Annotated in this window: 55 protein-coding genes (1 of these 55 running past the window's edge); 33 read left to right on the top strand and 22 right to left on the bottom strand. The window is 55.3% G+C overall.

The genetic code is table 11. From position 1 onward, the window contains the following. Positions 1-95: 95 nt before the first annotated feature. From HB664_RS16960 to HB664_RS16935, 6 genes are all read right to left on the bottom strand, one after another. The gene (locus HB664_RS16960) at positions 96-557 is read right to left on the bottom strand and encodes an OB-fold putative lipoprotein (protein ID WP_219939869.1); all 462 of its coding nucleotides are present in this window, start codon (positions 555-557) and stop codon (positions 96-98) included. A 366-nt stretch (positions 558-923) separates the two neighbouring features. Beyond that, positions 924-1,640 (bottom strand): ABC transporter ATP-binding protein, encoded by a 717-nt coding sequence (locus HB664_RS16955; RefSeq protein WP_094935629.1) that lies wholly within the window; start codon positions 1,638-1,640, stop codon positions 924-926. Next, positions 1,637-2,512: an ATP-binding cassette domain-containing protein gene (locus tag HB664_RS16950; RefSeq protein WP_039263773.1), complete on the bottom strand. Its 876-nt coding sequence runs from the start codon at positions 2,510-2,512 to the stop codon at positions 1,637-1,639. Before HB664_RS16950 ends, HB664_RS16955 begins: the two co-directional genes overlap by 4 nt. Further along, on the bottom strand, positions 2,509-3,783 hold the full coding sequence (gene livM, locus HB664_RS16945) for a high-affinity branched-chain amino acid ABC transporter permease LivM (RefSeq protein WP_219940842.1): 1,275 nt from the start codon (positions 3,781-3,783) through the stop codon (positions 2,509-2,511). Before livM ends, HB664_RS16950 begins: the two co-directional genes overlap by 4 nt. Before the next feature lie 11 nt (positions 3,784-3,794). Beyond that, positions 3,795-4,709: a branched-chain amino acid ABC transporter permease LivH gene (locus HB664_RS16940; protein WP_219939868.1), complete on the bottom strand. Its 915-nt coding sequence runs from the start codon at positions 4,707-4,709 to the stop codon at positions 3,795-3,797. Positions 4,710-4,808: 99 nt separating this feature from the next. Then, the gene (locus tag HB664_RS16935; protein ID WP_033145885.1) at positions 4,809-5,930 is read right to left on the bottom strand and encodes a branched-chain amino acid ABC transporter substrate-binding protein; all 1,122 of its coding nucleotides are present in this window, start codon (positions 5,928-5,930) and stop codon (positions 4,809-4,811) included. Between the two features lie 423 nt (positions 5,931-6,353). On the opposite strand from HB664_RS16935, the gene HB664_RS16930 reads away from it, so the two are divergent. Continuing rightward, positions 6,354-7,022 (top strand): YecA family protein, encoded by a 669-nt coding sequence (locus HB664_RS16930; RefSeq protein ID WP_029741940.1) that lies wholly within the window; start codon positions 6,354-6,356, stop codon positions 7,020-7,022. Between the two features lie 33 nt (positions 7,023-7,055). On the opposite strand, the gene tyrP is transcribed toward HB664_RS16930, so the two are convergent. Next, the gene (tyrP, locus tag HB664_RS16925) at positions 7,056-8,267 is read right to left on the bottom strand and encodes a tyrosine transporter TyrP (RefSeq protein WP_048979950.1); all 1,212 of its coding nucleotides are present in this window, start codon (positions 8,265-8,267) and stop codon (positions 7,056-7,058) included. 229 nt (positions 8,268-8,496) lie between these two features. Between tyrP and HB664_RS16920 the strand changes: the two genes are divergently transcribed. Continuing rightward, positions 8,497-8,838: a hypothetical protein gene (locus HB664_RS16920; RefSeq protein ID WP_033145882.1), complete on the top strand. Its 342-nt coding sequence runs from the start codon at positions 8,497-8,499 to the stop codon at positions 8,836-8,838. Between the two features lie 36 nt (positions 8,839-8,874). On the opposite strand, the gene ftnA is transcribed toward HB664_RS16920, so the two are convergent. Together ftnA and yecR are read right to left on the bottom strand one after the other, a co-directional pair. After that, positions 8,875-9,372: a non-heme ferritin gene (gene ftnA / locus HB664_RS16915; protein ID WP_023336146.1), complete on the bottom strand. Its 498-nt coding sequence runs from the start codon at positions 9,370-9,372 to the stop codon at positions 8,875-8,877. 204 nt (positions 9,373-9,576) lie between these two features. Then, positions 9,577-9,915: a YecR family lipoprotein gene (gene yecR, locus HB664_RS16910; protein ID WP_023336145.1), complete on the bottom strand. Its 339-nt coding sequence runs from the start codon at positions 9,913-9,915 to the stop codon at positions 9,577-9,579. Positions 9,916-10,149: 234 nt separating this feature from the next. Between yecR and azuC the strand changes: the two genes are divergently transcribed. Then, positions 10,150-10,233 carry a stress response protein AzuC gene (gene azuC / locus HB664_RS16905; protein WP_014884364.1) on the top strand — a complete coding sequence of 28 codons (84 nt, stop codon included), beginning with the start codon at positions 10,150-10,152 and terminating at the stop codon, positions 10,231-10,233. A 108-nt stretch (positions 10,234-10,341) separates the two neighbouring features. Further along, positions 10,342-10,593 carry a DUF2766 family protein gene (locus HB664_RS16900; protein ID WP_008500405.1) on the top strand — a complete coding sequence of 84 codons (252 nt, stop codon included), beginning with the start codon at positions 10,342-10,344 and terminating at the stop codon, positions 10,591-10,593. A 42-nt stretch (positions 10,594-10,635) separates the two neighbouring features. Here HB664_RS16900 and HB664_RS16895 read toward each other — a convergent pair whose 3' ends face one another. Next, entirely contained in the window at positions 10,636-11,979 is a 1,344-nt protein-coding gene (locus HB664_RS16895) for an anaerobic C4-dicarboxylate transporter (protein WP_023312271.1), read from the bottom strand. A 155-nt stretch (positions 11,980-12,134) separates the two neighbouring features. Continuing rightward, positions 12,135-12,638, bottom strand: a complete 504-nt coding sequence (locus HB664_RS16890; RefSeq protein WP_023312270.1) for a non-heme ferritin-like protein — start codon at positions 12,636-12,638, stop codon at positions 12,135-12,137. Between the two features lie 787 nt (positions 12,639-13,425). On the opposite strand from HB664_RS16890, the gene araF reads away from it, so the two are divergent. The 5 genes from araF (at position 13,426) to otsA (ending at position 19,381) form a co-directional block, all read left to right on the top strand. Then, complete coding sequence (gene araF / locus HB664_RS16885; protein ID WP_003859687.1) at positions 13,426-14,415, top strand: arabinose ABC transporter substrate-binding protein AraF; 990 nt, start codon at positions 13,426-13,428, stop codon at positions 14,413-14,415. A 71-nt stretch (positions 14,416-14,486) separates the two neighbouring features. Next, a complete protein-coding gene (gene araG, locus HB664_RS16880; RefSeq protein WP_219939867.1) occupies positions 14,487-16,001 on the top strand; it encodes an L-arabinose ABC transporter ATP-binding protein AraG in 1,515 nt (504 codons plus the stop codon). Between the two features lie 14 nt (positions 16,002-16,015). Next, positions 16,016-17,002: an L-arabinose ABC transporter permease AraH gene (gene araH / locus HB664_RS16875; protein ID WP_029742191.1), complete on the top strand. Its 987-nt coding sequence runs from the start codon at positions 16,016-16,018 to the stop codon at positions 17,000-17,002. 176 nt (positions 17,003-17,178) lie between these two features. Further along, positions 17,179-17,982, top strand: coding sequence for a trehalose-phosphatase (otsB, locus tag HB664_RS16870; protein WP_033145880.1), 804 nt, complete (start codon positions 17,179-17,181; stop codon positions 17,980-17,982). Then, positions 17,957-19,381 (top strand): alpha,alpha-trehalose-phosphate synthase, encoded by a 1,425-nt coding sequence (gene otsA, locus HB664_RS16865; RefSeq protein WP_058841409.1) that lies wholly within the window; start codon positions 17,957-17,959, stop codon positions 19,379-19,381. Before otsB ends, otsA begins: the two co-directional genes overlap by 26 nt. A 15-nt stretch (positions 19,382-19,396) precedes the next feature. On the opposite strand, the gene uspC is transcribed toward otsA, so the two are convergent. Beyond that, a complete protein-coding gene (gene uspC, locus HB664_RS16860; protein WP_033145878.1) occupies positions 19,397-19,825 on the bottom strand; it encodes a universal stress protein UspC in 429 nt (142 codons plus the stop codon). A 794-nt stretch (positions 19,826-20,619) separates the two neighbouring features. Here uspC and flhD point away from each other — a divergent pair. The 6 genes from flhD to cheW all read left to right on the top strand — a co-directional run bounded on the left by flhD (position 20,620) and on the right by cheW (position 26,052). Further along, on the top strand, positions 20,620-20,970 hold the full coding sequence (gene flhD, locus HB664_RS16855; protein WP_008500415.1) for a flagellar transcriptional regulator FlhD: 351 nt from the start codon (positions 20,620-20,622) through the stop codon (positions 20,968-20,970). A gap of 2 nt (positions 20,971-20,972) precedes the next feature. Continuing rightward, complete coding sequence (gene flhC / locus HB664_RS16850; RefSeq protein ID WP_013096051.1) at positions 20,973-21,551, top strand: flagellar transcriptional regulator FlhC; 579 nt, start codon at positions 20,973-20,975, stop codon at positions 21,549-21,551. Positions 21,552-21,674: 123 nt separating this feature from the next. After that, positions 21,675-22,562: a flagellar motor stator protein MotA gene (motA, locus tag HB664_RS16845; protein ID WP_008500417.1), complete on the top strand. Its 888-nt coding sequence runs from the start codon at positions 21,675-21,677 to the stop codon at positions 22,560-22,562. Beyond that, complete coding sequence (gene motB, locus HB664_RS16840) at positions 22,559-23,488, top strand: flagellar motor protein MotB (RefSeq protein WP_219939866.1); 930 nt, start codon at positions 22,559-22,561, stop codon at positions 23,486-23,488. Before motA ends, motB begins: the two co-directional genes overlap by 4 nt. A 4-nt stretch (positions 23,489-23,492) precedes the next feature. Continuing rightward, complete coding sequence (cheA, locus tag HB664_RS16835; protein ID WP_219939865.1) at positions 23,493-25,529, top strand: chemotaxis protein CheA; 2,037 nt, start codon at positions 23,493-23,495, stop codon at positions 25,527-25,529. A 19-nt stretch (positions 25,530-25,548) separates the two neighbouring features. Then, a complete protein-coding gene (gene cheW / locus HB664_RS16830) occupies positions 25,549-26,052 on the top strand; it encodes a chemotaxis protein CheW (RefSeq protein WP_023312262.1) in 504 nt (167 codons plus the stop codon). A 104-nt stretch (positions 26,053-26,156) separates the two neighbouring features. On the opposite strand, the gene HB664_RS16825 is transcribed toward cheW, so the two are convergent. Further along, positions 26,157-27,422 carry a dicarboxylate/amino acid:cation symporter gene (locus tag HB664_RS16825; RefSeq protein ID WP_033145875.1) on the bottom strand — a complete coding sequence of 422 codons (1,266 nt, stop codon included), beginning with the start codon at positions 27,420-27,422 and terminating at the stop codon, positions 26,157-26,159. A gap of 429 nt (positions 27,423-27,851) precedes the next feature. On the opposite strand from HB664_RS16825, the gene HB664_RS16820 reads away from it, so the two are divergent. From HB664_RS16820 to cheZ, 11 genes are all read left to right on the top strand, one after another. Continuing rightward, the gene (locus HB664_RS16820) at positions 27,852-28,424 is read left to right on the top strand and encodes a spore coat protein U domain-containing protein (RefSeq protein WP_023312260.1); all 573 of its coding nucleotides are present in this window, start codon (positions 27,852-27,854) and stop codon (positions 28,422-28,424) included. Positions 28,425-28,436: 12 nt separating this feature from the next. Continuing rightward, positions 28,437-28,985: a spore coat U domain-containing protein gene (locus HB664_RS16815; protein WP_219939864.1), complete on the top strand. Its 549-nt coding sequence runs from the start codon at positions 28,437-28,439 to the stop codon at positions 28,983-28,985. Positions 28,986-29,001: 16 nt separating this feature from the next. Then, positions 29,002-29,757: a molecular chaperone gene (locus HB664_RS16810; protein ID WP_196354241.1), complete on the top strand. Its 756-nt coding sequence runs from the start codon at positions 29,002-29,004 to the stop codon at positions 29,755-29,757. Beyond that, positions 29,733-32,117 (top strand): fimbria/pilus outer membrane usher protein, encoded by a 2,385-nt coding sequence (locus HB664_RS16805; protein WP_219939863.1) that lies wholly within the window; start codon positions 29,733-29,735, stop codon positions 32,115-32,117. The genes HB664_RS16810 and HB664_RS16805 overlap by 25 nt, the downstream gene beginning before the upstream one ends. After that, positions 32,114-33,076, top strand: coding sequence for a spore coat U domain-containing protein (locus tag HB664_RS16800; protein WP_094935639.1), 963 nt, complete (start codon positions 32,114-32,116; stop codon positions 33,074-33,076). The genes HB664_RS16805 and HB664_RS16800 overlap by 4 nt, the downstream gene beginning before the upstream one ends. A gap of 84 nt (positions 33,077-33,160) precedes the next feature. Further along, entirely contained in the window at positions 33,161-34,828 is a 1,668-nt protein-coding gene (tar, locus tag HB664_RS16795) for a methyl-accepting chemotaxis protein II (protein WP_048977656.1), read from the top strand. Positions 34,829-34,872: 44 nt separating this feature from the next. After that, on the top strand, positions 34,873-36,474 hold the full coding sequence (tap, locus tag HB664_RS16790; RefSeq protein ID WP_023312254.1) for a methyl-accepting chemotaxis protein IV: 1,602 nt from the start codon (positions 34,873-34,875) through the stop codon (positions 36,472-36,474). Positions 36,475-36,493: 19 nt separating this feature from the next. After that, positions 36,494-37,360, top strand: a complete 867-nt coding sequence (gene cheR / locus HB664_RS16785; protein WP_023312253.1) for a protein-glutamate O-methyltransferase CheR — start codon at positions 36,494-36,496, stop codon at positions 37,358-37,360. Continuing rightward, a complete protein-coding gene (locus tag HB664_RS16780; protein ID WP_029741783.1) occupies positions 37,357-38,406 on the top strand; it encodes a chemotaxis response regulator protein-glutamate methylesterase in 1,050 nt (349 codons plus the stop codon). The genes cheR and HB664_RS16780 overlap by 4 nt, the downstream gene beginning before the upstream one ends. Before the next feature lie 17 nt (positions 38,407-38,423). Beyond that, entirely contained in the window at positions 38,424-38,813 is a 390-nt protein-coding gene (gene cheY / locus HB664_RS16775) for a chemotaxis response regulator CheY (RefSeq protein WP_008500431.1), read from the top strand. Between the two features lie 10 nt (positions 38,814-38,823). After that, a complete protein-coding gene (gene cheZ, locus HB664_RS16770) occupies positions 38,824-39,468 on the top strand; it encodes a protein phosphatase CheZ (RefSeq protein ID WP_023312251.1) in 645 nt (214 codons plus the stop codon). Positions 39,469-39,516: 48 nt separating this feature from the next. On the opposite strand, the gene HB664_RS16765 is transcribed toward cheZ, so the two are convergent. The 4 genes from HB664_RS16765 to HB664_RS16750 all read right to left on the bottom strand — a co-directional run bounded on the left by HB664_RS16765 (position 39,517) and on the right by HB664_RS16750 (position 44,632). Beyond that, entirely contained in the window at positions 39,517-40,680 is a 1,164-nt protein-coding gene (locus HB664_RS16765; protein WP_219939862.1) for a fimbrial protein, read from the bottom strand. Positions 40,681-40,684: 4 nt separating this feature from the next. Beyond that, positions 40,685-43,204 carry a fimbria/pilus outer membrane usher protein gene (locus HB664_RS16760; RefSeq protein ID WP_219939861.1) on the bottom strand — a complete coding sequence of 840 codons (2,520 nt, stop codon included), beginning with the start codon at positions 43,202-43,204 and terminating at the stop codon, positions 40,685-40,687. A gap of 30 nt (positions 43,205-43,234) precedes the next feature. Then, the gene (locus tag HB664_RS16755) at positions 43,235-43,927 is read right to left on the bottom strand and encodes a molecular chaperone (protein WP_219939860.1); all 693 of its coding nucleotides are present in this window, start codon (positions 43,925-43,927) and stop codon (positions 43,235-43,237) included. Positions 43,928-44,056: 129 nt separating this feature from the next. Next, positions 44,057-44,632 (bottom strand): fimbrial protein, encoded by a 576-nt coding sequence (locus HB664_RS16750; protein WP_094935603.1) that lies wholly within the window; start codon positions 44,630-44,632, stop codon positions 44,057-44,059. A 504-nt stretch (positions 44,633-45,136) separates the two neighbouring features. Between HB664_RS16750 and flhB the strand changes: the two genes are divergently transcribed. From flhB to HB664_RS16725, 5 genes are all read left to right on the top strand, one after another. Further along, the gene (gene flhB, locus HB664_RS16745; RefSeq protein ID WP_033145863.1) at positions 45,137-46,285 is read left to right on the top strand and encodes a flagellar biosynthesis protein FlhB; all 1,149 of its coding nucleotides are present in this window, start codon (positions 45,137-45,139) and stop codon (positions 46,283-46,285) included. Continuing rightward, positions 46,278-48,356: a flagellar biosynthesis protein FlhA gene (flhA, locus tag HB664_RS16740; protein WP_033145862.1), complete on the top strand. Its 2,079-nt coding sequence runs from the start codon at positions 46,278-46,280 to the stop codon at positions 48,354-48,356. The genes flhB and flhA overlap by 8 nt, the downstream gene beginning before the upstream one ends. After that, positions 48,356-48,748 (top strand): flagellar protein FlhE, encoded by a 393-nt coding sequence (locus HB664_RS16735; protein WP_045355962.1) that lies wholly within the window; start codon positions 48,356-48,358, stop codon positions 48,746-48,748. The genes flhA and HB664_RS16735 overlap by 1 nt, the downstream gene beginning before the upstream one ends. A gap of 261 nt (positions 48,749-49,009) precedes the next feature. Then, on the top strand, positions 49,010-50,593 hold the full coding sequence (locus tag HB664_RS16730; RefSeq protein WP_039263661.1) for an MFS transporter: 1,584 nt from the start codon (positions 49,010-49,012) through the stop codon (positions 50,591-50,593). A gap of 4 nt (positions 50,594-50,597) precedes the next feature. Further along, positions 50,598-51,737: a glycoside hydrolase family 105 protein gene (locus HB664_RS16725; protein ID WP_039263685.1), complete on the top strand. Its 1,140-nt coding sequence runs from the start codon at positions 50,598-50,600 to the stop codon at positions 51,735-51,737. A 35-nt stretch (positions 51,738-51,772) separates the two neighbouring features. Here HB664_RS16725 and argS read toward each other — a convergent pair whose 3' ends face one another. Continuing rightward, a complete protein-coding gene (gene argS / locus HB664_RS16720) occupies positions 51,773-53,506 on the bottom strand; it encodes an arginine--tRNA ligase (protein ID WP_045404452.1) in 1,734 nt (577 codons plus the stop codon). A 239-nt stretch (positions 53,507-53,745) separates the two neighbouring features. On the opposite strand from argS, the gene HB664_RS16715 reads away from it, so the two are divergent. Together HB664_RS16715 and cutC are read left to right on the top strand one after the other, a co-directional pair. Then, positions 53,746-54,306, top strand: a complete 561-nt coding sequence (locus tag HB664_RS16715; RefSeq protein WP_033145857.1) for a VOC family protein — start codon at positions 53,746-53,748, stop codon at positions 54,304-54,306. 78 nt (positions 54,307-54,384) lie between these two features. Next, positions 54,385-55,128 carry a copper homeostasis protein CutC gene (gene cutC, locus HB664_RS16710; RefSeq protein WP_219939859.1) on the top strand — a complete coding sequence of 248 codons (744 nt, stop codon included), beginning with the start codon at positions 54,385-54,387 and terminating at the stop codon, positions 55,126-55,128. A gap of 189 nt (positions 55,129-55,317) precedes the next feature. Here the strand turns inward: cutC and cmoB are convergent, their stop codons facing one another. The 4 genes in view from cmoB to HB664_RS16690 are tightly spaced (at most 51 nt apart) and all read right to left on the bottom strand, a layout consistent with a single transcriptional unit that may run on beyond the window. Beyond that, positions 55,318-56,289: a tRNA 5-methoxyuridine(34)/uridine 5-oxyacetic acid(34) synthase CmoB gene (cmoB, locus tag HB664_RS16705; RefSeq protein WP_219939858.1), complete on the bottom strand. Its 972-nt coding sequence runs from the start codon at positions 56,287-56,289 to the stop codon at positions 55,318-55,320. After that, the gene (gene cmoA, locus HB664_RS16700; protein ID WP_029741772.1) at positions 56,286-57,029 is read right to left on the bottom strand and encodes a carboxy-S-adenosyl-L-methionine synthase CmoA; all 744 of its coding nucleotides are present in this window, start codon (positions 57,027-57,029) and stop codon (positions 56,286-56,288) included. The genes cmoB and cmoA overlap by 4 nt, the downstream gene beginning before the upstream one ends. 40 nt (positions 57,030-57,069) lie before the next feature. Then, entirely contained in the window at positions 57,070-57,465 is a 396-nt protein-coding gene (locus HB664_RS16695) for an MAPEG family protein (protein WP_021240443.1), read from the bottom strand. Positions 57,466-57,516: 51 nt separating this feature from the next. Beyond that, positions 57,517-57,671, bottom strand: the final stretch of a protein-coding gene (locus tag HB664_RS16690; protein ID WP_045887970.1) for a DUF72 domain-containing protein. It continues 664 nt past the right edge of the window; the window shows 155 of its 819 coding nt (coding positions 665-819); its start codon lies beyond the right edge, outside the window; the stop codon is at positions 57,517-57,519.

Genomic DNA, 57,671 nt, shown 5'->3' with positions numbered 1-57,671 from the left:
GTATTATATAAGCATATCAGGTATGGATAAGTGGCATGATGTTGGCGACAGGATGGATCGGGGGAATGGAATGGGAGGGCAACCCTCCCGATTCGTTATTTTGCGAATAAACAATCTCGTCCAGAAGGAGCACCCATTACTCGGATCATTTTTTTACAAATAACAGTGACCTGCTGTCCTTTTTTCATTGCTGCAGCAGTAGCCTTTTCTGAGTTTTCCATCTCCATTCGTGCAGGCATGAACTGGTTGTCTGTTTGTAAGCCGATGATAATTGAGTCTGTAAAATCTTTATCAATGGACTGAACAACCCCCCTGACTGCGACGAGCTTACCTTTCATGTTTTCATCGGTTGCAACTTCATTTTCTTCATAAGCTTTAAAAAGCTGCCTTGCGGAGGTTGTAAACACTTCTTTTTGCGGTACTGACTCTTGCGTATCCGCAACTGATGCAGAAGACGAAGTCGCGCCTGCTTCAGATTTGTCGTTTTTACCGACGATATATCCCAGAACCATCAAAGCAATAAAGATATAGAAAATCCATTTAATAAATTTCTTCATGTAATCACCTGTTAGCTAATAGTTTTGCTGTGTAAGTAATGTGAGGTTTTCACCTTATTACTTTATCGCATAAGGACGCTTATTGCCTATAAAAAGGATTTACGCGAGTAAATTATTTTATCCTTTTTCAAGGAAAGCATTGTTGTGATATCCCAAAAAGGGGAGCTGAAGACTGCTGACAAAGTATCTTTTTGCGTTCCTCCCGCTGGAGCTACGCTTGCTCGGGCCTACAATAAATAGTGCGATTTATTGATATAGTTTTGGCTTAGAGGAGAAGAAGCGCAGCGACACACGTCATGAAAGGCAGCTGAATCGCCGATGTTAAACAGTATAAAGGTGATTCGATGGCGCATGAACATCGTGTAGTCAAACCCCGCCCAAATACGCCTTCCTCACCTCCTGATTTCCCAGCAGCTCCTCGCCGCTGCCGCTCAGCCGGATCTGCCCGTTAACCATCACATACCCGCGGTCGGAAAGCTTCAGCGCGTGATGCGCATTCTGCTCCACCAGAAAGATGGTCATGCCGTTGCGGGCCAGCTCGCGCAGCGTCTGGAAGATCTGTTTCACCACAATCGGCGCCAGACCGAGGCTCGGTTCATCCAGCAGCAGCAGCTTCGGACGGCTCATCAGCGCCCGGGCGATCGCCAGCATCTGCTGCTCTCCGCCGGACATGGTCATCGCGCGCTGCTTGCGTCGCTCCTTGAGGCGAGGGAAGAGGTCGAACATGGTTTGCATATCCTCAGCGGCAAACTGGCTGCCGATGGGGATGGTCCCCATCAGCAGGTTCTCTTCAACGGTCATATCCGGGAAAATTCGTCTGCCTTCCGGCGCCTGCGCAATGCCGCCGGACGCGACGTAGTGGGTGGATTTATGGCTGATATCTTCACCGCCGAAAAGGATCTGTCCGCTGCGAATGCGGGGCTGGCCAAAGATGGACATCAGCAATGTCGATTTACCCGCGCCGTTTGCGCCAATCAGCGCCACGGTTTCACCTTTATTGACTTCGAGGGAAACCTGTTTAAGCGCCTGAATGGCGCCATAAAACACATCCACCTCGCGAAATGCCAGCAGCGGTTCGCTCATAGGTTGACCTCGCTTTCATCCGTACCCAGGTAGGCGGCAATGACCTTTTCATCATGCTGGATCTGCTCGGGTTTTCCCCTGGCAATAACATCCCCGTGGTCGAGCACGATAATGTCGTCCGAAATCTCCATCACCATCCCCATATCATGCTCAATCAGTAATACCGTGATGTCATGATGATCCCGCAGAAAACGAATAATGCTGCTGAGCTTATGCGTTTCAACCGGGTTAAGCCCGGCGGCGGGTTCATCCAGACAGATCATTTCCGGGCCGGTGCACATTGCTCGCGCAATTTCCAGACGCCGCTGCTGGCCGTACGACATCTCTCCCGCCAGACGATTGGCGCACTCCACCAGATCCACCACTTCCAGCCAGTAGAAGGCCCTGTCCAGGGCGTCGCTTTCCGCGCGCCGGTATGCCGGCGTATTTAAGATCCCGGCGAGCAGATTGCGGTTAACGCGCATATGCTGCGCAACCAGCAGGTTTTCCACGACCGACATCTCGCGAAAAAGACGGATATTTTGAAACGTGCGCGCCAGCCCTGCGCGGTTGACCAGATGCGTTCCGCCGAACATTTTGTAGAAAAGACGCTGCCCGAACTGCGCGGGGTTAATCCAGTCTCCCGGCTGGAATTTTTGTCCGAGCACCTGAATAACGTTGGTCGTTTTATGGCGGGTATTAAATAAAATGTTGCCTCCGGAGGCCCTGTAGAAGCCCGTCAGGCAGTTAAACACGGTTGTTTTTCCCGCCCCGTTTGGCCCAATCAGGGCGGTAATTGAGCCACGCTGTACGTCCAGGTTGACGTCGTTTAGCGCCTTAATCCCGCCGAAGTGCATCATAAGATGTTCAACGCGTAATATCGTTCCGTTCATGGTGCGACACCCTTACGCACGGCGAACCCGCTGCGGTTAATGCGGATCAAACCGCGCGGACGCCAGATCATCATCACCACCATGAGCATGCCAAACAGCAGGACGCGGTACTCGGCAAAACTGCGCAGCAGTTCCGGCGTTACGGTGAGCACAAAAGCGGCCAGCACTACGCCAAGCGTCGAGCCCATCCCGCCCAGCACCACGATGGCGAGGATCAGCGCCGATTCAAAGAAGGTAAAGGAGGTCGGGTTCACGAACCCCTGATAGGTGGCGAAGAACACCCCGGCAATGCCCGCGGTCGATGCGCCCAGCGTAAAGGCCGACAGCTTAACCAGAACATGATTTAACCCCATTGAGCGGCACGCTATTTCGTCTTCACGCAGGGCTTCCCACGCCCGACCAATCGGCATCCGCGTCAGGCGGTGCTTGATATAGAGCACCAGCATCACCACCAGGAACAGCACCGCGTAGATAAAAATAAACTTCATGTTCGGGTTGTAGGTCAGGTGGAAAAACTCGTGGAAGGGCACGCCGCCTTCTTTCGCGCGTCGTCCAAATTCCAGACCGAAAAAGGTGTGGGGAGGGGCCGAGACGCCGTTTGGTCCGCCGGTGAAGGTCAGCCAGTTGTTCAGTATCAGGCGAATGATCTCCCCGAACCCGAGTGTGACGATGGCCAGATAGTCACCGTGCATGCGCAGTACCGGGAAACCGAGCAGGGCGCCTGCGGCGGCGGCCATAATTGCCGCCAGCGGCAGCATGCTCCAGAAGCCTAAGCCGAGATACTGGTATCCCAGCGCCAGACCGTACGCACCAATTGCGTAGAACGCGACATATCCCAGATCCAGCAGACCGGCCAGACCCACGACGATATTCAGCCCCAGACCGAGAAGCACGTAGATCAGCCCGAGAATGGCGACGGTCAGCACATATTTCGTGGCGACAAACGGAAAGCAAATCGCAAGGGTAATCACCAGAGGAATAATCCAGCGCATGCGGCTTTTGTATTCCGGTGGCCGGACATATACGCCCGCGCTATCGGCTTCGAAGCGTGACTGGAAACGGGCGCCCGCGGCGGTACCTAAAAAGGCGCTCAACAGAAAACGCCCGAGCATGACGATGCCGACCATCCAGGCCAGCCGCTGCCCGGCGAAGTTAAAGCTGTAACCGTCCAGCACCACGCCCGCAATGGGGCCGAAAATAATCAGCGCAATCAGCCCGGAAAAAATCGCGTCCAGAATGCAGCGTTTAAGTGAAAAACCGTGTGATGTCATCATTCTCTCCCTCACACTTTGGCCACAAACGGGCGCCCAAGCAGCCCCTGGGGACGGAAAATCAGGATCATGACCAGCAGGCCGAACGAAAAGACATCTTTATAGTCTGAGTTCACCATGCCCGAGAACTGGGCTTCCGCCACGCCCAGGATAAGGCCACCGAGCATGGCGCCGGGGAGGGAGCCGATGCCGCCGAGTACCGCCGCAGTAAAGGCTTTAATGCCGATCACGAACCCGACGTAGAAATCAAAGGTGCCGTAATTCATGGTGATCAACACCCCCGCCAGACCGGCCATCGCCGCGCCGATGACAAAGACCAGCGAAATAATCCGGTCGGTGTTAATGCCCAGAATGGAGGCCATCTTACGATCCTGCTGTACCGCGCGGCACATCCGGCCCAGCCGGGTATGGTTGATAATCCTGGTGAGCACCAGCATGCCGGCAAACGAGGCAACCAGAATAAACACTTTGGTGTAGGTTATCTGTACGAACCCGTCGCCCAGATGCAGGCGAATCACGCCGTCCAGCATGGTCGGCACCCCTTGCTGGCGCGGACCCTGGCTCAGCTGCGCGTAGTTTTGCAGAATAAGAGACATCCCAATGGCGGAGATCAGCGGCGCCAGGCGCGTCGAGTTGCGCAGCGGCTTGTAGGCGATACGCTCGATGGTCCAGCCGTACACCCCGGTTACCACGATGGTGAACACCAGCGTCCCGAGGATCAGCAGCGGGAACGACTGCAGACCGAAGAACGAGAGCAGCGCCAGGCCGATGGCGCAGAGATAGGCGGAAATCATATACACTTCGCCGTGGGCGAAATTGATCATCCCGATAATGCCGTACACCATGGTGTAGCCGATGGCGATTAAACCGTAGACGGAGCCCAGCGTTAAGCCATTGATTAACTGTTGCAGGAAGAATGTACTCATCTTAGCGCGCTCGTTTTATAGGCTGCGCGATGCGCGCAGCCTGATGTTTATTACGCGCCGACGGGCAGGCCCGCCGACGTTGAGCGTGACTCCGTCCCGTTACTGCACTTCCTTATATTTGCCTTTGTCGTCCCACTGGTACACCACGTAGTCAGACACTTTCAGATCGCCCTTGCTATCCCAGGCTTTTTTGCCCATCACCGTGTCGACGGAATTGGCTTTCAGCCACTCGCTGGCTTTGGCGGAGTCCTTGCCGCCGGTGGCCTTGAAGGCTGCGGCAATAGCCTGTACGGAGGCATAGGAGTAAAGGGTGTAACCTTCCGGCTCGAATTTACCGGCGCGGAATTTCTCGATAACCGCTTTACCGTCCGGGATAAGGCGCGGATCTTTACCAAAGGTCATGTAAATGCCGTTGGTATATTGCGGGCCACCCGCGGCGGTCACCATCTCTTCGTTGACAATACAGTCGCCGGAGAAGAATTTCGCCTGCACGCCCTGTTCGCGCATCTGGCGAACCAGCGGACCGGCTTCCGGGTGACAGCCACCGAAGAACACGACGTCCGGTTTTTGCGCGCCGATCTTGGTCACCAGCGCGTTAAAGTCTTTCTCACCGCGAGATAACCCCTCATACATCACATCCTGAACCCCGCGTTTCGCCAGCGCCGCTTTGGTGGCGTCAGCCAGACCCTGACCATAGGTGTCTTTATCGTGAATAATCACCACGCGCTTGGCTTTCAGCTTGTCGATGATGAAGTCGCTGGCAACCTGACCCTGCTGATCGTCGCGTCCGCACATGCGGAACATGTCGCTCATGCCGCGTTCGGTGATCAACGGGTTAGTTGAGCCGGGGGTAATCGCAATAATGCCCGCATCGCTATACACCTCGGAGGCGGGCATTGTGGAAGAGGAGCAGAAATGGCCGACCACGGCGTTGACTTTATCCTGGTCAACTAAACGGTTGGCGACGGCCACGGCCTGCTTGGGCTCGCAGGCATCATCCCCCTGAACCAGTTTGATCTTCTCGCCGTTAATGCCGCCTGCGGCATTAATGTCTTCAGCGGCCTGCGTTGCGCCGTGCCAGTACTGATCGCCATAGGTGGCATTCGGACCCGTGAACGGCCCGGCCACGCCAATCACAATATCTGCCCGGGCGGAAAACGCCGTCACCAGGCAACCGGCCAACACAAGAGAAAGAGGAGTTCTGATTAATTTCAGCGACATTATTATGTTCCTTAGCAAAGAGGTTTTTGCACCACGGCGTAAACCCGAACGCCCGACGGCGCAGCCAATCCGAAACACGAGCAAGAACAAAATGCACTAAACGAACAAGATACAGACGGCATCCTGCATATTACGGCGAGATTTCCCTGCGCAGAGGCGCGCGAAGAACGTTAAGCAAAAACGTTGCCAGAATGGTTAACCCATTGACGGGCATGCGACATGTTTGAGTATAGAGCGCCGCGTTATGCCGCCTTGCGGGAGGAGAAGAAATTACAGCGGAGATCACATATCGTTAACAATAAAGCCCATAAGTTGTGCAAAGGTCACGATTTGCACGTTTTTGCAGCAATAAAGACCTAAACTTCAGCCCGGAGAGGCGTGAGTTATGTGTTAGGATCGTTTCCTTTTGCAGGAGTGTCAGCGATGACTGAAGGCCCATTGAATGAAAGCGAAATGGCGTGGCTTGAAGAGACGTTAATGTCTTACGGTCATGATGACGCGTCCGTGATTGACGTGTCCGAACTGGACGGCATGCTTACCGCAGTGCTTTCCGGTCCTGTTGTCGTTGAGCCAGATGCCTGGCTGGTGGCGGTGTGGGGTGGCGAGAAGTACATTCCGCGCTGGAAAAACGATCGTGAGATGAACCGTTTCATCGATCTCTGCTTTAAGCATATGAACGATATTGCAGAGCGCCTGAGCGAGTACCCGGATCAGTTTGAACCGATGTTCGGTTATAACGACGTCGACGGTGAGAGCTATACCGTGGTGGAAGAGTGGTGCTATGGCTATATGCGCGGCGTGGCGCTGACGGACTGGTCAGCCCTGCCGGAAGCCCTGAAGGCCGATCTTGACGTGATTGCCCTGCACGGGACGGAAGAGAACAGCGAAAAGCTGGATGAACTGTCCGAAGAGGAGTATATCGCCAGCATCGAAAGCATCCAGCCTGCGGCACTGCGTTTATATCAATACTGGGTTAACAACCCGCAGCAGCCGGAAGTGAAGAAGCCGACGGTGAACGGCACGAAGGTCGGGCGTAACGATCCGTGTCCTTGCGGCAGCGGGAAGAAGTTTAAGAGCTGCTGTTTGCACTAATAAAAAAGGGGCTGATGATAGCCCCTTTTTTATTTAACCCACTTCCGGCAGCATCCCGGCTGCAATCAATACCTGCACCAGAATAATCACCACCCCACAGCCAAACACAACGCACAGCAGCGGTTTTCCTCCCGCCACGCGATATCCCTGCTGAGGATGCTGCTGGCGGCTCTTCCACGCCAGCAGGGAAGGGAGCAGCAGGGCCAGGATTGAGAGCGCCACCCCTGCGTAGCCCAGCGCCATCACAAACCCGCGTGGGTAAAACAGCGCAAAAGCGAGCGGCGGCAGGAAGGTGATGGCACCCGTCTGCAACCGTCCGGCCGCGGTATTGCGACGCTGGAACAGGTCGGCCAGATAATCAAACAGGCCGAGCGCCACGCCCAGGAACGAGGTTGCCAGCGCCAGGTCGGCAAACAGGTGTACCGCCAGCTCCACGTGCGGGGAGGTGACGACCTCGCGCAGCGCCAGCAAAAAACCGTTCAGGCCAGCATGTTGCGCCATCAGCCCAATAAAGGTTGAAGAGTCAATGCTGCCCAGCGTCACCAGCTGCCAGAAGATATAGGCGATCAGCGGGATCGCGCTGCCGATAACAAAGACGCGGCGCAGCTTGCGGATATCACCGTTCATATAGCTGACGATGCTCGGCACGCTGCCGTGGAAGCCAAACGAGGTGAAAATGACCGGGATCGCGGAGAGCGCCAGCCCTTTTTCCAGCGGCAGCGTCAGCAGGTTGACCTTGTGCACGTGCGGCGCCAGCAGCACCAGCATGACGATCAGGAAGAGAATTTTGGCGCTGAACAGAAAGCGGTTAAACAGATCGACCAGCGATGTCCCCACGCAGACCACGCCGCCGCCGATGAGCGCAAAGAAGATAGCCCCCGTCGCTGGGGTGATGTCAGAGCCAAACCAGTCGTTGACGCTGGAGGCGATGAGTTCCCCGGCGCCGCTGATATAGGCGGCGGTCAGGGCGTACATCAGGAACATCATGCTAAAGCCGGTTATCCACTGGCCGTAGCGTCCCAGATAGCGCGCCGCAAGCGAACCCAGACCGGTGTCGGCGGGCACGTGCTGGTAAACCTCAAGCAGCAGCAGGGCGGTGTAGCACATCAGCGCCCAGAGCGTACCCAGCAGCAGCAGGGTCATGCCAAATCCTACGCCCGCGGCTGCCAGGGGCATTGCCAGCATTCCTGCGCCAATCGTCGTTCCGGCGACGATAAAAATACTTCCCAGGGTTCTGTTTCTCACGCTTTCCTCTACAACGATGCTTAACCGCGACAAAATCTGCGGCGCAGAGTAAGGGAAAAGCCGTAACTCGTCAAATCACCGTTACAAGTAGTGTAATGAATTATTTACGAACTACTGGAGCTCTGACCCTTTTTAGGCGCAGGCCTACTTCATAAGGGCAATGTTGCCAGGAGACATTCCGGCGTAACGTAAACAATAAATATAAATTATCAAATTAAGTGAGGGTTTTATGGCTGGGGCGAATCCATTCACCGCGGCATGGAGCCGGGGAGGCAACCTGTTGTGCCATGGCCACTGGATAATCAGCTGGCAGAACCAGCCCCTGATACTTCCCGAGTCCCGCCGTGAAAAGGATATGGGCACCTGGGCAATCTATTCGGTTATCGATCCTGAAGACGAAACCTTTGCGCAAGGCTTACAGGAAGATGAATGGATCGTTGAGAATGTCGACTGGTTAACGGATATGTTCTTCGAGGTGGGTATTCCGCTGGAGACGTCCAGCTACCGCTATTTTTACCAGGCGGTGAATCCTCATGACTGGCGCTGCACCAGCTGCGCCGGGTGTATGTAAATTAACGCGGTGCCGGAAACCAGCACCGCGCTAAAATTAATTCTGCGTATCGAGAGTGGAAAGTTCTTTATCAATAAAGTAAAGACCTTCGCCGGATTTACCCACCAGAGATAATTTATCCAGCACGGATTTAAACAGCTTCTCTTCTTCGTGTTGCTCAGCGACGTACCACTGCAGGAAATTAAAGGTTGGGTAATCCTGGCTGGTCATTGCGGCATGAACCAGTTCGTTAATTTTCTGCGTGATCAGCTGCTCGTGCTCGTAGGTGGCGCGGAACAGTTCATCGAGAGAATTATACTCAGCGAAAGGTGATGTCACGGTTTCAATGCGCGGCAGGCTGCCCGTATCCGTAAGATAATCAAACAGACGCTGCATGTGGGTCATCTCTTCCTGAGCGTGACGACGCAGAAACGCGGCCGCACCTTCGAAGCTGTGGTAGCTGCACCAGGCGCTCATCTGCTGGTAGAGCAGGGATGAAAAAAGCTCAAGGTTCATTTGTGCGTTGAGCTTGTCGATCATTTCAGTTTTCAGCATGGTGACGCTCCGGATTATTATTTCTGGTTCACAATGAGCGACACTATAATTTGTTATTTAATTATTTGCAAAACGTAAAATTTTTATTTTATTTATTTAAAATACGAATGGGAATAAAACGCATTGGCGATTTTTATAATTTATTAATGAGAATTGTTTTTGTTCGTAATGAAATATACTGCCAGCAAGCGCTGGCAGCGTTGATTAATACCAGGGATTATTTGACTTAGGGTTAACGGCGTAACCCATACATTTATACTGGATAGTCACGCTCTCGTTCAGGCACAAAGAGCCGCTCGTCAGGGTACAGGTTTTGATGGGCTGACCATAGGCTGAAGCGGTGGCATACCCCATGCTCTGACACGCTTTTGCCGCCGTGCCGTTATTCACATACTCATCGGAATACGCATTTTGCAGCGCTGCCTGGCCGTAATCGAGGCGGACGATGCCGTTCGGCGCGTCGAGGCTGCTGACTTCAGCCTGGCGGTTGATACTACACCCCGCGAGCAGCAGGATTGTGCCGGCTACAATGACTCTTTTCATGGTTCGCTCTGAGTGGATGGAAATACCTTATCGTACCCGCAGATGCCCGCTGCAATGCCTGGAATAGCCGGACAATCTGCCCTCACTCTTCGCAACGGGTCAGAGTGGAGTGCTATCAGGCCAATCCCTTATAAAAATGTGATGAGTATCACAAAATGATTGATTTTTGTGATAATGGTCATATTATAAGCACGTTGACAATAAAGTTGTATAACAAGTTAATGGAGCATCATCGTGAAACTGCGCAAAATCCTGAAAAGCATGTGGGCCAATTACTGCCGCACGTTCAAAGACGTGCCGCCAGGCGCCATGTTCTGATAAAAAAAACCTGCTTCGGCGGGTTTTTTTGTACCTGCAGGCGACGAAGGGAAGATGTCAGGGGGTGTGTTTTGCTACTATGGCGGCCTTTAAATAAGGAGAATACCCATGTCACAAAACCTGAGCGCCGATCAGGAACTGGTCTCTGACGTTGTCGCCTGTCAGCTGGTTATCAAACAAATCCTTGATGTTCTGGACGTGATTGCGCCGGTTGAAGTGCGCGAGAAGATGTCTACGCAGCTGAAAAACATCGATTTCGCCAGCCATCCTGCTGCCGCTGACCCGGTTACGCTTCGTGCGATCCAGAAAGCTATCGCGCTGATTGAGCTGCGATTCACGCCGCAGGGTGAGTCCCACTAAAGCAGGGGTAGGGGCGACGGCACGTGTCGCCCTTTGAAGCGGTTAAAAGAACGTCTGGACCAGCAGGTAGCTCGCCGCGCACGCGCAGCTTACCCCAATCAGCCCTGGCAGAATAAAGCTGTGGTTGATGATGAATTTGCCGATGCGGGTGGTGCCTGAGCGGTCAAAGCCGATGCAGGCCAAATCACTGGGATAGGTCGGGAGGACAAAATAGCCGTAGGACGCCGGGAAAAAGGCGATCAGCATTTTCGGGTCGATGCCGAGCATGAGGCCCATAGGCGCAACGGCCGTCAGCGCAGCCGCCTGGCTGTTCACCAGTTTTGATACCAGAAACAGCACAATGGCATACGTCCACGGGTGGCTTTTCACAACGCCTTCCAGCGCCAGCTTTAACTCGTCGAGATGCGCCTGGAAAAAGGTATCGCTCATCCACGCCACGCCGAACACCGAGAAGATCGCGACCATACCGGCCTTAAACACCGCGCCGTTGGAAATGGCCGACGCATTAACCTTACAGGCCATCAGCATCACGGCGCCCGCAATTAACATCATCATCTGAATGACAAGGTTCATCGACAGCGCCGTCATTTTGCCTTTCACTTCAAAGGCGGGGCGCAGTTCCGGAAATGCCCCCAGCAAAACGACCACGGCAATACCGGCAAAGAAAATCCACGTGGACCAGTAGGCCTGTTTAGGGAAACGCTGATTCATTAACGTCTCCGTACCGCCGTAGATAAACTCGCGCTGCTTAGGATCTTTTAGCTTTTCCTGAAACTCTATGTCGTCAGCCAAATCTTTCCCACGGCGTAAACTCCACAGGGCCGCAATGGCTACGCCGAAGAGCGAAGCGGGAACCGACACGGCGAGAATTTCCAGGATCCCCCACGCGTGGCCGATCCCATGCTGGGCTGCCAGGATAGACACCAGCGACACAACGGCAACGGAAACGGGGGAAGCCGTGATCGCCATCTGTGATGCCACCGACGCCACGGCCATGGGGCGCTCGGGGCGGATCCCTTTTTTCAGGGCGATATCCGCGATGATGGGGAACATGGTGTAGACCACATGCCCGGTGCCGCACAGAAAGGTCAGCATCCAGGTGGTGAAAGGGGCGAGCAGGGTGATGTGCTGCGGGTGTTTGCGCAGCAGGCGTTCAGCAAACTGCATCATGACGTTGAGGCCGCCCGCAGTCTGCAGGGTAGCCGCACAGCCAATCACCGCAAGGATGGTCAGCATAACGTCAACCGGCGGTTTACCCGGTTGCAGACCAAAGACAAAACATAAAATAAAAAGACCAATACCGCTGATTAACCCAAGCCCCATACCGCCGAAACGCGTACCCGTCAGCAGGCAGAGGAGAATGACAACAAACTCAATGGTGATCATGATGCTCCCTCGTCAATGATTATGTAACTAAATAAATCATCACACGTTGTGTGGTTAATCATTGGGAGCCAGATCTGATTTGTTAAATTTCAGCAAAAGCAGAAGGTTGGAGATGGGAGGGGGGCCTGCTCCCCGGGACGGAAGCAGGCCAAAACTCAGTGGTGCTGGACCGCCACAATGTCGAGCAGATGACGGTCGGTTTGCTCAGGACATAAACCCGCCTGCTGCGCATTATGGATCTCATCCGCCAGCGTCTTCAGCAGCATGCCATCCTGCTGCTGCTCTTTGTCCATATCGCGTAAGAATTTGAGCGTCGTAATATCCTGCTGCGCTTTGGCTTCATCGGCAAGTTTGCTGAGCGTGCTGCAGCGTTGCTCGTACTCTTCAAGCGTTTTCTGAAACAGTTCTTCCAGGCAGGAGTAGTTTTCGTTGATCCCATCAAGGGCTTTAACGACAGGATTTGCCCCTGCGGCTTTCAGGAAGTTAAAGACACGCATCATGTGAGTGACGTTACTTTGCGCCTGAGAGCGAAAGAATGTGGCAGACCCCGTGAGGCTATTCTCGGCACACCACGCACTTAAGTGAAGGTGCAGATTCGAGGCGTAGAACTCAAGGTTCATCTGCGCATTAAGTTTTTGCATCATCGTTTGGGTAGCCATACTCATATCCTTATTGACTGTGGGACGTGATGTCCATTGCGTAACCTGAGCGCCAGGCAAATACGAAGAGAAGAGCAGAAATAGACATTCTGCCGTGACCGAATTCGACCGAAATTCACTTCCTGTGTTCGATATAAATAAGCATACCCTTGTATTGGGTCTAAGAAAACTCTTAATCAGACTATATTTACCATACATTACAAAGTTTAATATAGTACAGAAATACAATTAGCTCGCCATGAATTGAATGTGACTTAATGGCCTAATAATTAACGGTTTTTATCTTGAGGACACACTGTTACTCTTTCGAAAATATTAAGTTGGAATATTACTCCGGGAAAAGGAAAAATACGGATTAATCATTTCGAATATATGATGTGTCAATAAAATTGCGCTAAATCAAATTCTGCGGAATAACGTTTTTTCAGGTGCGTTGTACATTCGTGATGAAAAACATGTTGAACCCCTTAACGCCAGGTGCCGTTTTGCCCGCTGAGAGGCATCAGGGATATCTTGGCTAATCTTATGGATAATTCTGCTTAACCCTCTTCTATTTGTCTGACAAATTCTGCCTTTTTTATGTCATTTTTCGCTGAATTTATGTACGCAATTACTGTAATTCTGCGGTGTGATGGGGCTCTCTTATGGATGATTAATTTCCCGCTAAAACTATCACCAGCAATAACGCTTATGACGAGGTAAGCGCTAATGCCTTGTTTTAAGTCCGATTAAATAAGAAGCACGCACTTATTCCCTACAGAAAAGAATGCTAAAGCTGGAGTTTACCATGCACAAATTTACTAAAGCGCTGGCGGCCATCGGTCTGGCTGCCGTTATGTCACAATCCGCTATCGCTGAGAATTTAAAACTCGGTTTTTTGGTAAAACAGCCCGAAGAGCCCTGGTTCCAGACTGAGTGGAAATTCGCAGATAAAGCCGGGAAAGATTTAGGTTTTGAAGTCATTAAAATCGCCGTGCCTGACGGCGAAAAAACCCTGAACGCCATCGACAGCCTGGCGGCCAGCGGTGCAAAAGGTTTCGTTATCTGTACTCCGGATCCAAAGCTGGGGTCGGCAATAGCGGCGAAAGCGCGCGGTTACGATATGAAGGTCATCGCGGTTGACGATCAGTTCGTTAACGCCAAAGGCAAGCCGATGGACACCGTCCCGCTGGTCATGATGGCGGCGACCAAAATCGGCGAACGCCAGGGCCAGGAACTCTATAAAGAGATGCAAAAGCGCGGCTGGGATGTCAAAGAGACCGCGGTAATGGCAATCACCGCTGACGAGCTGGACACCGCCCGTCGTCGTACTACCGGCTCAATGGATGCGCTGAAAGCGGCTGGCTTCCCGGAAAAACAGATCTATAAAGTCCCAACCAAATCCAACGATATCCCGGGCGCTTTCGACGCCGCGAACTCTATGCTGGTCCAGCATCCGGAGGTCAAACACTGGCTGGTGGTCGGCATGAACGACAACACCGTGCTGGGCGGGGTGCGCGCGACGGAAGGCCAGGGCTTCAAAGCGCCTGACGTTATCGGGATTGGCATCAACGGCGTTGACGCCGTCAGCGAGCTGTCCAAAGCGCAGGCTACCGGCTTCTACGGTTCTCTTCTGCCGAGCCCGGACGTTCACGGCTACAAATCCAGTGAGATGCTCTACAACTGGGTAACCAAAGGGGCCGAACCGCCGAAATTTACCGAAGTGACCGACGTGGTGCTGATTACCCGCGACAACTTCAAAGAGGAGCTGGCGAAAAAAGGGCTGGGCGGTAAGTAATACGCTGTGATTGTGCCCCTCATGCATCGTGAGGGGCCAGACGTACACACTACAGGAATCACGGAGACGTTATGCGACTGTCTGATCCGTATCTCTCTTTTCGCGGCATCGGGAAAACTTTCCCCGGTGTTAACGCGCTGACCGATATCAGCTTCGACTGCTATGCCGGCCAGGTTCACGCCCTGATGGGGGAAAACGGCGCGGGGAAATCCACGCTGTTGAAGATCCTCAGCGGCAACTACGCGCCTACGACCGGCACGCTGGCCATTCGCGGCGAAGAGGTGGCGTTTGCCGATACCACGGCGGCGCTCAATGCCGGGGTGGCGATCATCTATCAGGAGCTGCACCTCATTCCTGAGATGACCGTGGCGGAAAACATCTATTTAGGACAGCTCCCGCACAAAGGCGGCGTGGTAAATCGTTCGCTACTTAATTATGAAGCGGGGCTGCAGCTTAAACACCTGGGTCTGGATGTCGATCCCCAGACGCCGCTGAAATATCTCTCCATCGGCCAGTGGCAGATGGTTGAAATTGCCAAGGCGCTGGCGCGTAACGCCAGAATTATCGCCTTCGATGAGCCCACCAGTTCGCTCTCTGCGCGTGAAATTGAAAATCTGTTCCGCGTGATCCGCGAATTGCGTCAGGAAGGCCGTACGATTTTGTATGTCTCGCACCGCATGGAAGAGATATTTGCCCTGAGCGACGCCATCACCGTCTTTAAAGACGGGCGCTATGTGCGCACCTTTACCGACATGCAGCAGGTTAACCATGACCAGCTTGTTCAGGCGATGGTTGGACGCGAGCTGGGTGATATTTATCACTGGCAGCCGCGTCAGTACGGCCCTGAACGTCTGCGTCTGGACAGCGTCAAAGCGCCGGGCGTGCGCACGCCGATTTCGTTATCCGTTCGCAGCGGCGAAATAGTCGGCCTGTTTGGTCTGGTGGGGGCGGGGCGCAGTGAATTAATGAAAGGCCTGTTCGGCGGTACCCGTATTACCGATGGGCAAGTTTCTATTGATGGTGAACGGGTCGATATCCAGAAACCGGCCCACGCAATCAGGGCGGGCATGATGCTCTGCCCGGAAGACCGTAAAGCCGAGGGGATTATTCCGGTGCATTCGGTACGCGACAACATCAATATTTCCGCTCGCCGCAAGTTTATTCGCGCAGGCTGCCTGATAAACGATGGCTGGGAGTCGAGCAACGCCGACCACCATATTCGCTCGCTGAATATTAAAACGCCGGGTCCGGAACAGCTGATCATGAATCTGTCAGGCGGAAACCAGCAGAAGGCGATTTTAGGCCGCTGGCTGTCGGAAGATATGAAGGTCATTTTGCTGGATGAGCCGACGCGCGGTATCGATGTGGGGGCAAAACACGAGATTTATAACGTGATCTATGAGCTGGCAAAACGCGGCGTGGCGGTGCTCTTCGCCTCCAGCGATCTGCCGGAGGTGCTTGGCGTGGCCGACCGCATTGTGGTGATGCGTGAAGGCGAAATTGCCGGTGAATTGCTTCATGAACAGGCGAATGAACAACAGGCGTTGAACCTCGCCATGCCTAAAGTCAGCCAGGCTGTCGCCTGAGTAAGGAGTTAATGATGTCCTCTGTTACTACATCCGGAGCGCCGAAGTCGAAGTCGGCGCTGAGTTTTGGACGTATCTGGGATCAGTACGGCATGCTGGTGGTCTTTGCCGCGCTGTTCCTCGCCTGCGCGATCTTTGTTCCTAACTTTGCCACCTTCATTAATATGAAGGGGCTGGGGCTGGCCATTTCCATGTCCGGGATGGTGGCCTGCGGGATGCTGTTCTGCCTGGCCTCCGGCGATTTTGACCTGTCGGTGGCGTCGGTGATTGCCTGTGCGGGCGTCACGACGGCAGTGGTAATTAACATGACGGAGAGCCTGTGGATTGGCGTTCTCGCCGGTCTGCTACTCGGCGTCATCAGCGGTCTGGTGAACGGTTTTGTTATCGCACGCCTGAAGATTAACGCCCTGATCACCACGCTTGCGACGATGCAAATTGTCCGCGGGCTGGCCTATATCATCTCCGACGGTAAAGCGGTGGGGATTGAAGACGAGCGCTTCTTTACGCTGGGTTACGCCAACTGGCTGGGGCTGCCTGCGCCAATCTGGCTGACCGTGGCCTGCCTGATCCTGTTCGGCTTCCTGCTCAACCGGACCACCTTTGGCCGCAATACCCTGGCGATTGGCGGTAACGAAGAGGCCGCCCGTCTGGCCGGGGTACCGGTGGTGCGAACCAAGATTATTATCTTCGTGCTCTCAGGGCTGGTTTCTGCCGCCGCGGGGATTATCCTGGCTTCGCGTATGACCAGCGGCCAGCCGATGACCTCTATTGGCTACGAGCTGATCGTCATTTCGGCCTGCGTTTTAGGGGGCGTTTCCCTCAAGGGCGGCATCGGAAAAATCTCATATGTGGTGGCCGGTATCCTGATTTTAGGGACGGTGGAGAACGCCATGAACCTGCTGAACATTTCGCCGTTTTCGCAGTACGTGGTTCGTGGTCTGATCCTGCTGGCAGCGGTGATTTTCGACCGTTACAAGCAAAAAGCGAAGCGTACCCTGTAACCCTTTTTCCCGTCTTTTATTGCTCAACTTATAACCATAGTTGACCCCTTAACCGCCCCGCCAGTTTTACTGGCGGGGCGGTTGTCAAATGGCGAGCGACGTCACACTGTCTATACTTACATGGCTATGAAAGAGGTAAAGGCGTTTACCTCTCGTAAACCGTAAGGAGGAAAAGGGTGGCTGACATGTTAACCGCACCGCCTGTACTGCCCGGACACTATGCTTTCTTTTTCGATCTCGACGGCACGCTCGCCGGGATAAAACCGCACCCTGACCAGGTGTCTATTCCGGATGCGGTGTTACAGGATTTGCATCAGCTCTCGCTCATGAACGAGGGAGCACTGGCATTGATATCAGGGCGCTCAATGGCCGAGCTGGATACGCTCGCCAGTCCTTACCACTTTCCGCTGGCCGGTGTACACGGAGCGGAGCGCCGCGACATCCATGATCACACGCATATCGTTTCACTCCCTGACGCACTCACGCAAACGCTCCAGAAGCAGCTTTCTGCTGCGCTGGAAGCGCTGCCTGGCACCGAGCTGGAAGCCAAAGGCATGGCCTTTGCCCTGCATTATCGTCAGGCGCCGCAGCATGAGGAGGCCGTACTGGCGCTGGCTCAAACGGTTGCGGATGCCCATCCACAGCTGGCGTTGCAGCCCGGCAAATGCGTCGTGGAGTTAAAACCGAAAGGCATTAATAAAGGCGCGGCCATCGCCGCGTTTATGGCGTCGCCGCCTTTCAAAGGGCGAACGCCCGTTTTCATTGGGGATGACCTGACCGACGAGGCCGGGTTTCGCGTGGTGAATCAGGCCGGAGGGATCGCCGTCAAGGTGGGGCCTGGTGACACCGTTGCCGAATGGCGGCTGGCGGATGTCGCCAGCGTCTGGCAGTGGATATCTGACATCGCTAACCAGCAACAACAACAAATAGCGCAAAGCAAAGGGGGAAACCATTATGGGTCGCTTAGTCGTCGTCTCTAACCGAATCGCACCGCCGGATGATAAAAAAGCCAGCGCGGGTGGCCTGGCGGTAGGGGTGTTAGGTGCCTTAAAAGCCGCTGGCGGGCTGTGGTTTGGCTGGAGTGGAGAAATTAGTGAAGAGGAGAAACCGCTCAACAAGGTGACGCGCGGAAACATTACGTGGGCTTCATTTGCATTGAAAGAGAAAGACTATGACGAGTATTACTCGCAGTTCTCAAATGCCGTCCTGTGGCCTGCGTTCCACTATCGTCTTGACCTGGTCAAATTCCAGCGTGAATCCTTCGAAGGCTACTCGCGCGTAAATGCGCTGCTGGCGGATAAACTGCTGCCATTAATAGAGGAAGACGATATTTTATGGATCCACGATTATCACCTGTTGCCCTTCGCGAGAGAGCTGCGAAAGAGGGGGGTGAATAATCGGATTGGCTTCTTCCTGCACATTCCTTTCCCGACGCCGGAAATTTTTACCGCGCTGCCGCCGCATGAAGAGCTGCTGGAGGCGCTGTGTGATTACGATTTGCTGGGCTTCCAGACCGAAAATGACCGCCTCGCGTTCCTTGACTCCGTGTCTGGCAAAGCGCGTCTGGTAACCAAAGGCGGGAAAACCCATACGGCGTGGGGGAAAACCTTCCACACTGAGGTCTATCCAATAGGGATTGAACCTGACGAAATCGCGGAGCAGGCTTCCGGCCCGCTGCCGCCGAAGCTGGCGCAGCTTAAGAATGAACTCAAGCACGTGAAAAATATCTTCTCGGTTGAGCGTCTTGATTATTCCAAAGGGCTGCCGGAACGCTTCCTGGCGTATGAAACGCTGCTGGATAAATACCCGCAGCATCACGGGAAAATTCGCTATACCCAGATTGCGCCGACGTCGCGCGGTGAGGTTCAGGCCTATCAGGATATTCGTCATCAGCTGGAGACAGAAGCAGGGCGCATTAATGGCCGCTACGGCCAGCTGGGCTGGACGCCGCTGTTTTACCTGAATCAACACTTTGACCGTAAGATCCTGATGAAGGTCTTCCGCTATGCGGACGTTGGGCTGGTCACGCCGCTGCGTGACGGGATGAACCTGGTGGCGAAAGAGTATGTGGCGGCCCAGGATCCTGCCGACCCGGGTGTTCTGGTGCTTTCCCAGTTTGCCGGAGCCGCAAATGAGCTCACGTCGGCGCTCATCGTTAACCCTTATGACAGGGATGACGTGGCGAACGCGCTGAATCGTGCCCTGACAATGCCGCTCACGGAACGTATTTCCCGCCATGCTGACATGATGGAGACAATCCGAAAGAACGATATTAACCACTGGCAGGCGCGTTTTATTCAGGATCTCCGGGATATCGCTCCGCAAAGCCATGAAGGCGATCTGCAAAAAAAGATCGCGACCTTCCCTAAACTCGCCTGATTTACTGCTGGGGGGCTAATGCCCCCCAAGCGGCACTAACAGCACATCCACCTGGCTCGACGCGACAATAGATTTCGCCGCGCAGGCTGCCCGCGATAAAAAGCTGTGGTTATGGTTCCCGCAAATCACTAAATCTATATTTTGTCTGCGACACATATCGAGAATATGGGCGTTAAGTTCCCCGGTCGCAATAACAGTTTCATAAACAGGATATTGTGCCTTTTCCACTAATTCGCGCAGAAATTGCTGCGTTTCTTCCTGCAGAACCTCGCGAATATCCTCCAGCATGGGTGCGGCCAGCTGATTATACATCTCTGGCTCAGCGGCGAGCGTGATGAGGCTGATGCGGGCATTGTGGGGTCTGGCAATGGAAACTGCCCGGGCGACAAGCTGATGGCTTTCGGGGGAAACCGCAACGGATACAAGAAGATGGGAGTAACTCATGGCGCACTCCTTAGATGTCTGAAAGACAGCGTTTAACCACCTTTACCGCGAAATCTCCGGTTCCGCAAGAGCAGATTACGACATTAGTGTGAAGCTTATCATAATTATTCATTAATTATTCTTATAAGAAGAATAACTGAAAAATGCGCCTAAATGAAAAAAATTAACAACTTAACGTAAATCACACAAATTCACGCCTGGACTGTTAAATCGTTTTGACCCGTTACAAACTCATTTCGAATGATCACGTCCTGAAACATCTTTTTTGTGCTACCTGCATAACTATATGTTTTTTCACGGTAAGAAAAATGTTTCCAGGAGAGGGGCCTGATGTAAATGTTTCCGCGCGGCGCTTACGGCATGAAAAGCACGTTGCATGCCAGTTTGGATCACCCTTCTGCATGAGTATTCGTCAATTAAGAATACAAAACAGTACTGATTGGCTAAATTTTGAACAAATTACAAGTCATACTGATGGATTTATGGGTCATATTCACTTAAATTGTGTGACGTGGATCACATTTTTTTTAAATTTGAGGGTGGCTGGATTGTATGTGTCAAAACTGACGAGTAGAGTTTGCGTCGAATTAGGAAAAATCTTAGTTATTTGTAAGAAATGATAAATCATGTAAGAGACGCATTCGCGGTTTCTCTCTTACGGTTTCAGTGAATACAAACCTAAATTCAACTATGCATTTAGCCTTTTCTTTTTTATACCGGGTGATTTCCCGGCGACATCACGGGGTGCGGTCTTTCCGCATAAAAATAATAGTTGGTTATTCGGGATGGGAACAATGCATACATCCGAGTTGCTAAAACATATCTATGACATCAATTTGTCGTATTTACTGCTCGCGCAGCGTTTGATTAGTCAGGACAAGGCGTCCGCGATGTTTCGTCTGGGTATTAACGAAGAAATGGCAACCATGCTGGGCGGCTTAACCCTCCCGCAGATGGTTAAACTGGCTGAAACGAATCAACTGGTTTGCCAGTTCCGTTTCGATGATTCACAGACAATAACGCGTCTGACGCAGGAATCCCGTGTGGACGATCTTCAACAGATCCATACCGGTATTCTTCTTTCCACTCGCTTGCTTAACGAAATCAGCCAGCCTGATGACGTAGCCCGTAAGAAAAGGGCCTAGCAATGAGCGAGAAAAGCATTGTTCAGGAAGCGCGTGACATACAGTTGGCCATGGAGCTGATTACACTGGGTGCTCGTTTACAAATGCTGGAAAGCGAGACTCAGCTGAGCCGTGGTCGTCTCATCAAACTGTACAAAGAGTTACGTGGTAGTCCCCCGCCGAAAGGCATGCTGCCGTTTTCTACCGACTGGTTTATGACGTGGGAGCAGAATATTCATGCTTCCATGTTCTGTAATGCCTGGCAGTATCTTCTCAAAACCGGTTTGTGTAGCGGCGTTGACGCCGTGATCAAAGCGTACAAACTTTACCTTGAACAATGCCCACAGCAGGAAGAAGGCCCTCTGCTGGCGCTGACCCGCGCATGGACGCTGGTGCGTTTTGTTGAGAGCGGAATGCTTGAACTGTCGCGCTGCAACTGCTGCGACGGCAATTTTATTACCCATGCTCATCAACCTGCAGGCAGCTTCGCCTGTAGTTTATGTCAGCCTCCATCCCGCGCAGTAAAAAGACGTAAACTTTCCCGGGATGCTGCCGATATTATTCCACAACTGCTGGATGAACAGATCGAACAAGCTGTTTAACCCGAACGTGTGGGAAAGATTCCAGCAGCGGTAAGCAATTACCGCTGCTTTTTTTTACCCCGCAAACGGTAAACGCTGCGAGCTGGACGTCCTTGCCATAGTCACTAGCGGAAGGATGATGTCGTGCTTATCTTATTAGGTTACCTGGTAGTTCTCGGTACAGTTTTCGGCGGTTACATGATGACCGGCGGGCACCTTGGAGCACTCTATCAACCGGCTGAACTTATTATCATCGGCGGTGCAGGGGTAGGGGCTTTTATCGTTGGTAACAACGGTAAATCGATCAAGGGCACGCTGAAAGCGATTCCGTTGCTGTTCCGTCGCTCGAAATACACCAAAAGCATGTATATGGATCTGCTGGCACTGCTCTATCGCCTGATGGCGAAGTCGCGTCAGCAGGGCATGTTCTCGCTTGAACGGGATATTGAAAACCCGAAAGAGAGCGAAATTTTTGCCAGCTATCCGCGAATTCTTGCTGATGCCATGATGCTGGATTTCATCGTCGACTATCTGCGACTCATCATCAGCGGCAACATGAACACCTTCGAAATCGAAGCGCTGATGGACGAAGAGATCGAAACCCACGAAAGCGAATCTGAAGTGCCGGCCAACAGCCTGGCGCTGGTCGGCGACTCGCTTCCGGCATTCGGTATCGTTGCCGCGGTAATGGGCGTGGTTCACGCCCTGGCCTCGGCAGACCGTCCGGCAGCCGAGCTGGGCGCGCTGATTGCCCACGCGATGGTGGGGACTTTCCTCGGTATTTTGCTGGCGTACGGCTTCATCTCTCCGCTGGCGAGCGTTCTGCGCCAGAAGAGCGCGGAAACCACCAAAATGATGCAGTGCGTGAAGATCACGCTGCTCTCTAACCTCAACGGTTACGCGCCACCGATCGCGGTTGAGTTTGGCCGTAAAACGCTTTACTCCAGCGAGCGTCCGTCGTTTATCGAGCTTGAAGAACACGTGCGTGCGGTGAAAAATCCAAACCAACAGACGACAACTGAGGACGCATGAAAAACCAGTCCCATCCGATCGTCATCGTAAAAAAACGCAAGCACAAGGGCGGCGGGCATGGCGCACACGGCTCGTGGAAAATTGCGTACGCCGACTTTATGACCGCAATGATGGCGTTCTTTCTGGTGATGTGGCTGATCTCCATCTCCAGCCCAAAAGAACTGATCCAGATTGCCGAATATTTCCGAACGCCGCTGGCAACGGCGGTGTCCGGTGGGCCGCGTATCTCTAACAGCGAAAGCCCGATCCCGGGCGGCGGCGATGATTACACCCAGCAGAAGGGTGAGGTGAAAAAAGAGCCGAACATCGACGAGCTGAAAAGAAAGATGGAGCAGGCGCGTCTGAAGAAACTGCGGGGCGATCTCGATCAGCTTATTGAAGCGGATCCGAAGCTGCGCGCGCTGCGCCCGCATCTGAAGATCGACCTGGTGCAGGAAGGGCTGCGTATTCAGATTATCGACAGCCAGAACCGCCCAATGTTTAAAACCGGGAGTGCGGAAGTCGAACCGTACATGCGCGATATTCTGCGTGCCATTGCACCGGTGCTGAACGGCATTCCTAACCGAATCAGCCTGTCAGGACACACGGATGATTTCCCGTATGCCAGTGGGGAAAAGGGATACAGCAACTGGGAGCTTTCTGCCGATCGTGCCAACGCCTCGCGTCGCGAGCTGGTGGTAGGTGGGCTTGATGATGGCAAGGTACTGCGCGTAGTCGGCATGGCCGCAACCATGCGCGTTTCCGACCGCGGGCCGGATGATGCCATCAACCGTCGTATCAGTCTTTTAGTGCTGAACCAGCAGGCGGAGCAGGCCATCCTGCATGAAAACGCCGAAAGTCAGAATGAGTCACTGGACGATTTAAAACAGCCTGGGGCCGTTCCTTCGGCTGCCGTTCCAACATCGCCACCAGCCAATCCGAGGTGATAGCGTGAGCATGGATATTAGCGATTTTTACCAGACATTCTTTGATGAAGCCGACGAATTGTTGGCCGATATGGAGCAACACTTGCTCGATTTGGTGCCCGAAGCACCGGACTCCGAGCAGCTCAATGCCATCTTCCGTGCGGCGCACTCTATTAAAGGCGGAGCCGGAACGTTTGGATTTACCATCCTGCAGGAAACGACCCATTTAATGGAAAACCTGCTTGATGAAGCACGACGCGGTGAGATGCAGCTCAATACCGACATTATCAACCTGTTTTTGGAAACCAAAGATATTATGCAGGAACAGCTCGACGCCTATAAAAGTTCGGCAGAGCCTGATGCCGCCAGCTTTGAATACATCTGCAATGCGCTGCGCCAGCTCGCCCTGGAAGCAAAAGGTGAGGTCGCTGCAGCCGTTGTCCCTGCGGCGAAACTGAGCGTTGTCGATGCGGTTGCTGCCGACGAGGCCGCGCCAGCCGCTCCACAAGCGGGCAAACTTCGCGTTGTGCTGTCACGTCTCAAAGAGAATGAAGTTAACCTGCTGGAAGAAGAGCTGGGTAACCTGGCGAAGTTAAGCAACGTGGTAAAAGGCAAAGACAGCCTTGCCGCGACGCTTGATGACGGTATTGGCCAGGACGATATCGTGGCGGTACTGTGCTTTGTGATTGAAGCTGACCAGATCGCCTTCGAAACCGAAACGCCCGCGGTTGACGCCCCTGCCGCTGCGGAAGAGGTGGCCGCTGTCGCTCAGGCCGCCGCACCGGCTGTGGCTCCTGCGGCTCCGGCGCTGAAGGCAGTGCCAAAAGAGGCCGCGGCACCTGGCCGCGGTGAGAAACCTGCCGCGCGCTCCAGCGAGTCAACCAGCATCCGCGTTGCGGTTGAGAAGGTCGACCAGCTGATTAACCTGGTGGGCGAACTGGTGATCACCCAGTCGATGCTGGCTCAGCGTTCTAACGAACTGGACCCGGTTACCCACGGCGATCTGATCACCAGCATGGGTCAGCTGCAGCGTAACGCCCGCGACCTGCAGGAATCGGTCATGTCCATCCGTATGATGCCGATGGAATATGTCTTCAGCCGCTTCCCGCGTCTGGTTCGCGACCTTGCCAGCAAGCTGAATAAACAGATTGAACTGACCCTGATGGGCAGCTCAACCGAACTGGATAAGAGCCTGATCGAGCGCATTATCGACCCGTTAACGCACCTGGTGCGTAACAGCCTCGACCACGGTATTGAACTGCCGGAAAACCGCATCGCCGCCGGAAAATCGCCGGTCGGCAACCTGATCCTCTCTGCGGAACACCAGGGCGGGAATATCTGCATCGAAGTGACCGATGATGGCGCGGGTCTTAACCGCGAGCGCATCCTGGCAAAAGCGATTTCGCAGGGGATGGCGGTCAATGAAAACATGACCGATGAAGAAGTGGGCATGCTGATCTTCGCGCCGGGCTTCTCTACCGCGGAGCAGGTGACCGACGTGTCCGGACGCGGTGTGGGCATGGACGTGGTGAAACGTAACATCCAGGAGATGGGCGGCCACGTTGAGATCCAGTCTAAACAGGGTTCCGGCACCACCATTCGCATCCTGCTGCCGCTGACGCTGGCGATCCTCGACGGCATGTCAGTCAAAGTGGCGGACGAAGTCTTTATCCTGCCGCTGAACGCCGTAATGGAATCCCTGCAGCCGCGTGAAGAAGATCTGCATCCTCTGGCGGGCGGCGAGCGCGTCCTCGAAGTGCGCGGCGAATACCTGCCGCTGGTTGAGCTGTGGAAAGTGTTCGAAGTGGACGGGGCGAAGACAGAGGCCACGCAGGGCATCGTTGTGATCCTGCAAAGCGCGGGCCGCCGCTACGCGCTTCTGGTCGATCAGCTGATTGGTCAGCACCAGGTGGTAGTGAAGAACCTCGAAAGCAACTACCGCAAAGTGCCGGGTATTTCTGCCGCCACCATTCTGGGTGATGGTAGCGTGGCGCTGATCGTCGATGTGTCGGCGCTTCAGGGATTAAATCGTGAACAACGTGTGGCGTACACAGCCGCCTGATTAAGTAGAAGGTAATAACATGACCGGTATGAGTAATGTAACGAAACTGGCGGGCGAGCCATCAGGGCAGGAATTCCTGGTATTCACTTTAGGCGATGAGGAGTACGGCATCGATATCCTGAAAGTGCAGGAAATCCGTGGTTACGACCAGGTTACCCGCATCGCTAACACGCCTGCTTTTATTAAAGGTGTCACCAACCTGCGTGGCGTCATTGTGCCAATCGTGGACCTGCGCGTGAAGTTCAGCCAGGGCGACGTTGACTACGACGACAACACCGTGGTGATCGTTCTGAATCTGGGGCAGCGCGTGGTAGGTATCGTGGTGGACGGCGTATCTGATGTGCTTTCCCTGACCTCTGACCAAATTCGTCCTGCGCCGGAGTTTGCGGTCACGCTGTCGACCGAATACCTGACCGGCCTGGGCGCGCTCGGCGAGCGTATGCTGATTCTGGTGAACATTGAGAAGCTGCTGAACAGCGATGAGATGGCGCTGCTGGATATCGCCGCGAGTCACGTAGCGTAGGTAAATGCAAAACGGCAACCCAGGTTGCCGTTTTTTGTGTTTACTCCCTCTGCCTGTGGGAGAGGGCAGGGGTGAGGGAATCAGGCCTCACCCTTTTTTTCACCTTACGCTTCCTGCTTTACCAGCTCGGCTTCAGCTTCCGCTTCCCGCGCGCCTTCATTCTGTGACAGCATCGCGGTCGCAATACCATTCCCCAGCACGTTAATTGCGGAACGGCCCATGTCCAGGAAGTGGTCGATCCCCATCAGCAGCAGAATACCCGCCACCGGAATATTAAAGCTCGGAATGGTTGCTGCCAGCACCACCAGTGAAGAACGCGGTACGCCGGCAATCCCTTTCGACGCCAGCATCAGGGTCAGCATCAGCACCGTCACTTCAGAGAAGCTCAGGTGAATGTTGTACGCCTGAGCGATAAACATCGAGGCGAATGAGCAGTACACCATCGAACCCACCAGGTTGAAGGAGTAGCCAATCGGCAGAACGAAAGAGGCGATGTTGCGCGAGCAGCCAAAGCGCTCCAGCTGCTCCAGCGTTTTCGGGTAGGCGGCTTCAGAGCTGCTGGTGGTAAACGCCACCAGGACCGGATCTTTCAGCATGCTGACCAGGCGAAACACCTCTTTTTTCAGCACCATGTAACCCACGGCCAGCAGCACCATGCAGGTAAGAAGAATGGCAACATAGTAGCCGCCAATAAAGGAGGCGTAGTTCAGCAGAATGCCCAGACCCTGCGTGGCAATGACGGATGAAATCGCCGCGAAAATGGCCAGCGGAGCAACGTACATCACGTAACCCGTTACCTTCAGCATAATGTGGGAAACCACATCCAGCGCGGCCACCAGCGGCGCGTTGAATTTCTGCCCCAGCGACGCGCCGCCGATGCCGAAGAACATTGAGAACACCACAATCTGCAGGATCTCATTGTTCGACATCGCCCCCGCGATACTGGTCGGAATGGTGTGCGACAGGAACGCTTTCAGCGTCATGCCGCCCACGGCCAGGCCGGTATCCACCGCTTCTGTCGGAACCGTCAGGTTCAGACCGCTTCCCGGATGCTCCAGCGTGACGATAAACAGGCCAACCAGGATAGAGAGCACGGATGAGCTGATAAACCACACCATCGCTTTGCCGCCAACGCGGCCAATGGTGGAGGTTTCGCCCAGCTTCATAATGCCGACGGTGAGCGTGCTGAAGACCAACGGTGCAATGACCATTTTGATCAGGCGGAGGAAAATATCGGTCAGAAGGGTAATATTATCCGACCAGGCTTTGATGGCATCCGCAGATGCATACTCATGAATTGCTGCCCCTGAAAGAATACCCGCCAGCATGAATATCACGATGAAGAGTGTGAGTTTGTTTGCACTTGCCACGAAAAAAGATCCTCTATGCGCTTCAGATGTGGCCCGCGTCGATACATATAAATTTTTTATTACGATGCGGGAAATTATTCGGCACATAAATTGACGCAAAGTGTAGGGGGATACAACTCCTTTTTAATTTTTATTAATTTTGTTGTTAATGCGCCGACGATATATTGTGATCGCTGTCACACTTTAATGGATATATTCTCCCCGGATAGAATGAAATTGTTGCCTGAATTAATTTAACTTGCTGTTATTTATAATAAAGTTGAGTCAATAAGACATATGCCTTATGCGTTAAGGGTCGGGTGGTCGAAGCGATATCCGTAAACTAAATTCTCAATAACCCCCTCAGAGGAACGTTAAGCGGGGCTAACATCTTGAACGACAAAAATAAAATGTGGCAAGGGAACGGAGACGTCTTCTGGAGGGGGGTAAATGAAAAGAAAACTTCTTTTGATCTGCGCAGGCACCTTACTGGCTGCGACAACGGCCCATCAGGCGCTGGCCGTCACCAGCAGCGGCACTATTGGTGCAACGCTGACGCTGACAAACGGGTGTCTGATAAACGGCTCGCCCGCGCAGAGTGGTATTAACTTCGGTACGCTCGATTTCGGTACCCATCCGGCAACCTTTTCCACGCTTACGACGCAGCTGAGCGGCGCCAGCGGCGGAAACACCTTCACCATTCAATGTACGACCGCCAGCTATACGGTCGCGATCACCGGTAATACCCACTCCACCGCGCCCGGCTCCGTTGTCGGTTCGCCGGGCACGCCTGAACGCTATCTGGTGAATACGGCCAACGCGGCACAGGGCGTGGCTTACAGCCTGTACAGCGACAGCGGGTTTAACACCGTGATTGCCAATAACGCCGCGCTGCCGATCGCGTCTACGGCCGGAGGGGTGGACAGTTACACCCTCTACGGACGGATTACCGGCGGCGGTAACAGCGTGACGGTCGTTCCGGGAACCTACACCGACACGATTAACGTCAGCGTCACCTACTAGTCCCAAACCGCCATGAAGGCATCTCTCACAGGTCTGCGCAAACGCGCAGAGGGACGCGTGCAGCCTTTTTTCGCGCTGATCGTCGGATTGCTGTTTATTCCCGCGGCGGATGCGGTGACATCCCAGTCGTTTAAGGTCAGCGCGACGATTGTCCCGGGATGCGCGGTGGCTACCGGTAGCGGAGGGCTTCTCGGTACGCTGGATTTTGGCAGCCATAACGGCGTCGAGAGCGCGCCGGTGAGCACCAGCTTTGTGCCGAACGGGGCGTTGTCCATCGCCTGTACGCCAGGCGTGGCGCTGAGCATGAGCATTAATGGCGGTCAAAATTATTCATCCGTTCGCCGCATGAAGCGCGCGAACGGCGTCGATATGGTGCCATACCGGCTTTACAGCAGCAGCTCGCTGGCCGCAAACAGCGAAATTGGCGTCAACCAGGCGATAGCGGTGACCTATACCAACAGCAATAACATCGCGCTGCCGCTTTTTGGCGTGGCGCTACTGACCGGGTTTAGCCCGGCGGGAACCTATTCCGATCAGCTCACCGTGACCTTGTCATGGTAATAAAGGGAGAGTGTTGATGAAGCCATTTTTCAGACCGGTTTGTCTGGCGGGCGCGTTGGGAATGGCGGTTGCTGGCCAGGCGCAGGCGGCGGCCACCATCCTGCTCTGGCCCATCGATCCCTGGCTTGCTGCAGACGCCAACGCCACGGAACTGTGGATCCAGAACCAGGGAAATAGTGCCACGACGATGCAGGTCCGCATCGTGCGCTGGAAGCAGGAGGACGGACACGAGCGCTATACCGCGCAGCAGGACGTGGTCGCCAGCCCGCCCATCGTCACGATTGGCACAGGCAGCAAGCAGCTTATTCGCCTTATCAAACAGGCTTCGGTTCCCGCTGGGGTCGAACAGGCCTATCGCATTATCGTCGATGAAATTCCCCAGCCAGATGCCAAAGCCGAACCCGCCATCGGCCTGAAATTGCAGATGCGTTACTCCATCCCTCTGTTCGTATATGGACAGGGGATCCCGACCATCAAAGAGGGCGCGCATCACGCGCTGGCGGAGACCCAAAACCTGAGCTGGCGGGTGACGCAGGCGGAGGGGAAGCCTGCGCTGGAGGTCAAAAATCGGGGTGATGTTCACGTCAGGCTGAGCCAGGTGGCGCTGGAGCAGGGCGGTCAGAAACGCACGGTGGCGGAGGGATTGCTGGGTTACGTCCTGCCGGGCAGCACCCGCAGCTGGCCTATACCCGCTGGCATTCGTCAGCCAGAGCGGATGAGCGCGCAGATTAATGCCAGGGACGAACAATGGCAGTCGACGCCCGTCAACTGAAGCCGGCGATGATGATACTGCTATGCGTCAGTTCAGCGACCCTGGCCGGGCCCGGCGACGACAGTTTACCGCCGCCTCCCCAGGCACAGGCGATAAATGATGAAGCGGTTTTCCAGCTGGCCATCGTGGTCAATCACTACGATACCGGCCTGGTCGTGCCCGTGACGCAGCGTAAAGGCGCTTTCTTTATCTCCAGCGCCGATTTGCTGCGCGCGGGGCTGCCCCCGGCGCACGTTCCCACCGGCGAGGTAAATCTCTCCTCGCTTGCTCAGGTTCGGGTGGAGTACGACAGCGCCGCGCAGCGCCTGCTGCTTAACGTTCCCCGCGACTGGGTGACGGCCCGCGTGACGCCTTTCAGCGCGCAAGCGGCGCAGGCCAAACCGCACTACGGGCGCGGGGCGCTGCTGAATTACGATCTCTACACCAACCACACGGAACATATCGGCGGACAGGCGTCGATCTGGCATGAGTTCCGCTACTTCAACGAAAACGGCTCGTTTTCCTCGACCGGTTACGCGCGGGAAAATTTCACCGGTAACGACGGACAGCAGGAAGGGTATGTCCGCTATGACACGACCCTGCTGTTCACCAACGAAGATGACGCGATGAGCTGGAGCGCCGGGGACGTGATCAGCGATGCCCTGAGCTGGAGCTCCAGCGTGCGGATGGGGGGGATAAGCGTCGGGCGGGATTTCTCCCTGCGTCCTGACCTGGTGACATGGCCGCTGCCCGAGTTCGCGGGGGAAGCCGCGGTACCCACTTCGGTCGATCTTTTTATCAACGGCTATCGCTCCGGCTCAACCCAGCTTCAGCCGGGCCCCTTCACCCTGACTAATCTGCCCTATATCAACGGCGCCGGGGATGCGGTGCTGGTCACAACGGATGCGCTGGGGCGCCAGGTAAGCACCACGCTACCGTTTTACGTCACCAGCGACCTGCTCAAACAAGGGCTGAGCGACGGCGCCGTGACGCTCGGCAGCCTGCGGCGTAATTACGGCATCAAGAATTTTGACTACGGTCCGGCAGCCGGCAGCGGCTCGTATCGCTACGGGATGACGGACTGGCTAACCCTCGAGGGCCACGCGGAAGGGGCGCAGGAGCTGGCGCTGGGCGGCGCGGGGACGGTGATAAAACTCGGCCAGTTTGGCGTGGTGAATACCTCTTACTCGCAAAGCCGCATGCGCGATGATGCGGGCGGGCAAATCAACTGGGGTTACCAGTACAGTACCAGCGAGTTTAGCGTCGCCACCCAGCACACGCGTCGCGACCGCGGCTTTGGCAATCTGGCCCTTTACGATCAGCCGACGGTATATGACGAAAACGATAAGCCCATCGCCAGCTTTAGCCGTAATACGGACCAGTATTCGCTGACCTTCAATCTGGGACGGTACGGCAACATCGGTGCGGCCTGGATCGGCGTGGAGAGTTTTGACAGCCAAAAAACCGAGCTGCTCAATCTCTCCTGGAGCCGAAACCTGTGGGGAGCGAGCAGCATTTACCTGGCCGGCAGCCGGGATCGGCAGCGGGGAGACTGGACGGTCGCGCTGTCGCTGCAGGTGCCGCTGGGGGCGCGCGACAGCGCTGCCGTTACCGTTGAAAACACCCCGGATGCAGGCAGTACCCAGCGCATTAACTACAACCACTCCATGCCTTCTGACGGTGGGTTCAGCTGGAACATGGCCTGGGCCAACCAGTCAAGATCCAGTGATTATCAACAGGGTACGCTGGGCTGGCGCAATAACAACATCGAGCTGCAGGGCGGCGGCTATGGCGAAAGGGATACCATGACCTGGTGGGGCGAGGCGATGGGCGCCGTTGTGCTGATGGACGGCGAGCTGTTCGCGGCGAATAAGATCAACGATGCGTTTGTGGTCATCAGTACCGATGGGCACCCGGACGTGCCCGTCAGCTATGAGAACCAGCCCGTCGGTAAAACCAATAACAACGGCTACCTCCTGGTCAGCGGGGTGTCGGCGTATTACCCGGCAAGCTACCGGATTGATACTTTGAATCTGCCGGCGGATACCCGTCTGAAAGAGACCGAGCGGCGGATCGCGATTCGGCGCCACAGCGGCTATCTGGTCGATTTCCCGATGGAGCAGGAACGGGTGGCCAGCGTTATTCTGCATGACGTGCGCGGGAAGGCGTTGCCGGTGGGAAGCCAGGTTCGACGCGCCTCGCGCAGCAATGCGGTGGTGGGGTATGACGGCATCGCCTGGCTGGAAAATCTCAGCGATGTGAACCCGCTGGAGGTGATCGCACCTGACGGGAGGCGCTATAAGACTACCCTGACCGTGGGGGCCAATCCGGAGCACAAGCTGAAAACCTACGGGCCGCTGGTTTGCCGGGAGGAGCCATGACGCGCCTGCTGCTATTCATCCTGCTGCTGTTCTCCGGCGGCGGCTGGGCGGCGTGTACCGTCAGTACGGTTAATGCGTCGTTTGGCAGCGTCACCTCGTTCGCGCTTAGCGGAACCGGAGAAGTTCAAACCACCGGCACGCTGGTGGTGGCCTGCGATGCCGTACTGAATCTGCTGACCAGCGACTCGGTAACGCTGACCTACACCGCGGCATCGGTTTCGGGCAGCAGCCGGGCCACGATGAAACGCACGGATAATGCGGCCATCACCGACGTGATCCCCACCCGGCTGTGCGGGTTATCGGGATGCGCGAGCAGCAGCGAGGTACAGATAAGTAAATCGTATACCTGGAGCGGGAGTACCTTGCTGGGGTTGCTGGGGTCAAAGCAGTACAACATTCCGCTCTATTTCCGCACCGTCGCCGGGCAAAACGTCACTGCCGGGCCATATCAGGTGCAGTTAACCTTCAGCATTAACTACAGCGTCTGCTCCGTCGGCGCGCTTGGCATATGCACAATCAATCAGACGGGAACCGCGACAACCACCATCCTGCTGGATATGACCGTCACCAACGACTGCAGCGCCATGACCACGCCAGATGTGAACTTCAACAGCGCGCCGCTGGTGCAAAGTTTCCCCACCGTCTCGCAGGCGATTGCCGTCACCTGTACCAAAGGAAGTTCGTATACCATCGGCATTAATAACGGTGCCAACGCGCTGAACAACGTGCGGCGGATGGTGAGCGGCAGCAACGCCATGAGCTACGACATCTATAAGGAAGCCACCGGTAACCGCTGGGGCGGCAGCGGCAGCGAGCGCTGGTCAAGCGCGGTATCGTCCCAGGTCAGTACCGACGGTTTACTGCGCACCTACAACTACACCGCGAAAGTCCTGACCAATCAGACCACGCCGCCCGCCGGAACCTACACCGACACGCTGATTGTCGACGTGGCGTTTTAACCCCGCGCTTTTCCCTTTCGCAAATGTAAAGTTCCTGTGGGCTGTGCCGATAACACCGTTAATAAATCTATGAGAAGGTGTTGTATGTTGAACCGTATCCGCGTTGTCACAATGCTCATGATGGTGCTGGTCATTTTCGCACTTCTTCAGCTCATCTCCGGCGGGCTTTTTTTCTCGTCATTAAAACAGAACCAGGACAGCTTCGCGGCCTCGAACGATCTCCGCCTGCAGCAGAGTGAACTCACGTCGACGTGGGATCTGATGCTGCAAACGCGCATCAACCTGAGCCGCTCGTCCGCGCGCATGATGATGGACCCCAACAATCAGCAGAGCAGCGCGAAAACCGATCTGTTGAAAAATGCCCGTGCCACCCTCGCTGACGCCGCGAAACATTACGACGCCTTCAAAAAGATCGCCCCGCAGCCTGCTATGGAGCAGGTGAGCCAGAATATCGATGAAAAATACAATGCCTACCATACCGGCCTGACAGAGCTGATTCAGTTCCTGGAGAGCGGCAATATGGACGCCTATTTCGCGCAGCCAACGCAGGGGATGCAAAACGCACTCGGCGCGGCGCTGGGGGAATACGCGAAGGTCAGTGGCGATCTCTATCACTCGGCCTTTACGGCAAGCCAGAATGACTACCGCTTTGCAAAATGGCAGATGGCCGTGATGGCGCTGGCGCTGGTCATTGTGCTGGTCGCGGTCTGGTACGGCATTCGCCATATCCTGCTGAACCCTCTCGGCCGCGTCATTGCCCACATTCGCGAAATTGCCGGCGGTGACCTGACCAAAACGCTGACCGTTTCCGGGCGCAATGAGATCACCGAGCTGGCAAACAGCGTTGACCATATGCAGCGTTCGTTAATCGAAACCGTCGCGAACGTGCGCAACGGGTCGGAGGCTATCTATACCGGCACCAGTGAAATTGCGATGGGGAATAACGATCTCTCATCCCGTACCGAGCAGCAGGCGTCCGCCCTGGAAGAGACGGCCGCCAGCATGGAGCAGCTCACCGCGACCGTGAAGCAGAACGCCGATAACGCCCGCCAGGCGTCGCAGCTGGCGGAAAGCGCCTCCGAGACGGCACAGCGCGGCGGCCGCGTGGTGGATGGCGTGGTGAAAACCATGCACGAAATCGCCGACAGCTCGAAGAAAATCGCCGACATCATCAGCGTTATCGACGGCATTGCCTTCCAGACCAACATTCTGGCGCTGAACGCCGCCGTGGAAGCGGCGCGCGCGGGTGAACAGGGGCGCGGGTTTGCCGTGGTGGCCGGGGAAGTACGCAACCTGGCCAGCCGCAGCGCCAACGCGGCCAAAGAGATCAAGTCTCTGATTGAAGATTCCGTCTCCCGCGTGGATACCGGCTCCGTGCTGGTGGAAAGCGCCGGGGAGACCATGAATGACATCGTGAATGCCGTCACCCGCGTGACGGACATCATGGGTGAAATCGCCTCTGCGTCCGATGAGCAGAGTCGTGGTATCGACCAGGTTGCCCTGGCGGTATCGGAAATGGATCGCGTGACACAGCAAAACGCCGCGCTGGTGCAGGAGTCCGCTGCTGCGGCCGCTGCTCTGGAAGACCAGGCGAGCCGTCTGAAGATGGCCGTCTCGGCGTTTCGTCTCGCTTCACTCGCTGGAAACACGGTCACCCCGCAGGCGACGTATCGCGCGCCAGCCGTTGAATCGGCTGTAAACCGTACGCGCACCGCGACGACCGGACAAGATGAAAACTGGGAAACATTTTGACTGACAATTAAACCGCGGCTGCTTGCCGCTTGATGGGAGCGTGGATGTTAAATCGTATTCGTATCTCGACCACACTGTTTTTGATTCTGATCCTTTGCGGTGTGTTGCAGGTTGGCAGTAACGGGTTGTCTTTTTGGGCGTTTCGCGATGGCTATCAGAATTTGCAGGAAGTTGAGGCGAGTAATCAGCAGCGCTCCGCACTGGCACAAACGCGTGCCGTGCTGTTGCAGGCAAGCACTGCGCTGAACAAGGCGGGAACCTTAACCGCGCTGAGTTATCCGCCGGATGACATTAAAGCGCTGATGGCGACCGCGCGCGACAGCCTGAAGCAGGCTGACGCACAGTTTAAAGCCTTTACGGCGCAGGCCGCCGACAGCGAGAAAGAGAAAGCGCTGAAGGCCGCCATGAAGACGAACTTTGAGCAGTGGTACAGCGATCTGGACCACCAGGCGACGTGGCTTGAGAACAACCAGCTTTCGGACTTTATGACCGCACCGGTTCAGGCGTCTCAGGCGGCGTTTGACGGCAGCTTTAACGCGTGGCAGCAGGATATTAACCAGTCTGTTCAGCGTGCCGGTGACCAGAGCCGTCAAAGCTATCACATGTCGGGCGTCATCTTTGCCGTGGTGGTGATCCTGGCAGGGCTGCTAACCGGCGGGGCGCTGCTCTGGTCGCGCAGAATGATTGTGCAGCCGCTGGCGATTATCAGCAGCCACTTCGACAGCATTGCGAAAGGGGACCTGGCGCGTCCGGTCGCGGTGTTCGGCAAAAACGAAATTTCGGCGATCTTTGCGAGCCTGAAGGCGATGCAGGGATCGCTGCGGGAAACGGTGAGCGACGTGCGGCAGGGCAGCTATGCCATGCACACCGGGATCTCTGAGATTGCGGCGGGGAACAACGATCTCTCGTCCCGCACCGAGCAGCAGGCGGCCTCGCTGGCGCAGACGGCGGCCAGCATGGAGCAGTTAACCGCGACGGTAGGCCAGAACGCCGATAACGCGCGTCAGGCGTCTGACCTGTCAAAACAGGCGGCGATGACGGCGAAGAAAGGCGGCGACCAGGCGTCCCATGTCGCCAGCACCATGCAGGAGATTGCCACCAGCTCGCAGAAAATTGGTGACATCATCAGCGTGATTGACGGTATCGCGTTCCAGACCAACATTCTGGCGCTGAATGCCGCCGTGGAAGCGGCGCGCGCCGGTGAGCAAGGGCGTGGATTTGCGGTGGTGGCGGGGGAAGTGCGTAACCTGGCGAGCCGCAGCGCCAACGCGGCGAAAGAAATTAAGGTGCTGATCGAAGAGTCGGTTTCGCGCGTTCAGCAGGGCTCAACGCTGGTGGATACGGCGGCGAAAACCATGCACGAGATCGTCACCTCCGTGACGCGGGTGAACGACATCATGGGCGAGATTGCCTCTGCGTCGGACGAACAGCGCCGCGGGATTGAGCAGGTTGCCCAGGCCGTCAGCCAGATGGATCAGGTCACGCAACAGAACGCCTCGTTAGTTGAGGAGGCGGCAGCGGCAACCGATCAGCTGGCAAGCCAGGCGGATCGTCTGACCGGACTGGTCGCGGTATTTAATGTGAAAGAGCACGTTGAAGCAGTAACAGAAGTCGGGCGGTCGCAGGCCGTGCCAGTTGTATCCTGAATGTAATTAAGAAGGCGCTATGACATCACCAATGCCCCCTGGGCAAACGTCATTATTGTTGCAGATGACACAGCGCCTCGCGCTGTCCGACGCGCATTTTCGTCGGATATGTCAGTTAATCTACCAGCGTGCGGGGATCGTGCTTGCGGATCATAAGCGGGACATGGTCTACAACCGTCTGGTGCGGCGCTTGCGTACGCTGGGGCTGGATGATTTTGGCCGCTATCTGAGCATGCTCGAGGCGAACCAGAACAGCGCAGAGTGGCAGGCTTTTATTAACTCGTTAACCACCAACCTGACGGCGTTTTTCCGTGAAGCTCACCACTTCCCGGTCCTGGCCGAGCACGCCCGCCGTCGCACCGGGGAGTATCGCGTATGGAGCGCGGCCGCCTCGACGGGTGAAGAGCCGTACTCGCTGGCGATAACCCTTGCTGACACCCTGGGCATGACGCCCGGACGCTGGAAAGTCTACGCCAGCGATATCGATACCGAGGTGCTGGAGAAGGCGCGTAACGGCGTGTATCGCCAGGATGAACTGAAAACGCTGTCGCCGCAGCAGCTGCAGCGTTATTTCATGCGCGGCACGGGCCCGCATGAAGGCCTGGTGCGCGTACGCCAGGAGCTGGCGAACTGCGTCGAATTCGCGCCCGTTAACCTGCTGGATAAGCAGTACAACGTGCCGGGGCCGTTCGATGCCATTTTTTGCCGTAACGTCATGATCTATTTTGATAAAACGACGCAACAGGACATTTTGCGTCGGTTTGTTCCGTTGCTCAAGCCTGACGGTTTACTGTTTGCCGGGCACTCGGAAAACTTCAGCAACCTCGCGCGTGAGTTTAGCCTGCGTGGGCAAACGGTATATGCGCTGAGTAAGGAAAAAGCATGAGTAAAATCAGGGTGTTGTCTGTCGATGATTCAGCGCTGATGCGTCAGATCATGACTGAAATTATCAATAGCCACAGCGACATGGAGATGGTGGCGACTGCGCCCGATCCTCTGGTAGCGCGGGATTTAATTAAAAAATATAACCCCGACGTGCTAACGCTGGATGTCGAGATGCCGCGCATGGATGGCATAGATTTCCTCGAAAAATTAATGCGGCTTCGGCCCATGCCGGTGGTGATGGTCTCCTCCCTGACCGGAAAAGGATCGGAAATCACCCTGCGCGCGCTGGAGCTGGGGGCGGTGGATTTTGTCACCAAACCGCAGCTTGGCATTCGCGAAGGGATGCTGGCCTACAGCGAAATGATTGCGGAGAAGATCCGCACCGCGTCGCGGGCGAAGCTTGCTGCCCATACGCCATTGGCCGCGCCTGCGACCCTGAAGGCCGGTCCCTTACTCAGCTCGGAAAAACTGCTGGTTATTGGAGCGTCAACCGGAGGAACAGAGGCAATTCGTCATGTACTCCAGCCATTGCCGCTTTCAAGTCCGGGTATTCTGATCACTCAGCATATGCCGCCAGGCTTTACCCGTTCGTTCGCCGAACGCCTGAACAAGCTGTGCCAGATCAGCGTGAAGGAGGCGGAAGACGGCGAGCGCGTGCTCCCGGGACATGCCTATATCGCCCCGGGCGACAAGCATATGGAGCTGTCGCGCAGCGGCGCTAACTATCAAATCAAAATTCATGACGGACCGCCGGTCAACCGGCACCGTCCGTCGGTGGATGTGCTGTTTCATTCGGTGGCGAAACATGCGGGGCGCAACGCCGTTGGGGTGATCCTGACGGGGATGGGCAACGATGGTGCCGCCGGAATGCTTGCAATGCACCAGGCTGGCGCCTGGACGATTGCGCAGAATGAAGCAAGTTGTGTGGTGTTCGGCATGCCGCGCGAGGCCATCAATATGGGTGGCGTGAGCGAAGTGGTCGATCTTAGCCAGGTAAGCCAGCAGATGCTGGCGAAAATCAGTGCCGGACAGGCAATACGTATTTGACTCAGGAGTATTATTTTATGGCGGATAAAGAGCTTAAGTTTTTGGTTGTGGATGACTTTTCCACCATGCGTCGCATCGTGCGCAACCTGCTGAAAGAGCTGGGCTTCAACAACGTTGAAGAAGCAGAAGACGGCGTTGATGCGCTGAACAAACTGCAGGCTGGCGGGTTTGGTTTTGTTATCTCCGACTGGAACATGCCAAACATGGACGGTCTGGAACTGCTGAAAACCATTCGTGCTGATGCCGGAATGGCGTCTATGCCGGTTCTGATGGTTACTGCAGAAGCGAAAAAAGAGAACATCATTGCCGCTGCACAGGCGGGCGCAAGCGGCTATGTGGTGAAGCCATTCACCGCGGCAACCCTGGAAGAGAAGCTCGGTAAGATCTTCGAGAAACTCGGCATGTGAGGTGATGGAAATGTTGCAACCTGCTATGAAACCCGTTGAAGAACACTCGCCGAGCGATATTATCGTCCGCATCGGCAGCCTGACGCGCATGCTGCGTGACAGCCTGCGTGAGCTGGGTCTGGATCAGGCGATTGCCGAAGCGGCGGAAGCCATTCCTGATGCCCGCGATCGTCTGGACTATGTTGTGCAGATGACCGCTCAGGCCGCGGAACGTGCGCTGAACAGCGTTGAAGCGTCACAGCCGCACCAGGATGCGATGGAAAAGGGGGCGAAAGCGCTGAGCAAACGCTGGGACGAGTGGTTTGAGAACCCTATCGAGCTGGCGGATGCCCGTGAGCTGGTGACGGATACCCGTCAGTACCTGGGTGATGTGCCGGGGCACACCAGCTTCACCAACGCCCAGCTGCTGGACATCATGATGGCGCAGGATTTCCAGGACCTGACCGGTCAGGTGATCAAGCGCATGATGGATGTTATCCAGGAGATTGAGCGTCAGCTGCTGATGGTTCTGCTGGAGAACATCCCTGAACCGGCAGCCCGTCCAAAACGCGAGAACGAAAGCCTGCTCAATGGTCCACAGCTCGACGCCAGCAAGGCGGGCGTTGTGGCAAGCCAGGATCAGGTAGACGATCTGCTGGACAGCCTCGGCTTCTGATAGTTCTGATTACCCTCAGGCTGCGGCGTCAACCTGAGGGTAGTTCGGTTAGCGAAGATCCATCTTCACCGTCACGTTACCTTCAAAGCGGCCCGGGGCCGGAGAGGCATTGGTCGTGCTGACCGGTACAGCCTGAATTTTGACCACACCGTTTCCCTGCGCGTCCATCGTCACCGGAAACTCATAGGTCCCGTCCAGCGCGACGTTCTGACTGTGTTCATCATATACACGCACCCCGAGATCGTCCCTGTCCAGAAGTTTTGCAATGTACGGCGTACTGCTGTCCGCGACCCCCTGATCAGCGGTTAGCGTGAGCTTTATCCGGTCCGTGTTTCCCACTGCGTTATCATCACAGTGGTAGGCAATATCAACGTTTTTGATAGCATAACGTTTCGGCGGTTGCCCCTTAATGACGAATTGCTTGCTGACGATGCTGCCGAACTCAACCTCAATGGTGCTGCCTGCGTTGATGGTGCAGCTTAGCGGCGCAGATAACGTGCCGCTAAACCAGATATCAGAGACCTGTTCTGCCTGCCCGGGATCGCAGCTTGTCCCCGTGCCGAAATAGAGGCAGGCATAGTTTTGCGCGACGATCGTCGAAGGGATCACCTCTTGACCCAGGATGGGTTTTTTAACGTGAAGCAGGATCGCAACGACGTTCCAGCGGAAATTACGCTTTATGACAGCGGCGTTGCTCGGCTGGGTGCTGCTATTGCAAACGTTGGCATTTCCCTCCGTTTTGGCGAGTGCATTCTCGGTAGTGCTACGCATATTACCTCTGGACGTCGGGTATTCATTGACAGGTAACGGGGTCAAAGAAGTGCCGTCCGGAGAGTTGATTGCATCCGCATAGGCGGTGATATCGGCATCGATCTTTTCGGTCAAGTAGCCGTATCCGTTTGTTCCAGGATTCAGCGGGCTTCCGGCAAACGTTTTTTCATAGACCATGCTCGAAGAAAACATATTTCCGGGACAGCTGCAGTTGGCCACTATCACCGGGCCATTGCCGACCAGATGATTTGGCACATCATAGTCATGATTGGCAATATTTTCGCTGGACGAAAACTCATGATCGAACGACGTGGTGTAGGCTTGCGGCGCACTGAAGCAGTTATGAAGTAAAGTCGCGGCCCTGCACGGGCTGGTTGCGGCCAGGCTCAATGCCGTGGCCAATGAAGCCCAGACGGCCCGTTTCGTGAGTATAGTTGTCATGTGCTTATTCCTGCTGACAAAGCTCGCTAACCGAGCGAATACCGTTAGGGCTTTCGGTTTGGTTAGCTGACTGTTGCGTAATGCTGGCGCGGCACTGTTGGCCCATGCCGTTGCCCCATTTCACGGTGAGCTGCGCGGTCTCTCCAATGCCTGCCAGATAGACGGTGCCGGTTTCATCGACAATGCCGCTCATCACCGGGTCGCTACTGGTCGCGATGGCGCCGAACGGAACGGGGAGACCGTTTGGACGCTTCAGGGTGATCAGCATCCGGTAGCCTGTGTGGGCGTCAAATCTGGCCAGCACCGCCGCGTTGCGCGAGGGAATGACGGTGATGGCGGTATCGCTGCTGTCCACATTTTCCGGCAGGCTCGAGGTATCAATACGAATATTATTCTCCTGGTACGGAGTGAGCGATGGAATGACTGCGTTACCCTGCCAGTCGGTCTGAATACCCCGCTGGTTCAGGAAACGGACGCCGGAAGCATCGTTGGCGTTGACGATAGCAAACTGGCTTCCTAAAGGTTGAGCCAGCGTGATGCCCTGAGGATGGGCAACAATACCGCCGCTAATGCCGTAGTTAAGCTGCTGAGAGTGATCGGTGGAAGCGTAATATCCGGCGGTCAGATTGGCGTACTGCGAGCGGTAGCTGCCATAGACGCTGCTGATATCTTCCCCGTTGTGGTTGGAGTGGCTCTGCTGCAACGAGTAGCTCAGACGCTCATCCTCCAGAAGCGTGCCGCTGAGGCCCACGTTTTGCCGCGTATAGCCATTTTTAGTGTTGCTGATGTTATAGCTACTCCAGGCGCGTGGCAGCCATCTGGCGAGAGGAATGCTAAATCCCAAAGAAACCATCCTGTCAGACTCGTCGCCGTTGGTTTTGCTGTACGTATAGGCAATGTGATAGCTCGTGCCGGAAACAACGGTATTGAATCCCAGAGACAGGTTGCGCTCTTTTTTAGAGGTGCCCCAGTAATCCTGCTGATAGCCGTTAAGATACAGACTTACCCCAGCAACGGTTTGGCTAACGCTGGCCTGAATGCGGTTGCGTTTATTGTAACGAAACTGCAGATCGTCTTCGTGGCCGTCATGCTTTTGGTTGGCGTCGGCAAAGCTGTAATACCCGCGGCTGGAGTATCGGTAGCTGCCGAGGCTGAAGTTGGTATCGGTCGAATCCAGCTTACCGGTATAAAGCAAACGCCATGACTGGCCGGTATGCTGGCTGTTATCGTCTAGCCGGGTGTCGGCCATGGTAACGTCAGCGGACAGCGAGCCCAGCGGCCCGAGCGCCAGACCGGCACCGGTATTGGCTGCGTTATAGTCTTTCGAGAGCGTCAGCCCTCCAAACCAGGTGAGAAGGTTATTTAAACCGTAAATCATGCTGCCCTGGAAAAAGTCGGGTTCCTTTTGGTCGCTCCCGCTTTCAGCACGATAACGGCCTGCTGTCATTTCGTACTTCATACGCCCAGGCCGCAGCATAACCGCGATACTGGAGTAGGGCTGCGTAAAGCGATGCTCGGTGCCATCAGCCTCTTTCACCGTAACGTCCAGATCGCCGCTGTTGGTCGTGGAGTAGAGATCGTCGATTTCGAACGCGCCCGGCGCGACATTTTGCTGATAGATGAGGTAGCCATTCTGGCGCACCGAGACTTCCGCATTTGAACTGGCGATGCCGCGTATGACAGGGGCATAGCCGCGTTGGCTGTAGGGAAGCATCTCTTCATCCGACGCAAGGTTAACGCCCCGGTACTGTAAGCTATCAAATACCTCGCCCCGCGTGTTGCTTTCTCCGGCCGTGAACTGTGCCTTGAGGGCGTCAACGTCATGCTGGAGGAAGGTATTGATGTTTTCCCACAGGTTTTCATTCTCTGAATGGCTCCACGTTGAATAGTTGCGCACTCGCCAGCCACCCATGTTGGCGCCGGTGCGCAAATTCAGATACTGACTGGTGGCGCTGTTGTCGCCGCTCTCCTTATTTTTTGATCCTGATAAAGCGTAGTCACTGAACAACACGGGAACACCGTCGTCCCAGCGCGAGGGATCGATGTAATCGCGACCGGCACTTCTTAACGCGGCCTGAGGAATACTCAACGCTAATGTCATGGTTGAAAAATCAAGCCGCGCGGAGGACTGGGGGATATAGTTGCTGATATCTTTAGGCAAAGCTTTATTGGCGGGTAATGCAAGCAAGGCGGGATACTGGTCGATAGCAACCCCCCATGCCCGCAGCATATCCGGTGTGAGCTGCGGTATCAGTGACCCTTCCGGCGAGCTGACGTAAGCGATACTGGTGGTGCTCAGGCGGTGTTCGTTCACCTGCACTCGTGAAGAATAGGTGCCGGGTAGCTGAGCATTCGACTTTGAAAAGAGTGAAAGGTCGATATCCTGCTGGGCCAGCATGTCTCCTTCAAGCGATGAGGGTGAGAAACGATACTCACGGGCCAGCGTCGAGAAGCTCGCGATGAGCAAGACACCGCCAAGGCAGCGAAGTAGCGGATTCGGTCTAAAGAGCCGCTCGTATGACATATCATTACGTCCTGTCATCATCGCGGTTTTTTAATCCTGCGCCAGGGTGGCGGTGTATTTTTCGGAAGCATTGCCGTAATCGGTTATGCAGCGCCAGGTGACGCTCGTTCCCTGAGCATTGTCAGGAAGAGGAATGTCAGCGCGGGATTTAGGGGCAACCATGTCGGCTTTCTCCACTTTGTGCGCTCCCAGCGCAAGTGAATCAAAGACGCTGTAGAATGCCCCCTCGTTGATGACAATGAGCTGCTGACCATGACGCGCGAAGCGCAGGTTTTTGCAGGATTCATAGGGCGTACCGCTCAGTCCGACTGGGCGCCAGAACAGTTTCAGACGCGTTTTATAGATTAACCGCAGGATGTTTTTGTCTCCCTCATCCGTAGCCGTGGCAGGAACGGTTCGTACGTTCATATAGAACAGAGATTCTTTATCGCCTGCTAAGGTTGTCCCGTTCCAGGTAATACGCAGGCTTTGCTCTTTTTGCGGATCGAGCCGAAAGAGAGGCGGTGTCACGATAAACGGTCCGTGCGTTTTGCCATCACCTGTATCCGTCCATGACTGTATTAACCATGGAAGCTCTTTATCATTATTTTGTAAGGGCAGGGCAACTTCCTTTTTCGCGGCATCGTAGATTATGCGTGTGCGACCGATCTGAATACCTGCTGCGTGACAAAAGGTGCTTGCAATAACAGGGATGCATAATAAGACCTGGAGTAAAATGCGCATAGTGAAACCTTTAATAAAGGAGGTTGAAGGGAAATGATAATAGTCCGAGTCCGGACTATTATCAGATCATGACTCCTTAAACGTCATGACGCCTAAATATATATATTATGAATATCAGTAATACGATTATTAACGGTAAAGAATATTTACCGTCATATCAGCATCTGCCGGACCGGCGGTAACCGCATCTGCAAATGATTTATAGCGGGCATTAAAATCAGCTTTAATCGTATCTTCGGATTTTGTCGCCAGTTCGATATAGATCTGTCCTTCAGCGCCATCCATCGTGATGAGCTTATCATCTTTACCCGCCGGGCTGACGGCAATGCCGATACCGGTGGCCGCGGTTTCGCCCGTGGTGGTAATTTTACTGACGTCCAGTAGCGTCTTGGTCTTGGTCAGGGTCGTTGGGCCGTTAAAGGTCAGCTGAACAGCCGGAAGCCCAGCGCTTGTTAACGGGCAGTTCGCCAGCGTAATGGAGAACTCCGTAAGTGCGGTCTCCTTCCCAACGGTATTAAACAATGATGTAGGATAGGTACCCAGTGGTATAGTACTGTCCGTGCCGTCGTCACCCTGAATGGTGCAGCTTGATTCGATAATTTCACCCGTGAAGTGAATAGTGCCAGCATTCATTTCTGCGGCGAAACCATTCATCGACAGTGTTGCAAGGGCTAAGCCCGCAATAATATTCTTTTTTAAATCCATCTTAAATGTTCCTTTAAGTAAAAATAATTATCTGGCATGCATTTTGCTTTCTGGTGGAAAGTAAATTATGTCGCGTGAAATTATAACATTTAATTTTATGCGGGTAAGGGAGTCTCAGGATTAATGTTATACAGATTTATCCATTTTTGGATTTTGTGGGGTAATGATTTATATAATTTTAATGGCTCTGAATTATTGAATTTACATAGTTATATCATTCCTGCAATACCAAGTAGTTAAAATCGACGGTTATGTTAATTTTTTTTTCGGGATATTTTAGAGCAAATGTTCTTTAAAACTGCGCTTAATTCATTTTGTAATATGAAACACATCACAAAAGCTGGAGAATGTTCGTTCGAACATTCCTTGCCCTTTTTTCCCTAACCCGAATTGCGGAGGGGGGCTTAAACAGGATAAAAAGACCCGGTTATAGGGTTTTTTCTGCCCATTGATGAAAGGCGGTGCTGGCATGATACCCGTGACGTAATGGGCTGAGCATGCACTGTGGCAGAAGAGAACGACGACAAAACGGAAGCCCCCACACCCCACCGACTAGAAAAAGCGCGTGAGGAAGGGCAGATCCCCCGATCCCGAGAATTGACCTCCCTGCTGATCCTTATCGTAGGGGTGTGCATTATCTGGTGGGGCGGGGAGTCGCTCGCCCGCAAGCTGGCTGGGATGTTGTCCACCGGGTTACGTTTTGACCACAGCATGGTCAACGATCCGAATCTGATCCTCAGCCAGATTATTCAGCTTATTAAAGGGGCCATGGTCGCGCTGCTGCCCCTGATAACCGGGGTCGTGCTGGTCGCGCTGGTCTCTCCGGTGATGCTCGGCGGCCTGGTTTTTAGTGCCAAATCGCTGCAACCGAAATTTTCCAAACTGAACCCGCTGCCGGGTATCGCGAAAATGTTCTCTGCGCAGACCGGGGCTGAGCTGCTCAAAGCCGTTCTCAAATCGGTGCTGATGGGCAGTTCCGCGGGATTTTACCTCTGGTACCACTGGCCGGAAATGATGCGTCTTATCAGCGAATCGCCGCTCACCGCGATGAGCAACGCGCTGAATCTGGTTGGGCTTTGCGCGCTGCTGGTGGTGCTCAGCATTATCCCGATGGTGGGTTTTGACGTGATCTTCCAGCTTTATACCCATTTTAAAAAGCTGCGCATGTCGCGTCAGGATATCCGTGACGAATATAAGCAGATGGAAGGTGACCCGCACGTGAAAGGGCGCATCCGCCAGATGCAGCGTGCCGCCGCCCGTCGCCGGATGATGGACGATGTGCCGAAGGCCGACGTCATCGTCACCAACCCGACACACTATTCCGTTGCACTGCGCTATGACGAAAACAAAATGAGCGCGCCGAAAGTCGTTGCGAAAGGGGCGGGGCTGATCGCACTGCGTATCCGGGAAATTGGTACTGAAAACCGCGTGCCGATCCTGGAAGCCCCTCCGCTGGCGCGTGCGCTGTACCGCCATGCGGATATCGGACAACAGATCCCGGGACAACTCTACGCCGCCGTGGCGGAAGTGCTGGCCTGGGTGTGGCAGTTGAAGCGCTGGCGTCTGGCTGGCGGTCAGCGGCCTGTGAAACCTGAAAACCTTCCGGTGCCTGCCGCGCTGGATTTTATGAACGAGAAGGACACTGATGGCTAATCTGGTGGCAATGTTGCGCCTGCCCGGCAACCTGAAATCGACCCAATGGCAAATCCTTGCCGGGCCGATTCTGATCCTGCTAATTCTGTCGATGATGGTACTGCCGCTCCCGGCATTCATCCTCGATCTGCTTTTCACTTTCAATATTGCGCTGTCCATTATGGTGCTGCTGGTGGCGATGTTCACCCAGCGTACCCTGGAGTTTGCCGCGTTCCCGACCATTCTGCTGTTTACCACCTTGCTCCGACTGGCGTTGAACGTGGCGTCCACGCGTATCATTCTGATGGAAGGTCACACCGGTGCTGCAGCGGCAGGTAAAGTGGTGGAGGCATTCGGCCACTTCCTGGTGGGCGGCAATTTCGCTATCGGTATCGTGGTGTTCGTTATCCTCGTTATCATCAACTTTATGGTTATTACCAAAGGTGCAGGGCGTATCGCGGAAGTGGGCGCGCGTTTTGTGCTGGACGGGATGCCGGGCAAGCAGATGGCGATCGACGCCGACCTGAACGCCGGCCTTATTGCCGAAGATGAAGCCAAAAAACGCCGTTCGGAAGTGACGCAGGAGGCGGACTTCTACGGCTCCATGGACGGTGCGAGCAAGTTTGTGCGCGGTGACGCCATCGCGGGCATTCTGATCATGGTGATTAACGTGGTCGGCGGCCTGCTGGTGGGGGTATTGCAGCACGGGATGGACATGGGGCACGCGGCGGAAAGCTATACGCTGCTGACCATTGGTGACGGTCTGGTTGCGCAGATCCCGGCGCTGGTTATCTCCACGGCGGCGGGTGTGATTGTAACCCGCGTGAGTACCGATCAGGACGTTGGCGAGCAGATGGTGGGCCAGCTCTTCAGCAACCCGCGCGTTATGCTGCTGGCCGCTGCCGTTCTGGGTTTGCTCGGCCTGGTGCCGGGGATGCCAAACCTCGTCTTCCTGTTGTTTACGGCGGGTCTGCTGGGGCTTGCCTGGTGGATGCGTGGCCGTGAAATCAAACCGGCAGCGGAACCTGTTCAGGTAAAAATGCCGGAGAATACCCAGGCCGTCGAAGCGACCTGGAACGACGTTCAGCTGGAAGATTCCCTGGGAATGGAAGTGGGCTATCGCCTGATTCCGATGGTCGATTTCCAGCAGGATGGCGAGCTGCTTGGCCGTATCCGCAGTATCCGTAAAAAATTCGCCCAGGATATGGGCTTCCTGCCGCCGGTTGTACACATCCGCGACAATATGGACCTGCCGCCCGCGCGCTACCGCATTCTGATGAAAGGGGTCGAAATTGGCAGCGGTGATGCCTATCCGGGCCGCTGGCTGGCGATTAACCCGGGCACCGCCGCAGGCACGCTGCCGGGCGAGCAAACCATCGATCCGGCCTTTGGCCTGGCCGCTATCTGGATTGAAAGTGCCCTGAAAGAGCAGGCGCAAATCCAGGGCTATACGGTTGTTGAAGCCAGTACCGTGGTGGCGACCCATCTTAATCACCTGATTGGGCAATTCTCGGCAGAGCTGTTTGGCCGTCAGGAAGCGCAGCAGCTGCTGGACCGCGTCACGCAGGAGATGCCGAAGCTGACGGAAGATCTGGTCCCGGGCGTGGTGACCTTAACCACGCTGCACAAGGTGCTGCAAAACCTGCTCGAAGAGAAAGTGCCGATCCGCGATATGCGCACCATTCTCGAAACCCTTGCCGAGCATGCGCCGATACAAAGCGATCCGCACGAGCTGACGGCGGTGGTACGCGTGGCGCTGGGTCGTGCGATCACCCAGCAGTGGTTCCCGGGAACCGGAGAGGTGCAGGTCATTGGCCTCGATACGCCGCTTGAACGCCTGCTGCTGCAGGCCCTGCAGGGCGGGGGCGGCCTGGAGCCGGGCCTGGCGGACCGTCTGCTGGCGCAAACGCAGGAGGCGCTGGCGCGCCAGGAGATGCTGGGCGCACCGCCGGTGCTGCTGGTTAACCATGCGCTGCGTCCGCTGCTGTCGCGCTTCCTGCGTCGTAGCCTGAACCAGCTGGTCGTGCTGTCGAATATGGAGCTGTCGGATAACCGTCACATCCGCATGACCGCGACGATTGGAGGAAAATAATGCGTAAATGGCTCTGGATTTTGCTCTTCCCGCTGGCGGCGCACGCGGCCGGGGAGGGCACCTGGCAGGCAAGCAGCATGGGGGTGACCCTCAGCAACCGGGGCGTCGCCATGTCATCTAACCCGCTGTCGCCTTCTGAAGGCGTTTCCGGTCAGATGGGGCTTGTGGTCTGGAATTACCGGCTGATTGGCCCAACGCCCGCAGGGCTGCGGGTGCGCCTTTGTTCTCAGACGCGCTGCACGGAAATCGATGGCGAAAATGGCACGACGCAGGCGTTCAACGGCGTACCGGCCATTGAACCTTTGCGTTTCATCTGGGAAGTGCCGGGCGGGGGACGTTTAATCCCGGCGCTGAAAGTACAGAGTAATTCTGTCATCGTGAACTACCGCTAACACCCTGCCTTTTCACCAGCCATCAGCAATTTTGATGGCTGGCTCTCAAAACTGACCTCACCTTTTGATCAAATAGAAACGCTGTTTTATAAATCAGTGGCGCGCGTGACGGTACTCTTTGCATTATTGCCATTGACCCTCTTAGGGATGGCAGAAACAGAAAGGTATCAACCGGTCGATGCATTTACTGTAGCCGTCTAAAAGCTCCCGGAAGATGCTTGCTTGCAGGGAGTCTCCCAAAACTGATTAGGGGTGACGGCAATGAGAACACGTAAAATTGGGCTCGCAAATTATCTCGCTTACGGGTCAGGCGATTTCCTCGGGGCGGGTACCACCGCCCTGACGGCGGCCTGGCTTTTATATTTTTATACCACCTTCTGCGGGCTCTCACCGATCGAAGCAACGTTTATCTTTGCCGCTGCAAGGGTGCTGGATGCCGTCGTTAGCCCGTTAATGGGCTTTTTAACCGATAACTTTGGGACAACCTGGCTCGGTAAGCGCTTCGGCCGTCGTAAGTTTTTTATCCTGCTGGGGATTCCGTGCGTGTTCAGCTACTCGCTGATGTGGGTTGGGGACATGAGCTTCTGGTACTACCTGCTGACCTATCTGGTGTTTGATATTGTCTACACCATGATTCTGGTGCCGTACGAAACGCTGGTACCGGAAATGACCGATGACTTTAAACAGAAAACCAAGTTCTCCGGGGCGCGTATCTCTATGGCGCAGATGTCCGCCATTCTGGCCTCCTTCCTGCCGGGGATCCTGTTAACCCACTTCGGGAAAGAAAACGCCATCTCCTTCTTCTACGCAAGCCTGGTCTTCTCCTTGCTCTGCGCGCTGATGCTAACCTTCGTCTGGTTCTTTACCTGGGAACGCCCGCGCGAAGAGTGGTCAGAAGCGGCGCTGCGTGCTGAAGAAGAGAAGAAGAAGCTGACGCTGGGACAGAGCCTCAACCGCCTGATCGTTGAGTTAAGCTCCACGCTGCGCATCAAGATTTTCCGTCAGCATCTGGGCATGTACCTTGGCGGCTATATCGCACAGGACGTATTTAATGCGGTATTCACCTACTACGTGGTGTTCGTGCTGATGCAGGAAGCGTCAATGGCGTCCAATCTGCTGGGCACGATGGCTATTTTCCAGTTCTTTGCGGTTATTGCCATGATCCCGCTGTGCATCCGTTTCGGTCCTGCACCGTCCTACCGCATGGTCGTGGTGCTGTTTGGTCTGGCGTCTCTCTCTTACGCCATGCTCTATTACGCGGGCCTGAGCGACGTCTACGCTCTGCTGTTGCTGATCTCAGCGGTTGCCGGTCTCGGTCGCGGCGGTATCAACTACGTGCCGTGGAACACCTATACCTACATTGCTGACGTGGATGAAGCGATCACCGGCCAGCGCCGCGAAGGGATCTTCGCGGGCATCATGACCCTGACCCGTAAGGCGTCACAGGCCGGTGCGGTGATGCTGGTGGGCATCGTGATGCAGATGTCCGGCTTTGTTAGCGGTCAGAAAGTACAGCCTGCGGAAGTGAGCCACACCATTTTGACGATCCTGAGCGTGGGCACCATCCTGGTCCTGTTCTGCGGCTTCCTCGTTTCCCTGCGCTTCAGGCTCAATTTGCAGACCCACAGCACGCTGCGCGAGGAGACCGCGAAAATGCGTGAGTGTGGTCATGCGATGCCTGAGTCAGCGACGCCACACGCCCGCGCCACCGTCGAGATGCTGGCCGGTATGCCTTATGAGTCACTGTGGGGCAATAACAACATCGGTTATCTGAATCGCAATAAGCCAGCGGCACCCTCGCTGAAGGATCGCGCGGTACTGAATTCGACATACAACAGAGGTTAAGATGATGAAAGTTTGGCCTGTCAAACATAGCCCGTTATTACGTCAGCCAGAGCGCTTTATCGCCCGAGACGAACTGAAATCGCTGATTCAAAAGGTGACGCATAGCCTGGTCAATATCCACGACAAAACGGGTGAATTTTTGCTGCGGCTGGACGACGGGCGCGTGATCGACACTAAAGGCTGGGCCGGATGGGAGTGGACGCACGGCGTTGGCCTGTACGGTATCTGGCAATATTACTGCCAGACCGGCGACGAAGGTATGCGAGACATCATCGACAGCTGGTTTGCCGACCGCTTTGCGGAAGGCGCGACTACCAAAAACGTGAATACCATGTCGCCGTTCCTGACGCTGGCTTATCGCTACGAAGAGACCAAAAATCAGGCCTGGCGGCCGTGGCTGGAAAGCTGGGCGGAATGGGCGATGGCCGAGATGCCGCGTACGGAACACGGCGGGATGCAGCACATCACTCTGGCGGAAGAAAACCATCAACAGATGTGGGATGACACGCTGATGATGACGGTGCTGCCGCTGGCGAAAATCGGCAAGCTGCTCAACAAACCGGAATACGTTGAAGAGGCGGTGTATCAGTTCCTGCTGCACGTGCAGAACCTGATGGACCGGGAGACCGGGCTGTGGTTCCACGGCTGGAGCTACGACGGCAACCATAACTTCGCCCGTGCCCGCTGGGCGCGCGGCAACAGCTGGCTCACCATCGCGATCCCGGACTTCCTTGAGCTTGTGGATCTGCCGGAAAACAGCGCCGTGCGCCGCTACCTGGTGCAGGTATTGAATGCGCAGATTGCCGCGCTGGCGAAATATCAGGACGACAGCGGGCTATGGCATACGCTGCTCGACGATCCACATTCTTATCTTGAGGCGTCCGCGACGGCAGGGTTTGCCTACGGCATTCTGAAAGCCGTGCGCAAGCGCTACGTTGGCGCGGAGTATGCCGGAGTGGCAGAAAAAGCGATTCGCGGTATCGTCAAAAATATTTCGCCGGAAGGCGAGCTGTTGCAAACGTCGTTCGGCACGGGCATGGGCAGCGATCTTGAGTTTTATCGCCAGATCCCGCTGACGTCGATGCCGTACGGACAGGCGATGGCGATTCTCTGTTTAACGGAATATTTGCGGAAGTATTTCTGATAAGAAAAAACCCGGCGCTTGCCGGGTTTTTTGTATTACATGCGTTCTACGGTTTCGATACCCAGGGTATCCAGACCCAGCTTCAGGGTCTTCGCCGTGAGCTGCGCCAGCTTCAGGCGGCTGTTGCGGACCGATTCGTTTTCCGCAGACAGAATAGGGCAGTGCTCGTAGAAGCCGGAGAACAGCCCCGCCAGATCGTACAGGTAAGCACACATCACGTGCGGCGTGCCGTCACGCGCGACAACCGTCAGCGTCTCTTCAAACTGCAGCAGGCGCGCTGCCAGCTGTGCTTCACGATCTTCCGTGATGGTCACTGTCGCATTCGCCAGTACGTTTTCATCAATGTTCGCCTTACGGAACACCGAGAGCACGCGGGTGTAGGCATACTGCATGTAAGGCGCCGTATTGCCTTCAAACGCCAGCATGTTATCCCAGTCGAAGATATAGTCGGTGGTACGGTTCTTGGAGAGATCCGCGTATTTCACCGCACCGATACCCACGGCGTTGGCCAGTTTTTCTAGCTCATCGGCAGGCATGTCCGGGTTCTTTTCAGCCACCAGACGGCGGGCGCGTTCCAGCGCTTCGTCCAGCAGGTCGGACAGCTTCACGGTACCGCCCGCACGGGTTTTGAACGGCTTGCCGTCTTTACCCAGCATCATGCCGAACATGTGGTGTTCCAGCGGCACGCAATCCGGCACGTAACCGGCTTTACGCACGATGGTCCACGCCTGCATCAGGTGCTGGTGCTGACGGGAGTCGATGTAGTACAGCACGCGGTCAGCATGCAGCGTCTCGTAACGGTATTTCGCACAGGCGATGTCAGTGGTGGTGTAGAGGTAGCCGCCATCCTTTTTCTGGATGATCACGCCCATCGGTTCGCCTTCCTTGTTTTTATACTCATCAAGGAACACCACCGTTGCGCCTTCGCTCTCTACCGCCAGGTTTTTGGCTTTCAGGTCAGCCACAATGCCGGGCAGCATTGGGTTATAGAGGCTTTCACCCATCACGTCGTCACGGGTCAGGGTGACGTTCAGACGGTTATAGGTCAGCTGGTTCTGAGACATGGTGATGTCGACCAGCTTGCGCCACATCTCGAGGAAGTATTGGTCGCCGCCCTGCAGTTTTACCACATAGCTGCGCGCGCGCTCGGCAAAGGCTTCGTCTTCGTCGTAGTGTTTTTTGGCTTCGCGGTAGAACCCTTCCAGGTCCGCCAGCGCCATTTCACCCGCGTTTTCCTGCTGCTGTTTTTCCAGGTAAGCAATCAGCATGCCGAACTGGGTACCCCAGTCGCCCACGTGGTTCGCGCGGATCACCTTGTGACCGAGGAACTCGAGCGTGCGCACCGCGGCATCACCGATGATAGTGGAGCGCAGGTGGCCAACGTGCATCTCTTTCGCCACGTTCGGCGCAGAGTAGTCGATCACGACGGTCTGCGCCTCCGGCTGGGAAACGCCCAGACGGTCAGATTTCAGCGCCGCGTCAACGTGGCTTGCCAGGAATGCAGGCTCAAGGAAGATGTTGATAAAGCCCGGACCGGCGATTTCGGTTTTGCTGGCAATGCCGGAAAGATCCAGATGCGTCAGTACCTGCTCAGCGAGCTGTCGCGGCGGCATGCCCAGTTTTTTAGCCACTGCCATCACGCCATTAGCCTGATAGTCGCCAAACTGTACTTTTGCTGACTGACGAACCTGCGGTTCGCAATCCGCAGGTGCGCCTGCGGCAATCAGTGCCTGACTGACTTTTTCGGAGAGAAGAGCCTGAATATTCACCTGGATACCTTACGTTTTTGATGCGGGCTTACAGCCGCCCGCGCCAGTTAAAGAATTTAGGGCGGGAGTATACTGCAAATGCCCTCTGGCGTCAGCATTGCGGGGCCTGAAGATTGCTCAGAATCCAGGCGGTGAAGGTGTGCATAATCATGCAGTCGCAAAAAGCCGGATTCTGCGGTTGGTCAAAACAGGGCAACAGAGTAAATTAGCGGCTTTGCGACATGAAAAGAGAGTGACTTATGGCGAACTGGCAATCCATTGACGAACTGCATGATATTTCCGCAGATTTACCGCGCTTCACCCAGGCGTTCACAGAACTTGCCACCCGTCTGGGTCTGGATATTGCGCCGCTTGAGGCCGATCACATCTCTTTGCGCTGTCATCAGAATGCCACGGCCGAGCGCTGGCGTCGCGGGTTCGAACGGTGCGGCGAATTGCTCTCCGAGAACATCATCAATGGTCGCCCCATTTGCCTGTTCAAACTGCATGAACCGGTGAACGTGGCGCACTGGCAATTCAGCGTGGTTGAACTGCCGTGGCCGGGCGAGAAACGCTATCCGCACGAAGGCTGGGAGCATATCGAAATTGTCCTGCCGGGTGAGCCGGAAACGTTGAACGCGCGCGCGCTGGCCCTGCTTTCTGACGAAGGCTTAAGCAAGCCGGGGATTTTTGTGAAGACGAGTTCACCCAAAGGCGAGCGCGAGCGGTTACCTAACCCGACGCTGGCCGTTACGGACGGACAGGTCACGGTGAAGTTTCATCCGTGGACCATTGAGCAGATCGTTGCCAGCGAAGCGTAAGAGATGTGAGTTCACGCCGGGACTGAAAACGGACGGCGTGTCATGATGTTTCGTTGAGTGGAATTTCAGGAGGATTAAATGGCGCTGCTGGAGATTTGTTGTTACAGCGTGGAGTGTGCCGTGACCGCGCAAAAGCACGGGGCTGACCGCATTGAACTGTGTGCGGCACCCAAGGAGGGCGGGCTGACGCCGTCTTACGGCGTGTTGAAGTCTGCCCGTCAGGCCGTCACCATTCCCGTTCATCCGATTATTCGTCCGCGCGGCGGTGATTTTTGTTACACGGCGGGCGAGTTCAGTGCCATGCTTGATGATATCGCACTCGTTCGGGACCTGGGGTTTCCGGGGCTGGTGACCGGCCTGCTGAATGAAGACGGCAACATCGATATACCGCGCATGCGTCAGATTATGAGCGCCGCGCAGGGGCTGGCCGTCACTTTTCATCGCGCATTTGATATGTGTAAAGATCCGCTCCAGGCTTTTGAAACGCTTGAAGAACTTGGCGTGGCGCGCATCCTGACATCGGGTCAGCAGGCGTCAGCTGAAAAAGGACTGCAATTAATTACGGAACTAAAAGCACATTCCGGTGTTCCAATAATAATGGCGGGTGCGGGAGTCCGCGCCAGCAATCTGGAACGGTTTTTAAACGCAGGGGTAGAAGAGCTGCACAGCTCCGCGGGTAAATGGATACCTTCGCCCATGCGTTATCGCAATACAGGATTGTCAATGTCGACGGATGCTGAAGCGGATGAGTATTCACGCTATGGCGTAGAGGGAGAGTCGGTTGCGGAAATGAAGTCGCTGATTGAGCGCCATCACGTGTAGCAACGTACCGATTTTTACCGCGCATCATGTCGCCCAATATGATGCTTGCTTGTACCAGGCCCCTGCAATTTCAACAGGGGCCTTTTTTTATCCCCTCACCCTAACCCTCTCCCCATAGGGGAGAGGGGACGGCTCGGTGCGGTTTTTCTCCCTCGCCCCTATGGGGAGAGGGCCGGGGTGAGGGGAAAACTACGGCTTCGTCGCAATTAACACCGCACGCATCGGGGCTGGATAGCCTTCGATGGTTTTGCTGTGGTCGGCCGGGTCGAGGAACTGCTCCAGCGATTCGGTGATCATCCAGTCGGTGCGGCGCTGTTCCTCAATTGAGGTCACGCTGACGTCTGCAATCCGCACATCCACAAACCCGCACTTCTCCAGCCAGTTCTTCAGCGCCAGCGCGGAAGGGATGAAGTAAACGTTGCGCATCTGCGCGTAGCGATCGCCCGGGACCAGAACGGCATGTTCATCGCCTTCAATCACCAGCGTTTCCAGCACCAGCTCGCCGCCGCTGACCAGCTGATCCTTCAGCTGCCACAGGTGTTCAAGCGGGGAACGACGGTGGTACAGCACGCCCATGGAGAAGACGGTATCAAAGGCTTTCAGGGCAGGCAGTTGTTCAATGCCCAGCGGCAGCAGGTGCGCGCGCTGGTCGTTACCCAGCAGCTTACGCACCGCTTCAAACTGGCACAGGAACAGCTGCATCGGGTCAATACCGACCGCCAGATGCGCCCCCGCGCCAATCATGCGCCACATGTGGTAACCGCTGCCACAGCCCACGTCCAGAATGGTACGTCCGGTCAGGTCGGAAAGGTGGGGCAGCACGCGATCCCATTTCCAGTCCGAGCGCCATTCGGTATTGATGTTCACGCCGTAAAGTGAAAACGGCCCTTTGCGCCACGGCATCAGGTTACGCATCAGCGTTTCGATGCGGTTGATCTGCCCGGCCGGAAGCTGCTCTTCGCTCTCGGCGGTTACGCTGTGGAGAAGGTCCAGACGATGCGGGGTCAGTTCGGGCAGATACTCCACCGCGTTTGACCACTGCTTTAACAGGCCGTGCTGCTGATCGCGCTGCCAGGCGGCAATCTGCGCGGGCAAGGTTTCCAGCCAGTGGGAAAGCTGGTTTTTGGCAATCAGCTGATAGAAGTTGCTGAATTCGATCATGCGGATTCTCCCGCTTTCAGCGCCACCAGAGAGCCAAAGTTAAAGCACTGGAACCACAGTTCGCTGTGCTCAAAACCGGCTTTGCTCAGACGCGCTTTGTGGGTTTCTACGGAATCCGTCAGCATCACGTTTTCGAGCATGCTGCGCTTCTGGCTGATCTCCAGCTCGCTGTAGCCGTTCGCCCGTTTGAAATCGTGGTGCATATTGAACAGCAGTTCGCCAACCTCGGCATCTTCGAAGCTGAATTTCTCCGAGAGCACCAGCGCGCCGCCGGGATTCAGCCCCTGATAAATTTTGTCCAGCAGCAGCTGGCGGTCTTCAGGCACCAGGAACTGCAGGGTGAAATTCAGCACCACCATCGAGGCGTTATTGATCTCAATCTCGCGGATATCGCCTTCCACCACGTCGACCGGAACAGGGGCTTTATACGCGTCAATGTGGCGACGGCAGCGCTCAACCATGGCCGGGGAGTTATCGACGGCAATGATTCGGCAGCCTTCGTGGTGAACGTTACGACGAACCGACAGCGTTGCCGCGCCGAGCGAGCAGCCCAGGTCATAGACCTGCGTGCCGGGTTGAACGAAGCGCTCAGCCAGCATGCCGATCATAGAGATAATATTGGAATAACCGGGAACAGAGCGCTGGATCATATCCGGGAAGACTTCGGCTACCCGTTCATCGAAGGTCCAGTCGCCCAGGCTGGCGATAGGCGCGGAAAAAAGCGTGTCGCGATCTGACATAACGTAAAAATCCGGGAAAAATAAAGTGGCGTATTGTGCGCTAATGGAGGGAGAAAACCAACTCCCACGGCATATACCACAGGTTAGCCAGCACCATCAGCAAAAGCGAACACCAGGTCGCGCTCATGCCGGAACGACGCCAGCGGATTAAGCGGTGGTGAAAACCGTAATAGTGCATCAGGCGGCCAGCAATAAGAAGCAGGCCACAGATGTGCACCATCCAGGTTTCTGCGCCATTCATCTCCATAAAAAGCAGCAGGATTAAGGCTGCGGGGATGTATTCGACCGCGTTGCCGTGAATGCGGATAGCGCTTTGTAGCTCGGAAAACCCGCCGTCACCGTAAGAGACGCGGTACAGCGTTCTGAGGCGCACAACATCAAATGAAAACTTAATCAGCAGTAATGCACCTAACACCGCATACAGCGCGCTGACCATACAAACTCCCTGTTTTTGGCAGATGGCACTTCACTATGATAGGGGGTGATATCAGAAAAGAGAAGATTGTTGTGGGATGGAAGGGGCGCTGCCCACGGACGGCACCGCAGCCTGCAAGGCCTGCCACAGAGCATCGACCAGTTCGGGCGCCTGGGCGATATCCGGCGTGTGCAAAAAGAGATACGGCGTGGTGGTGTGTTCCCACT

Source organism: Enterobacter sp. DNB-S2 (assembly GCF_019443845.1).
Classification (GTDB): domain Bacteria; phylum Pseudomonadota; class Gammaproteobacteria; order Enterobacterales; family Enterobacteriaceae; genus Enterobacter; species Enterobacter asburiae_B.
The sequence above is the reverse complement of the archived record's forward strand: the minus strand, read 5'-3'. Positions and strand labels throughout refer to the sequence as shown.

Coding starts and splice junctions, on each gene's coding strand:
- HB664_RS16960 (WP_219939869.1), bottom strand. CDS start 557: ATGAAGAAATTTATTAAATGGATTTTCTATATCTTTATTGCTTTGATG.
- HB664_RS16955 (WP_094935629.1), bottom strand. CDS start 1,640: ATGAGCGAACCGCTGCTGGCATTTCGCGAGGTGGATGTGTTTTATGGC.
- HB664_RS16950 (WP_039263773.1), bottom strand. CDS start 2,512: ATGAACGGAACGATATTACGCGTTGAACATCTTATGATGCACTTCGGC.
- livM (WP_219940842.1), bottom strand. CDS start 3,783: ATGACATCACACGGTTTTTCACTTAAACGCTGCATTCTGGACGCGATT.
- HB664_RS16940 (WP_219939868.1), bottom strand. CDS start 4,709: ATGAGTACATTCTTCCTGCAACAGTTAATCAATGGCTTAACGCTGGGC.
- HB664_RS16935 (WP_033145885.1), bottom strand. CDS start 5,930: ATGTCGCTGAAATTAATCAGAACTCCTCTTTCTCTTGTGTTGGCCGGT.
- HB664_RS16930 (WP_029741940.1), top strand. CDS start 6,354: ATGACTGAAGGCCCATTGAATGAAAGCGAAATGGCGTGGCTTGAAGAG.
- HB664_RS16920 (WP_033145882.1), top strand. CDS start 8,497: ATGGCTGGGGCGAATCCATTCACCGCGGCATGGAGCCGGGGAGGCAAC.
- ftnA (WP_023336146.1), bottom strand. CDS start 9,372: ATGCTGAAAACTGAAATGATCGACAAGCTCAACGCACAAATGAACCTT.
- yecR (WP_023336145.1), bottom strand. CDS start 9,915: ATGAAAAGAGTCATTGTAGCCGGCACAATCCTGCTGCTCGCGGGGTGT.
- HB664_RS16900 (WP_008500405.1), top strand. CDS start 10,342: ATGTCACAAAACCTGAGCGCCGATCAGGAACTGGTCTCTGACGTTGTC.
- HB664_RS16895 (WP_023312271.1), bottom strand. CDS start 11,979: ATGATCACCATTGAGTTTGTTGTCATTCTCCTCTGCCTGCTGACGGGT.
- HB664_RS16890 (WP_023312270.1), bottom strand. CDS start 12,638: ATGGCTACCCAAACGATGATGCAAAAACTTAATGCGCAGATGAACCTT.
- araF (WP_003859687.1), top strand. CDS start 13,426: ATGCACAAATTTACTAAAGCGCTGGCGGCCATCGGTCTGGCTGCCGTT.
- araG (WP_219939867.1), top strand. CDS start 14,487: ATGCGACTGTCTGATCCGTATCTCTCTTTTCGCGGCATCGGGAAAACT.
- araH (WP_029742191.1), top strand. CDS start 16,016: ATGTCCTCTGTTACTACATCCGGAGCGCCGAAGTCGAAGTCGGCGCTG.
- otsA (WP_058841409.1), top strand. CDS start 17,957: ATGGGTCGCTTAGTCGTCGTCTCTAACCGAATCGCACCGCCGGATGAT.
- uspC (WP_033145878.1), bottom strand. CDS start 19,825: ATGAGTTACTCCCATCTTCTTGTATCCGTTGCGGTTTCCCCCGAAAGC.
- flhD (WP_008500415.1), top strand. CDS start 20,620: ATGCATACATCCGAGTTGCTAAAACATATCTATGACATCAATTTGTCG.
- flhC (WP_013096051.1), top strand. CDS start 20,973: ATGAGCGAGAAAAGCATTGTTCAGGAAGCGCGTGACATACAGTTGGCC.
- motB (WP_219939866.1), top strand. CDS start 22,559: ATGAAAAACCAGTCCCATCCGATCGTCATCGTAAAAAAACGCAAGCAC.
- cheW (WP_023312262.1), top strand. CDS start 25,549: ATGACCGGTATGAGTAATGTAACGAAACTGGCGGGCGAGCCATCAGGG.
- HB664_RS16820 (WP_023312260.1), top strand. CDS start 27,852: ATGAAAAGAAAACTTCTTTTGATCTGCGCAGGCACCTTACTGGCTGCG.
- HB664_RS16815 (WP_219939864.1), top strand. CDS start 28,437: ATGAAGGCATCTCTCACAGGTCTGCGCAAACGCGCAGAGGGACGCGTG.
- HB664_RS16810 (WP_196354241.1), top strand. CDS start 29,002: ATGAAGCCATTTTTCAGACCGGTTTGTCTGGCGGGCGCGTTGGGAATG.
- HB664_RS16805 (WP_219939863.1), top strand. CDS start 29,733: ATGGCAGTCGACGCCCGTCAACTGAAGCCGGCGATGATGATACTGCTA.
- HB664_RS16800 (WP_094935639.1), top strand. CDS start 32,114: ATGACGCGCCTGCTGCTATTCATCCTGCTGCTGTTCTCCGGCGGCGGC.
- tar (WP_048977656.1), top strand. CDS start 33,161: ATGTTGAACCGTATCCGCGTTGTCACAATGCTCATGATGGTGCTGGTC.
- tap (WP_023312254.1), top strand. CDS start 34,873: ATGTTAAATCGTATTCGTATCTCGACCACACTGTTTTTGATTCTGATC.
- cheR (WP_023312253.1), top strand. CDS start 36,494: ATGACATCACCAATGCCCCCTGGGCAAACGTCATTATTGTTGCAGATG.
- HB664_RS16780 (WP_029741783.1), top strand. CDS start 37,357: ATGAGTAAAATCAGGGTGTTGTCTGTCGATGATTCAGCGCTGATGCGT.
- cheY (WP_008500431.1), top strand. CDS start 38,424: ATGGCGGATAAAGAGCTTAAGTTTTTGGTTGTGGATGACTTTTCCACC.
- cheZ (WP_023312251.1), top strand. CDS start 38,824: ATGTTGCAACCTGCTATGAAACCCGTTGAAGAACACTCGCCGAGCGAT.
- HB664_RS16765 (WP_219939862.1), bottom strand. CDS start 40,680: ATGACAACTATACTCACGAAACGGGCCGTCTGGGCTTCATTGGCCACG.
- HB664_RS16760 (WP_219939861.1), bottom strand. CDS start 43,204: ATGTCATACGAGCGGCTCTTTAGACCGAATCCGCTACTTCGCTGCCTT.
- HB664_RS16755 (WP_219939860.1), bottom strand. CDS start 43,927: ATGCGCATTTTACTCCAGGTCTTATTATGCATCCCTGTTATTGCAAGC.
- HB664_RS16750 (WP_094935603.1), bottom strand. CDS start 44,632: ATGGATTTAAAAAAGAATATTATTGCGGGCTTAGCCCTTGCAACACTG.
- flhA (WP_033145862.1), top strand. CDS start 46,278: ATGGCTAATCTGGTGGCAATGTTGCGCCTGCCCGGCAACCTGAAATCG.
- HB664_RS16735 (WP_045355962.1), top strand. CDS start 48,356: ATGCGTAAATGGCTCTGGATTTTGCTCTTCCCGCTGGCGGCGCACGCG.
- HB664_RS16730 (WP_039263661.1), top strand. CDS start 49,010: ATGAGAACACGTAAAATTGGGCTCGCAAATTATCTCGCTTACGGGTCA.
- HB664_RS16725 (WP_039263685.1), top strand. CDS start 50,598: ATGAAAGTTTGGCCTGTCAAACATAGCCCGTTATTACGTCAGCCAGAG.
- HB664_RS16715 (WP_033145857.1), top strand. CDS start 53,746: ATGGCGAACTGGCAATCCATTGACGAACTGCATGATATTTCCGCAGAT.
- cutC (WP_219939859.1), top strand. CDS start 54,385: ATGGCGCTGCTGGAGATTTGTTGTTACAGCGTGGAGTGTGCCGTGACC.
- cmoB (WP_219939858.1), bottom strand. CDS start 56,289: ATGATCGAATTCAGCAACTTCTATCAGCTGATTGCCAAAAACCAGCTT.
- cmoA (WP_029741772.1), bottom strand. CDS start 57,029: ATGTCAGATCGCGACACGCTTTTTTCCGCGCCTATCGCCAGCCTGGGC.
- HB664_RS16695 (WP_021240443.1), bottom strand. CDS start 57,465: ATGGTCAGCGCGCTGTATGCGGTGTTAGGTGCATTACTGCTGATTAAG.